The organism is Bradyrhizobium sp. UFLA05-153, assembly GCF_054185185.1.
Genome location: NZ_JBBIAM010000087.1, coordinates 1 through 41086, shown reverse-complemented (window position 1 = coordinate 41086; position 41086 = coordinate 1). Strand labels below are relative to the sequence as shown.

The following is a 41086-nucleotide window of genomic DNA, read 5'->3' as shown; positions in this document are numbered from 1 at the left end:
ATTCCAGACTCGCGCCATTTCATCCTCCGACCAGACAAGGCTCCCCGAAGCCAAGACGTTCCGCGATGCCCTCACGGATCTTAGGTCAGGGCCGGATCTCTGAATTTCGGCTGCTTTTCCTTGTGATTGGGCCGGTGCTCGCTTCTTGTCTGGCCAGTGATGGCCGGCGGTGGAACTCGCGGGCGCGCCGGTCGTTGCTTGGCCGCGGTAGCAGTAGCGAGTAGGAGGACCAGTGAACCGACGCCAGCTTGTTCGAGGGTCGGCGGTGCTGCCGGCGTTGCTGCTCGCCTCGCGGAGCGGATTCGCCGCCATTGGTCCGTCGGAGGGCACATTCGGGCCATCCAACGTGAGGGACCTCGCCCGCATGCTGGCGAGCAAATCGTACGAGGCGCCCGACGAGAAGCTGCCGAGCGGCTTGCGGGACCTCGATTACGATCAGTACCGCTCGATCCGCTTCCTGTCCGAGCGCGCGCTCTGGCGCGGCAAGAATCTCCCGTTCGAAGCGCAGTTCTTCCATCGCGGCTTCTTCTATAAGACCCGGGTGAACATCTTCGAGGTCGCGGACGGAAAGGCCACCGAGATCAAGTATTGCAAGGCGGACTTCTCCTTCGGCGACAAAGTTCCAGGGTTCGAGGACGCCGATCTGGGGTTCGCCGGTTTCCGAATCCACGCGCCGATGAACCGGGCCGATTACTACGACGAGGTCTGCGTCTTTCTGGGCGCGAGTTACTTCCGTGCCGTCGCCAAGGGACAGACGTATGGGCTTTCCGCTCGGGGGCTTTCGATCGATACGGGCGAAGCCAAGGGCGAGGAATTTCCGCTCTTCAAGGCCTTCTGGCTGGAGCGGCCTGCGCCTGGTGCGACTGCGCTGGTTATCCACGCTTTGCTCGACAGCAAAAGCTGTGCGGCGAGCTACCGATTCACCGTTCGGCCCGGGGACACGACGGTCTTCGACGTCGAGATGTCGGTCTATCCGCGTGTCGAAGTGCAGCGGGCCGGGCTCGCGCCGATGACCAGCATGTTCTTCTACGGTCCGAACGACCGCAACGACATCGACGATTTCCGCCCTTCCGTTCACGATTCCGACGGCCTTGCGATCTTCAACGGGAAGGGCGAAAGCCTCTGGCGTCCGCTCAGCAATCCCCGAGACCTCCAGATCAGCACCTTTCAGGATATCAATCCCCGCGGGTTTGGGTTGATGCAGCGGGAGAGAAACTTCTTTGCTTATCAGGACATCGAATCCAGCTTCGAAAAACGTCCCAGTCTCTGGATGGAGCCGATCGGGGACTGGGGCGAGGGCGGGGTCATGCTGTTCGAGATCCCGACCAAGGAGGAGGTTCACGACAACATTGCCGCATTCTGGCGGCCTAAGAACCCGCTGCAAGCCAAGGGTGAACACAACTACACCTATCGGCTGCATTGGGGACCGGACAATCCCAGACCGCATTCGCTCAACCGCTTCACGCGCACCGGCATTGGAGCGAGGGGCGAAGACGCCCGCCTCTTCGTTCTCGATCTGGTCGGCGACAACTTGAAAGGCATCGACCCTGCGGGCGTAAAAGGTGTGGTGACGGCTGACAAGTCGGAAGTGAAGAACATCGTCACGCAGCCCAACCCCCACACCGGCGGCTGGCGGCTGAGCTTCCAGTGTCAGGTCAAGGGCGAGCCGATCGAGCTACGCGCGTTTCTGACCGAAGGCGACAAGCCCTTGTCGGAAGTCTGGGTCTACCGATGGGCACCCTGAGCACGGCCCCGCGGCCGGTTGCCGGCGCTATCGCGACCCAACGCCTGTTGCCGCGCGAGTCTCCCCTTCCCATGGCGCCTGGCGATCTCGGAAAAGACCGGGTGCCGGACCGCGTCCCTGCGCCGGTCGCCACCGCGATGGCTTGGCGACGCGGTCTCATCCTCTTTTGCACGGCGGCGCTCACGGGGGCGGGAGGATATGAGATGTATCGCGTGCTGGAGGTCGGCGGCGTCACCGTCCTCGAAGCCATGGTGCTGGCGCTCTTCATTGTCCTGCTCGCTTGGGTCGCCTTTTCGTTCGCGTCCGCCGTCGCGGGATTCTTCGTGCTGCTGGCCCAACGTTCGGACGGGGACGCCTTCGCGCCTGGTGCGGAATTACCTGTCATCGCAAGCCGCACAGCCATGCTGCTTCCCACCTACAACGAGGACCCGCACCGATTGACGGCCCGGCTGCGTGCGATCATCGAGTCCTTGGAGGCGACCTCGCGAGGAAATCTGTTCGACTGGTTCGTTCTGAGCGACAGCACTGATCCCGACATCTGGATCGCCGAGGAGAAGGCGTTGCTTGCATTGCGACAGGCCGTCGGAATGCCGCGGCTGTACTATCGTCACCGCGCCGACAACACAGCGCGCAAGGCCGGCAATATCTCCGAGTGGATCAACCGTTTCGGCGCGGGCTACGACTTCATAATCGTGCTCGACGCCGACAGTCTCATGAGCGGGCAGACCGTCGTCCGATTGGTCCATGCCATCGAGACCAATCCGACCGCCGGGCTGGTCCAGACGCTTCCCACGATCGTCAACGCGCGAAGTCTGTTCAGCCGTGTCCAGCAATTCGCGGGCCGCCTTTACGGTCCGCTGATCGCCGCCGGGGTCGCCTGGTGGCACGGCTCGGAAGGCAACTACTGGGGACACAACGCGATCATCAGAGTGAAGGCGTTCGCAGAAGCGGCCGCGCTGCCGCAGCTCCGAGGACGGAAGCCGTTCGGCGGGCACATCCTCAGCCACGATTTCGTCGAGGCCGCGCTAATGCGGCGGGCCGGGTGGGGCATCTACATGCTGCCGATGCTCGGCGGAAGCTACGAAGAGGTGCCGCCTTCGCTGCTCGATTTCGCCGCGCGCGACCGGCGTTGGTGTCAGGGCAATCTTCAGCATCTGGCCGTGGTCCCAGCGCGAGGTCTCCATTGGGTGTCGCGCCTGCATTTCATGGTAGGCATCGGGACCTATCTGACGGCGCCGCTGTGGCTGCTATTCCTGCTGCTGGGAATGTTGATCTCTCTGCAGGCCCGGTTCGTACGGCCGGAATATTTCCCGAAGGGCTTCTCATTGTTTCCGACCTGGCCGGCCCAGGATCCCGTGCTCGCCATCTGGGTGTTCGTCGCCACCATGGGTCTGTTGCTGTTGCCAAAGCTGCTCAGCCTTGTCCTCGTGTGGACGCGGCGATCGGCGCGTGGGCAATTCGGCGGCGCGTTGCGTGCCTCGGCCGGGGTTTTCGCGGAGATCGTCGTATCCGCGTTGATGGCGCCCGTGATGATGATCTTTCAGTCGATCGCCGTCGTCGAGATTCTGGCTGGCCGCGATGCGGGCTGGCAGACGCAGAGGCGCGACGACGGCACGGTGGAGCGCCGCGAGCTCTATCGGAAATACGGCGTTCCGACCGCGTGCGGCGTCGTGATGGCTGCAAGCGCCTACGCCGTTTCGCTACCCCTTCTGCTCTGGATGTCGCCGGTCATCGTGGGGCTCCTGTTCGCCGTTCCCATAGGGGCGCTGACTGCCGCCCCCGCCTCCGGCAAATTGTTTGCCACGCCGGAGGAAAGAGAACCGACTCTCGTCTTGCGTCGAGCGAACGAATTGAGCGGGTCGATCGATGTAGGCATAAGACCGGCCTTGGTGGAGCTGCGCGAAGACGCCGCGCTCCTGGCCTTCCACCTCGCGCAGCAGTCACCTCCTCGCGCCGCCCGGCCCGACACGATCGACGCCAACCTGGTGGTTGGCCGCGCCAAGGTCGATGCGAGCGATAGCTTCGAGCAGGCGGCTGCCCATCTGTCGTCGCGGGAGGTCTTTTCGATCCTGAATGATGGTCCAATGTTATCCGCGGTGCTGCAGAAGGGATGAACACGCCCCAAGCGCTCGGAGACCCGGCCTGGGCTCGAACCAGGATAGAAAGTATTCCCTTACTTTTGCGTGGAATTCCCGCTTCCGCCACCGGGTCGGTCGAACCGTCGGCCGACATCGAAGGAACAGCAATACCCCTTTCGTGGTGCCAACTTGGAGAACTTCCCGACCGGCCACTCGAGGCGCCGCTAAGGATTCATCTAAGGGGGCTCGCTACCGTCGAGAGGCGAGGGTGGGCCCTTGTGTCCGCGCTTGATCGGGAAGACCGCTCTGCAGCGCCGCTCGCCTTTGGGCGACGGCGTGATCGAACAGTTCGAGGGCGAGAGCGAACGCGGCCATGTCCTCCTGTTCGATGGCTCCATCGTCGTAGCACTTGAGGGCTTCGCCGATGATCGCGTCGACTTCGCGTTGCGATGTCAGCAAGTCCTCTTCGGACGGGGCACCCCGGACGTCCGAGACCAGCGCGAGAATGCGGTTGCGATGGCTGGTGTTGTCGTCCCGCTCGTCCCGGTTCAGGTAGCGACGCAGCCAGGCGGCGGCCGAACCGATGCCGGAAAGAAGAAGCAGAGCGAACCAGAAGTAGTCGCTGTACTTGTCCAGAAACGTCCGCTCGGTCCCGTTGATGACCGCAGCTGCGCCACGGTGCACGGAGGGCTCCGCCTCCTTCTCGGTTTCTGGTTTTGTGATGTGCGCGGCGCCGGCGACACGTTGGCTTATGGTGTCGCGTACCGCGAAAAGCTGCCGGTAGAAGGCCGCAGCTTTGGCTTCGGACAATTCTTTTCTGGCAAGGATGAGATGGTTGACGCTGATGGTGTCGACCTTGTCCTCAGGCCAGGCCGGGTCCGCGTTGAAGACGCTGCCGGGGATCTCTTCGGCTTCGTAGCGGGGGTGCCTCAGGGCGATGGCCTCGGACGCTTCGACCGGAAGAAACTTCGGCGCTCCGCGCGATCGGGAAGTCGCGGCAATGGCCGCCGCCGTGATCTTGCTGTCGAGCGGACCGACGGCTAGATACGCGTCGAGAGTGGTGTCTTGGGCAAGCTTTTCGATCTCTTCGGTCCCGAATTGAGCCGTGGCAACCTTGTCGGGCTGCACGCCTGAGCCCTCTAGAATTGTCCTCAGGAGTGCGACGTTGGCGCCGGTCCTTCCGATGATGCCGACCTTGTGCCCCGCCAGATCGGCGATCTCTGCGATCTTGGCCCCTGCCTTTTTCTTGGAGTCCTTGCCGGGTCGCCCGGAGGGCGACCACAGGACAACGTAATTCTTACGCAGGACGGCGAGCGTCTGCGCGTCGGCCGGCATGGCAAGATCGCCCCGGCCGACCGCCAAGTCGGTTTTGCCGGCGCCCATGAGGGCGAGAGATTCGGCCGCTCCTTCGGTCGTGATCGGCGAGATCCTGACTGTCCTGCTTTCCTCCTCGAATGCCTCGGCCATCGCCTGGACCACCTGATGGTCTTCGCTACCTGTGGGGCCGACGGCGATCCGTAGGGTCTCGGGCTGCAGGACGTAGAAGAGGGCCGCCGCCGCAGCGCCGAAGATGACGAAGCCTAGAGCCAGTACGATCAGCAGCCTCCGTTGGCGTCGATCGGGAGCACTCCTGACTGCATCGAGCGGTGGCATCAGCGGTCTCTTCGTGAACAAGCGTCTCCTTGGGAGCTCAAGTGCGCCGCCGGAAGCTTGGCGAACCGGCGCAAGGCCGGAATGTTCCGTCGCATGCGGTAACGTCGTGGACGGGCGGAACCTTGGCATCATTCGAGGGTTCTCGACCCGGCCGCATATGGCGGCGAGGAGAGAAAGATGAACAAGCTTCTACTGACTACCGTGATGGCGGCGATGATCTCCACTGGCGCGATGGCGCAGTCCACGGTCGTCACCACCACCGGCACCGGCCATGCCGCCGCCGTGCAGATCGAGCCGGAATATCGCACGAAGATCCGCACCTACGTCACCGAGCACAAGGTGCGCCCCGTGCAGACCCGCGAGAAGATCGTCGTCGGCCAGCCCGTCCCGCGCGAAGTCGAACTCGAGGCGGTGCCTGCCGACTGGGGTCCCTCGCTCACCAAGTACCGCTATGTCTACTCGGGCGAGCGCGTGATGCTGGTCGATCCGTCGACCCGCACGGTCGTCCAGGAGATCGACTAAGCCCTCCGGGCGGGTCGCTGAAAGCAGCGGCCCGCCCCTCCAATCCGGCCACCGCCGATAGCTGATTTCTCATTTGCGAGCGGCCGTCCATGCCGATCATTCGTTATTTCGTCTTCGTCGGCGGCCTGCTGCTGGCGCTGCTCTTCGCTGCGGATCGCTACCTGCCGGCTCCGGTCGAAACTGCCGCCGTGGCGGATCCTGACAGGACCATCATCCGGATTAGCTCGGCGCGAAGCCTTCCGGAGAAGATCGTATTCGACACGCGTCCACGCGCCGACGTGCCAAACGTCGTGCAGGCGAATGCTATCCCCGAAGACCCGCGGGAGCAGATGCGCCAAGCCATGACCGCTATGCCCGCAGCACCGTCCGCAGAGGTCAAGAAAGAACCGCCCGCCCGCTTCGCCCAGGCACGTCCGCATCCCAAGCGCTCGGCGAAGCCGTCGACGAGAGTGCCCGAACGACGGCTTGCCTTCGATCGGCACGACCCATTTGCCGGCGGATGGTGGTGAGCGGAAAGTTCTCGATTGGCTTCAACGCAAAAGGCCGCGCCTTCTGGAGCGCGGCCTCGATCGTGCAGTTGGACCGGCCTCACCAGTGATGATGACGATGCCAGCGATGCCGAACGACCGGATAGGATCCGCCGTAATAGGCGTAGGCAGGGCGCACGACACGGCGGTAGCGATAGCCGTAAGACACGGGCGCCGTATAGTAGGTCGTAGTGTGGCCGCCGCCCCAGCGATATGGTTCGTCGTACCCGTAGTCGTAGGCGTAGGGCCCACCGTAATAGCCGGCTCGATAGTAGCCAGGCCCGCCGTAGTAGCCATAGCCCGGGCCCCAGGCGTAGGCCGAAGAAGCGAGGCCGCCGATAACCGCGCCCGCGACCAGGCCGCCTGCGATGCCTGGTCCCCAGCCGCCCCAGCCTCCTCGCCAATGGGCTTCGGCCGGAGACGTCGTGGCCACCGAGGCCAGACCAAGAGCGCCGACCATCAGCGCCGACATTGCAATCTTCTTCATCGAAAAACCTTTCACTTGCTGCGCCCCGGCGACAACGGGAAGAAGCGGCAAATGTTTCGCTGTCCCGGGCGGCGAGCGGGCAATGGATGCTCGGCGGCGGGGCAGCGTCTCTCGAACTCTGCGAGCTTGAAACGAAGCACCGGCGCACGGCGGGTTCGGGATCGATGCTGGGGCGCGAAAGCCCGCCAGACCGCCCGCAGCTCTCCTCCGTTGGAGCGCCCGTAGCAATGTTGAATCGCCGCAGCGCGTGTTTGCGGTAGGCTATCTCTCTTTGCTTGGGGGCTTCCCATGTTCGATGCTGCCACGACGACGCTGTTGCGCGCCGTGTTCGACGAGGTCTGCGAGGACGTTCCGCGTCTTCAAACCGGAGCTCGCACGCACGTCGCTTCGAAAATACTGGAGGCCGCCGCCAAGGGTGAGACCGCGCTCCGTCTGATTGACGCGCAGGCGTTCAGAGCTGAACCTCAAGCTCTGGACTCTGCGCTCGACTGATCACGCTTCGAACGCCTGGCGCGGACAAGGCTGCCGGACAGGATTCAACTGATCGGCGAGGTGAGCGGGCAGGACGGGCGATAATTGATCGCCGCCCGTTATCCCGCCATGAGCGTCCGTACCTGGTGGGCGCGCGCGACCTGCACCTGTTGGTGGCGGCACGCAGGGTACGCGTGTCAATCCGAGCGTTCGGCCTTTGAATTGCGTGTGGGTTGGCGCGGTCTATACAGCCGAAACGCTACAGCGCGATTGTCAGGCCTGCGACCAATGTCTCAAATTCGACGCGCACACCCAATACGAGGCGCTGGAGAACCTGAAAGCTTCAAGCGGCACGCTGCTTGCTTCGCTCCTACCGCCCTCACCGACGCCAGTTTCAGGGCGCTCGGCTGAAGAGCGGGAGAGCGCAGCGGAGTATTTGATGCGATCTGGAGTTCGTTCCTGCGGAGCCACAACAATTGTGCCCCTCGCAAGCTGCGCAGCCAATTTGGCGGGCTTTCCGCCAGCAGTGAAGCCGCCCCCTACTGTTTGGAGCGGATCAGAAGATCTATTCGCGCGCAATTCGGCGATGGTTGCCGCTGGAGATGATTCAGCTATCCATGCTTGTCGATATGGCGGCGTCGTCGACAGCCCCGTTTTCCCAAGAGGAAGCTTTGCTCGAAAAGATCATGGTCAGTCGCAGTGTGCATCCTTTGCGCACAACCTGATCGGAGGTAGGAACGACCATCCATACTTCACCCCGATCGAGCGCGACGGAGCCCGCGACGAACAACGATCTTGTGGCCAATTGTGGTCTGCACGGATGTTCGTTCGGTGATCGCAATCCTTAACGCGAGGTCCTGAACGCAGCTGAGGCGACAGCGTTTGCCTGCGCCTCATTCGGATTGCGCAATATTGAAATCGCAGGGGCCACTCGGGACCAGGCGGGATTGCTTTAGGCAATAAGGCACATCGGCGGGCAAGTGGAAGACGTTGCAAGTTGGCCAACGAGTGATCGAAACGGACGAGCTGTCTCCGGCCTCGCCGCTTTCTCGAGATCTCGAAAGCATATCCCGCTTTCAGGCGCGGCTACGCTGTTCCGCTGTCTATTCAAACCACGATTTGAGCGCACATGCGCAATCGCTCTTTCGGAGGAAGAGGTTGATGGAAAGTCGCTTCATGCCACACATCGGAATGGTTGCGTTGGCCAGTCAGCAGTATCTGGCGATCGCGTTCATCTATTCGGCCATTCCGGTGATCCTCCGTGGCAACGGCGCCAGCCTGGAACTCGTCGGCTTGTATGGCACGGCATTCGTTGCCTTCGCCGTTAACTTCCTTTGGGCTCCGGTCGTGGATCGATGGAGCCTCAATCGTCTCGGGCTGAGACGTTCATGGATCCTGGTGACTCAAGTCGCCAGTACCACTGTGCTGGCAACGATGGCATTTCTGAACCCGAAGACCGACTTCGTGCCAGTTTTTCTTGTCTCTCTCGCGCTTGCGACTATTGCCGCCACGCAGCGGATCGCAACGTTGGGGTACATAGCGGACACGCTCGATTCCGGCGAGCGACCGCTCGGGGCCGCGCTGCTGGGGTGGGGCCGGGCCATCGGCCACGTAATCGGTGGCGCGGTCTGCCTGCAATTGATCGAGATTTTCGGCTGGCGCCCGGCTTTGCTCGGTTTGACGCTACTGGTAGCCGTCTTCGCTGGATGGGTGTTTGCGATTCCTGAACCGCTTCTTTGCAAGGGCCGGTCACGCTCGCCACAGCACCTGTCCATCTTTGCGATGCTACGCAACAACGACCTGTGGACGACGGCTGCCTTTATCGCGCCCGGCGTTATCGGAATCGCTGTGGCGTTCGCAACGGTGCAGTTACGGCTCGTTGATATCGGCTTTGCCGCGGCAGATATCGGCTGGATCGGAGCGCTCTCGAACGTAGTGACGTATACTATCATTGCGCCGCTGACGAGCGCGATCCTGACGCGAATGGCGCCGCACCGGGGCCTGATATGGGGCTGCGCCGTCCTGGCCATCGGTTTTGGAGGGCTTTCGGTGATCGATCACTATTTGGACGTAAGCGTGAGCGCCGTCGCGAGCGTTGGGATGGTGTTCGCCGCGCTCGCAGTCCAGCATGTTACGTTCACGAGCTGGTTTCTCGGGCTTGCCAGGCCGGGCAAGACGGGAACAGACGTCACGTTCCTGACTTCGGTGATGTCGGCATTCGCACTGGTGGGCTTCGCGGCGAGCGGGTTTCTCGCGGCAAGATTAGGCTACGGGGTTACGCTGATATTGCCGGGCTTCGGCTATGCTCTATCAGCCTTGCTTGCTGCGGCATTGCTCCGCCAATCTGACATCGCAGCACCTGGCGAGGACTGACAAGCGTGCGCATATACGGGGCCGTGGGGGCGCTTGGGGCTCCGCCTTAGCGCGGCCTACGCCGCGCTCTTGAAGGTTTTGGCTCCTCCACTTCGCCGCGCACGCAGTCTCCCAAAAGAAGTTGCTGCCCATCTTCCTTCGACCTGGCTCTTTGCGCAGCCGGCACTCGCCGGAGGCATGTGACCAGACGGCAAGTGTTATCCGCTCGCTGTCGAGGCTTCGCAGTCTATTCGATCAGATCGCCGGGCTTGGCGATCTCTCATCGTTGCCGTTTAGCTTGCAAGGCGGCGCTCGCCGTCAACACCGAACGGTCCCCGCCTACGGCCTGCCTCCCATTACGGTCTTGACTGCTTCGCTCATTCCCGCCTTGCGCGTCCGAACGGCAACGAGATCGCCAATCCCGGCGTCTCCGTTGCCGAAAGGACTCGCCATGAAACTGCTCACTGAATCCCAGCGCCAGAAACTGCTCGACAATGGCCGGCGACAAGCCGCCGTCAGGGGAACGCCTGACGAGATTGATTTCGCACCCGTCGTCAAGCTGTTCAATCCTTCCGGGGCCGCGACTTGGCTGCTCACCGAAATTGATCCCTCGGATGAGACTGTTGCCTGGGGGCTTTGCGATCTTGGCATGGGCTTCCCTGAATTCGGAACCGTAAGCCTGACCGAGCTCGCTGCTTACAGCGGCCGCTTTGGCCTCGGCATCGAGCGCGACCTGCACTTCAAGGCGGGCGGGCCGATTTCGCGGTACATCGAGGCCGCCGTTAAAGCGGACCGCATTGTCGAGGACATCTAAGCTAACGTGGGAGGCGCCGGTCCGGCGCCTTCCTTTCTTACCAAGTGGGTGCTGTTCGCGTTTGCCGTAAACAAGAGAAAGATTTCGCGTATGGCGATGATGCTCGTTCAAATGCGCGGGCTCTGTGCAATAGATAGTCCGCCCGCTTGATCAGGGTCATCAATCGTTCGAATGTGCTCAGAAACTGCCTTTGCTGCTTGCTGGACCATCGCGGCTCCCTTCACGACAGACGAGCCCGCATCAGTCCTGTCAGACAATGCCTGATACCGACACCGACGTAGCCAATCGTTGGATCACGCAGCAAAGTGCCCATCGAACGAAACATCAAAGCATGTCGCTTCCTCAAGTGCGGCAGGATTGATCCAATGTCGCTCAGGACGCGGTCCATTGCCTCGCGGTCACCCCGGCGAAGGGCCGTTACGTATTCACCGTGCAGGTTTGCGTAGAACCGCGGCGCGATCAGGTCACGCACGAAATATCGATTCTGGCGAGGATTGTCGGGGAAGGTCGTCGCAAGCTTGGATGCGTAGATCATACGGGACCTCGCCATGCGCGGGCTATACGATGTCGAGCCTGGATAAATGCGCCATTTCGAAAGAGGTTCGTCAAGATAGACGTGATCGTATCCAGCGCGAAATAGCCGCAGAAATAGGTCATCGTCCTCATAACCGGATAGCCTTTCATCGAATCCACCGACGGCCTCGAATGCTCGGCGCGAGATGAGTGAGGCTGATGGCAGGATGAACATGTCCTTGGCCAGACACTCGATAATGCTTAGTTTCGGATGTTGGGCGGGCACCTTATCCAAATAGCGCTTTGTGACCATCCCGCCGCTTTCATCGATTTCATCAAGATTGCTGTAGACCCAGCCAAGCGGAATTCCGCGTTTCTTTTGGAATGGTTTGGACAGCATCTCGAGATGATGAGGATGCCAGACATCGTCCTGATCAAGCAGGGCAATCAGACGGCTTTTGGACTGGGAGACGCCATAATTTCGAGCAGACGATTGGCCGCCGTTCGCCTTGCGAAGCAGCCTGATCCTCGGATGTACCATCGCCAGGCTCGCGACGATGGCCACTCCATCATCGGTTGAGCCGTCGTCCACAACCAGAACTTCGCTCGGGGGAAGGGTCTGAGCCAGCACGCTCGCGACCGATTCTTTGATGAACGTGGCGCCGTTGTACATGGGAATAATAGCCACGATCGAGAGATCATCAGACGCGCCCATGGGAACTCCTAGTTGTAAACCTGCAGTGAAGGGGGATCTAATCTAAAGTTGAGTCTGTCGCAATCCGGCAAGAAGTTGGCGACAGCGCTGTGCGGAAGTAACTCGTCGATACCAACCAGCGCTCCTCGACCGATGTAGACGCGTAGCAGTCCTATAGAAGCAAGCAGGGGACCCCGACTGTGCCACTTGGGTGCCGGCACATGCCGTGCCGCGCGTTACCCATCTCTTTTACGGCGATGTGCTTATCGCTGACGTGCATCAAGTCAATCCGGCATCGGATGTCGTCGCACGCGCTTAACACTGGACCTGATCCACAACGTATCTGCGTCGATGATCCGGCCTACGCGCGGCGAGTGAAGAACGCGCGCCTTCCGGGCTCTCTAATGCCGCCACGCGCGTTACTGTCAGCGTCATTCTTGCGCACACCTTCTCGTGAATCGAGGATGGACGAGGTTCATAATCCCCTTGAAGGGATCGGCTTGGTTCTATCGCGGCATCGGCGCGGCTCTCAATGAGAGTCATCCCGACGCGAGGCGTCTGTCCTCGGAGTCGCATCTCCTTGAGACTGCGCCGCCTTGCATGCTTGTCATTCGGCACGGCCCCAAGCTCAGTCCCGAACAGATGCTAGCAAGTATCACGGACCGCCAGCACAGATCTCAGAGTAGGCTTGTAGGACAGCTTCAATTTCACCAAACATCTGGATTTCACCGCGCTCCATCCAGATGGCTTTCGTGCACCACTGCCGACAAATTTCGGAGCTATGAGAAGCTAGTACCAGGATGCTGGCTCGCTCGACGAAGGAAGCTACACGACGCTGCGCTTTGGCAAGAAAAGCTGCATCACCAGCCATGATCCATTCATCCATCAATAGGATTTCTGGCGAGAAACAGGTTGCCACGGCGAACGTCAATCGCGTCATCATACCCGACGAATAGGTGCGTACCGGGATGCTCAGATAGTCACCGAGGCCGGTAAAATCGCCGATGTCCGCCATGTGCGATTCTATCTCGCTTGAGCTTAGCCCAAGCAGCATGCCGCGCAGCCGGATATTGTCATATCCGCTCAAGTCAGCATCGATTCCCAGGGCGATATCAAACAGAGGTGAAATTCGGCCACAGGACGTTACGTTCCCGATTGTCGGTTGGTAGACTCCGGCCATGACGCGAAGCAAGGTCGTCTTGCCGGCCCCATTACTGCCGATGAGGGCTATGCGATCACCGGCAGTCAACTGGAAAGAGACGTTTCTGAGCGCCTCAACGACGATCCGATGACTGGCATCGGTTGCAAGCTGACCGCCAGTGCCACGAAACAGCAGATGTTTTTTGAGAGAGCGCGAACCTGTTTGGTAGATAGGAAAGGAAACGCTTACATCCTCAAGCGCGAGCAGAGGCGTCTGGTCAAGGGCTGATGTAACCATCCTTAGATCCAATACGCGATTCGGCCGCGGAAGCGCGAAAGCAAATAGACTGAGATGCTGATGTTGAGAGCTGTGATCAATCCTACTGCGCAGTAGTTCTCTGTTGATGGCAGCTCTCCCAGGAGCGGCGCGCGCGCCACTTGCAGCAGATGAAAAAAAGGATTGTACCGGGTGATGAAGGAGTGCCCCTTCAGTGACTCTGGCCGCCAAAAGATCGGTGTAAGAAAGAACAGAATCTGGACGGCCGAATTGATGACTTGCGGAATGTCGCGAAATCTCGCGGAGGCCATTCCAATTGTCAGGCTTGCAAAGATCCCATTCACAACGATGGCCAAGAGGCCAACGATGGCTAAAAGGCCAACCGACCCGGGCCAAATTCTGAAATAGATGATGACGCCGAAATAAACGATGAAGTTGTGTGCAAAAATGATCAACTTGGTCCAGTTGAAACGAAAAACATAGACCGAGAAAGGCAGGCTAATCTGCTTAATGTAGCACTCAGAGCCGGTGAACAGCGTCCCACTCTCCGTCAAATAGCTCGACAGCAACGTCCAGACCAACATGCCGGAACAGAAAAACGGAATAAATCGGTCGACTTCCTGCTGAAAGAGCTCCGCATATACCACGCCCATAGCGATGACCATGACCCCCATACTGGCGGTCAACCAAAACGGGCCTAGCACGGAGCGCCGATACCGCTGGACGATCTCGTTCCAACCTAAAGACCCCCAAAGCCTCCAATGAGTTAGGCCATCCCAAAGGTCCAAGCGGGCGCTCTTGAAGCCTCGCGCGGTCGTCGACGCCGGGAGGCGGACGTCGAACTGACTTCGATCAACAGACAATGGGTGCATCGGCTTGCTCGGTTACTTTGCGGCGTACTGAGGTCGTCTCAAGATTGCAAGACTTTAGGTCTGACGTTGGTCGCATCAATCATGCAGTCGGCTGGCAGCGGATCTGGATGTTGTGGCGCTTGAACTGGTGACCTCTTCGCTAAAGGGTCGCCCCTCAATCACCGAACAATCAACTCGTGCCGCATATTGTTCTGTCCATGGCTTCCGACGTCGCGGAGGAAACGCGAGCTCAAAGGAGGTTGTCGCGTCATTGGCGAGATTGTCGTTGTGGAAGGGATCACGCGACAGCTCCTGGCTCCATGTTTTGAGCATGTAGGCAGTCTCGCTTCGTAAATCTTTCGAATGGTCTTCTGGCGCGTCGGAGTTGTCGCGCCTGAATTGATGATGATAGAGCTCCGCATGCGGGGTCCAGATGTTCCGGTACCCGCAGCGTCTGAGTTTCAGACAAAGGTCAACATCATTAAAGGCAGTGGGCAGATTGATTTCATTCAGTCCGCCAACCTGTTCGTACACCGATCTTCGTAGAAGAAGACAGGCTCCATCTACGGCGGAGACTTCGGACACAAGCGCGTTCCGACCGAAATACCCGGCCGCGTCTCGGCGCAATCGATAATTGAACGGACTGGCAATACCAGGCAAGCCAAGTGCCAATCCGCCATGTCGAACTCGACCATCCGAATAGATGAGCTTGGCTCCAACCGCACCAACGTCGTCTCGAACGGCCCATGAGACCATTTCGGAAAGCCAGCCCGGATTGATAACCTCAATATCATCACTCAACAAACCGAGTATTGCTCCGTTTGCCTGATGGGCCGCCATATTGATCATTGCAGAATAATTGAACGGCCCGCTGTACGTGAGGATACGAACGCGGCGATCTTCACTGAGCCTTTGAAGCAGCGATGGGGGTTCCGTAGACCGGCTTTCGTGATCGACCACAAGAACCTCGAGTTTCGGATAGTCGGTTTGCTCAAGAAGGCTTCTTGCGTGAGCGACACGCAAGCTTGTTCTACTGAGCGTCGGCGCAATGAGTGTGACAGTCGGCGCCTGTGTTGGAGGCTGTCGGCGAACCCGCACCCAATCCGGCAAAACGGGATGTGATTCCGCGACGGCGTTCTCATGACCTCTCTGCAGGTGCTCGTCGATGGCCCGTCGAGCGGCTTGAGCACACCGCGCAGGTATTGCTTCGGAGAACGAGCGCGCTCCAAAATTGCGACGCCAGTGATAAAGGACAGTTGGAATGTGATGAATGCGATCGGGTGAGCTCGATTCAATGCAGCGCAGCGCGAGATCGTAGTCTTGACTACCCTCAAAACCCAATCGAAATCCGCCGACGCTCTCCAGGAGAGAGCGCCGATAGACTCCCAAATGACTAATGAGGTTATGGCCCAGGAACAGTTCTTTGTTCCAGTCCGTCTTGAAATATGGAGTCTGACGGCGGCCCCGCCGATCGATCTGATCTTCATCGCTGTAGATGATATCGAGATCGGAGCGGTCATTGAGCGCCACGACCACCTCATAGAGGGCGTGCGAAGCCAGTACGTCGTCGTGATCCATCAAGGCGACGAACTCGCCTTGAACGAGCGATAACGCAGAATTGGAGGCAGCCGAAATGTTGCCGTTAACGGCTCGCCGGACCAGTTTGATTCGGGGGTCTCGCGTCGACGCTTCCAGCAAGGCGTGTACCTGCCGATCCGGCGATGCATCATCGGCAATGCACAGCTCCCAATTGGGGTACAATTGCTCGCGAACGCTTTCAATTGCTGCAGTGAGAGCCCAGGTCGGCGGGTTATAAACCGGCATAACGACGGACAAGAGGGGCTTGTATCGCAACAAGTCTAGGTGACGACGGATTGCGTGAATATCTGACGGCGTCAGCGTGTCGTATTGTTGCACCCAGCTCTGGTATCGCCGATTTTGCAGTTGGTTCGTAGCCTTGAATAGACGTTTGAGCGGCGAGCGCATCCAGTTCGGTAAGCGACGCGCGCGCGACCTCAAATAGTCGAGGTATTCATCTGAAGCGAGTTTGTGGAACACTTTCTTGCAGGCTCTCTATGCTGACGCACTGTTCCAATGTCAGCTGTGGCCATCGGCGACGCCGACGATGTATCGCGCGTAGTCACCTTTTCCCAACGTTCCGGCGAGCCGCATCAGCTGGTCGCGATCAATGAACCCCTGTCCGAAGGCAATCTCCTCCGGACACGCAATTCTGAATCCCTGACGTCGCTCAAGCACGGAAACAAATTCTGCAGCCGTGAGCAGGCTGTCGGGCGTTCCGGCGTCAAGCCACGTGAAGCCGCGACTCATGCGCTCGACAGCAAGTTGTTCCCGATCGAGGTATGCCCTGTTCAGATCGGTGATCTCTAGCTCGCCCCTAGCCGAAGGCCGTATATCTGCTGCCAGATGGACAACCTGCGGGTCATAGAAATAAAGCCCCGTCACGGCAAAGTTGGACTTTGGTTGTCTTGGCTTCTCCTCAAGGGAATTGGCCTTACCGCTCTCATTAAAAGTGACAACACCGTAACGCTCAGGATCTGAGACCTGATAGGCGAACACGGTGGCGCCGTTTGTGCGAGCACTTGCGTTCGCAAGCAGCGCAGGAAGGCCGTGTCCAAAGAAGATGTTATCGCCCAGGATAAGCGCTGAATTGTGCCCTTCCACAAACGTCGCACCAATAATAAAGGCTTGCGCCAGCCCTTCAGGTTTTGGCTGCGCCATATACGACAATGACAGCCCCCATTGATTTCCATCTCCAAGAAGGGACTGAAACAACGGAAGGTCGTGGGGTGTTGCTATAATCAAAATGTCTCGAATACCTGCGAGCATCAGGGTTGTAAGGGGGTAGTAGATCATCGGCTTGTCGTAGACCGGCAGAAGCTGCTTGGATGTCACGGCCGTCATTGGATAAAGGCGCGTACCGTTGCCCCCGGCAAGGATGATTCCCTTCATAGTCCTTTCCCCTCATGCGAAATGCGGTCCAAGCAGGCCGAGATGGATGATGGTGTCGGTGGCAAGCTGATCTCGAAAAGTGAGCGCAATCTTTCAGTCGACAGCTGTGAATTGGCAGGCCGTACGGCTGCAGTCGGATATTCAGCGGACGAAATGGTTTCGACTGCGGCCGAGGGACCCGCTCGTTTCGCGCTTTCGCTAAAGATCAGACCGGCAAATTCATGCCACGTCATAGCGTCTAACCCGGCGAGGTGGGTAATCCCGCTGTATTGCTGCTGCCATTGTCTCAACCTTCTGGCCATTGAGACGATCGAAGCGGCGATGTCGGGTGCATAGGTCGGGCAGCCCCGTTGATCGCCAACCACGCGAACGCACTCTCGTTCCGCGCCGACCTTCAGCATAGTGCGAACGAAATTGTGCCCAAACGGCGCATAAACCCAAGACGTCCTCAAGATCACGTGGCGGGGATTGGCCGCGGCAACAGCAAGTTCGCCCTCCAGTTTGGAGCGTCCATAAACGCCTTGCGGATTAGGCTCGTCCGTCTCTAGGTAACGACCCTGCTTTGCGCCGTCGAAAACGTAATCAGTGGAGAGATGAATGATGGTCGCACCAATCGCGTTTGCCGCTTTCGCGACTTCGCCGGCCGCGTCGCGGTTTATGGCATAGGCTAGATCGGATTCCGTTTCCGCCCGATCAACAGCTGTGTAGGCAGCTGGATTGATCACGATATCCGGCCTGAACGACATAATTGCACTGGCCACGGATTTTGGCCGCGTGAGATCGAGCTCGGGCCGGGCCGCAAAACCAATGACCGCGTCACTCACGAGCGCAGCCAACTCTCTGAGGGACCTTGATACTTGTCCCTTCGTCCCGATCACGTAGAGGCGCACGATATCCTCATTCCCTTACGAGACCGAGGCGTTCGCCGGCATATATCTTCTCTCTTAAGGGCTGCCACCAATGTTGGTTTAGCAGGTACCAACGGACCGTCTTCGCAAGTCCAGTTTCAAATGTCTCTTGCGCCTGCCAACCCAGCTCATTTTCGAGCTTTGAGGCGTCGATAGCATAGCGGCGGTCATGACCCGGCCGGTCCGACACAAATTGGATGAGTTCGTGATGCGACTGATCAGTTGGCCGCAGTATGTCCATCCACGAGCAAACCTGGCGCACCACATCGATGTTCTGGCGTTCATTTCTCCCGCCGATATTGTAGGTCTCGCCTGGTCGTCCGCCCTTCAAAATGAGGCCCAGCGCGCGCGCATGGTCTTCAACATGGAGCCAATCGCGAACATTCGAGCCGGTCCCGTATACGGGAAGCGGCTGGCGATTCAGGGCATTGAGGATCATCAACGGGATGAGCTTTTCCGGGAAGTGATAGGGGCCGTAATTGTTCGAGCAATTGGAAACGATCACCGGCAAGCCATACGTCCGATGCCAGGCCTTCGCGAGATGATCTGATGCGGCCTTGGTTGCGGAGTAAGGAGAGCTTGGATCGTACGGCGTAGCTTCCGTGAATAGTCCGCGCTCTCCGAGCGAGCCATAGACTTCATCAGTCGATACATGGACGAAGCGAAAGTCTGGCACCTTTTGAGATGAGAAGTACCGCCGGGCAGCTTCGAGCAAGTTGAAGGTCCCGACCACATTGGTTTGCACGAAGACATCAGATCCTGAAATCGATCGATCAACGTGGCTCTCGGCGGCCAAGTGAATCACGCCATCGGGGCGATATGTCGCGAACAGGGTGTCGACGGCCTCCTCATCGCAGATGTCCCGCTGCTCAAAATGAAAGAGCGGATTGTTGGCAATGGGTGTCAACGACGCCAAGTTCCCCGCATAGGTTAGCTTGTCCGCCACGATCACTTCGTAGCCGAGCTCTAAAACGAAATGACGGCAAACCGCCGACCCGATAAAGCCGGCGCCGCCCGATACGAGAATGCGCATTCAATTGCTCAAGCTTCGGTAGCTGATAGGCGGGGTTGGCCCAGCGCGTCTTGGCTGCCTTTGTCCTTTGACAAAGGAGATCGCTCCGCAGAATCCTGCAATCAACCTCGAATGCGGGATCTCGAGCGATGGCGCGATCGCACCAAAGTGAATAGTTCGTCGGTTACCTTGCATATCCCGGCCGTAGGTGTCGATTTCTGTACCCATGCGGCAAGCTTTGAGGGAACGCCAGTCCCATTTGAGATAGGCGAGTCCGTCATTTATCGCGCGCAACGTTCACCGAGGGCCGGCTGCTCGACCTATCGGAAAAGTTCTCCAGCCGATGTGAAGTGTGCGAGTTGGCGTCGTCTAAGTACGCTCTGCAGGTGCGGCTCAAACGCGCCAGGATGTTGAACGGCGTCATGTTTGCCGAGTAGGCGCCTGCTCATTGAAGGGCCCGATTGTTGCGCGAGTGGCGCCGAATATCGGCTTTATGGCAGCCCATTCAAAATCGGCAAGTTCATAGCGCACGATTCGAGCGCCCAGTTTGGTGGGTGAATCACCAGCGCGCGGCCAAAAAGCAACACTCTGGCCCGGCCCGGTGCTGCTTGCGGGCGCGCGCACCGACGTGATCTCCGTTGGGCCATCGATCTAGTTAAACTGCGCGGCCTAGAAGCATGATCCGGACCCGAAGGGCCGCGTTAGCGCAAAATGTGAAGCGGTTTTCCCTCGCGACATCAGCGGAACGCGTTTGCGCGGAGATCATGCTCAAACAACAACCTAAAGCGTGATGACGATTCTTTCTAATCTCATCGCGCTTTAAGGACGCCGAAGCCAGCTCAAACCCGCTGCAACTCGCTAATCCGAAGTGCGCTTTCGATGGCGTGTATTTCGGCGCTCATCACGTTCGAGCCTGAACGACTAGAAAGCGATTTCCGTCCGGATCGTGCAAATAGAATTGCGGTGGCACGGGATTTCTGACGATCACGTTGTCCGCAAACAGTCCCGTGCGCTCGGAGCCCGTGCGGGCTATTTCAGAGACCTTCACGCCCCGTGACTTGAGTTCCTGGTGAATGTCTTCGGCATTGTCCGCCTCAAGGGCGCAATAGGTATGGGGTCCAGCGCGCACCGAGCCTTCGGTTCTTGGAACCAATGCGATCCTGTGTGCGCTGCCCGGAGGAGCTATCTCAATCCAGCGCAGCCCGTTGTCATACTCGAGGTCAAATCGCGTCTCGAAGCCCAATGTATCATTATAGAAGGAAAGCGCGCGGTCCTGGTCCGCAACCGGCACAAACACGGTTCCGACGTTGCGGAGGCGATGGGATGGGCGATCGGCCATGTCGCAATCTCCGATCTCGTTATAGAATGATCGTTATATATATCGATGATTGCGGGAGAGAGTCAAGAAGACTAATATTATGATCGTTCTAGAATTCAGGAACTGAGTTGTGCGGTTAGGTAGACCCCGAACGTTCGACGTAAATGCAGCGCTGGACGCGGCAGTCGAAGTCTTTTGGCGACACGGATACGAGGGCACATCCATCGGCATGCTGATCGAAGCGATGGCAATCGGCGTTCCGAGCCTATATGCGGCGTTCGGCAACAAGGACGAGCTCTTTCGTAAGGCCGTCCAGCGCTACGATGAGAAGTATGGTGAGCTGTTCCGGGCGGCTCTGGAAGAACCGACCGCGCGGCGCGTTTTTGCGTCCCTCATCCGAGCCGCGATCGTCCAAGCCACGCGCCCAAGGCGGCCCGACGGCTGCCTGCTCGTCCAGGGTGCGCTCGCGTCTGGGCCGGACGCGGATTCGGCGCGAACGGTTCTGATGCAGTACCGGCACGGCGCGGAGACCGCAATTCGCGAGCGTTTTGAACGCGCCGCGCGTGAAGGTGATCTGCCGCCGGCCTTTGATCCGAAGCAACTCGCCCGCTTTGTCTGGACCGTCAATCAGGGAGTGGCGGTGCAAGCGGCCGGGGGAGCAACACGCTCCGAGCTAGAAGGCGTGTGGGAAATGGCAATGCGCTGCTGGCCTAGCGAAGGATCTTCCTGACGCATCCCAAATGGGACGCGCGGGGAGTTTATTCCACTGCTATGTGCCTCGCCGGGATTCCTAATCTAGCGTGTGGCCTCGCTGCGCCGATCGAGGGCGCTGAGCGATCGGCAGGAGCGGGCAGCTGGATGCATCGATGTCCATGACCCGAGAATGACACCACCTGTTCGCTCTTAAAAGAGGGCTTCATCGTTTGACTGACATCGCGCTTGGGCTCGACAACAGCGCTGGCAAGAACAAGTCCATCAGCTCGTCGTGGATTGCCATCACGAAACCACGCTGGATCATCATCCGACGCCTCGTCGATCCAGAAAGAGTTAGTTGCCCAGGTTGGGCGATTGTAGAGCGGTTAGCTGGAATTTGGCGGTGATGGAAATTGTAACCGCCTCTTTCGCGCTTCCTTCCAAAGACACACAGTCGGCCCGATCACGACATGGCGATCGATCCGCTTCATAAGCCCTCAGCGCGAGCGCAGCCGCCCGCTTGGGATACGGTACTCAATATGCAGATAATGTCAGCTGTTCTACTTCATTCTCGGCGATTTGTGACGGAAGCCTCGCTCGCCTGCACAATTTGGAGCGGCCCAGAGGTAGGCCGCGCAGACAGTCTGAGGCTCCGGAATGTTGACATCGTCGTGCTTGCGCTTGTCGCCGGACTACCTTGGTCGACCAGCCTAACCAGTATACTTGGGATCGTCCTCTTCTTTGGCATTTTGACAACGATCCGTACCGAGCGGATGCTCGCTACTATCAGTCATCCCGCCGGCGCTCTGCCGCTGGCGCTCGTATTGCTAGCGGCGATAGGGGTCATCTGGGCGAGCGAAGTACCTTGGCCTGAGCGGCTCAGTGCTTTGGGGAAAATGACCAAGCTACTGCTGCTCCCGCTCCTGTTGTTCCACTTCCAATCCAGTCCGCGCGCTAAATGGGTGTTCGCTACCTTCGTAGTCTCGAACATGATTCTGCTGATCTACTCGTTCGTTGCATCGGCAATGCCGGAACTGGCGATTGTTCAAAGAACCGGTGGCTTCGGCGTTCCCGTGAGAAATTACATTGACCAAAGCCAGGGCTTTTCGTTTGTTGCGGTGGCTTTGGCAGGCCTTGCATTTGAGGCTGCGTCTCGGCAGATGCATTATTGGGCTGCGGCCTTGGGAGCGGTCAGCTTTCTGTTCTTTGCCAACCTGGCCTTTATCAACGTCGCCCGGACGGCGTTCGTCTATTTGCCGATAATGCTGGTCCTCCTGACAATACGTTACTTGAGCCAAAGAGCTGCGTTGGTGGGGTTCATCGGAGTCTGCATCTTATGTGGGGCCTTATGGCAGACATCTCCCAATCTCCAACGAAAAGTCTCTGCGATTTTTACAGAATTGGCTGCGTTCCAGCCAGATGCCCAGATTGGAGAGAAAGAGCCTTCGGCAGCCGAGAGGCTTGAATTTTGGCGCAAGTCATTTCAGTTCATTGAAAGAGCTCCGGTCCTCGGTCATGGGACCGGTTCGATCCGACGTCTTTTCGAGCAAGAATCGATTGGGCGAACTGGAATCTCGGCCCTCATTGTAAGCAATCCTCACAATCAAACGCTTGCCGCGGCGGTCCAATGGGGCGGCGTCGGAATCCTCGTTCTCTGGGCAATGTGGATGGCGCAGGTACGGCTGTTCTGCACCAGGGCCCTGGTTGCCTGGATCGGGTTGCTTGCGACAGTGCAGAATATTGCAAGCTCAGTTTTCAATTCGCACCTGATGGACGCGTATGAAGGCTGGCTTTACGTATTGGTGGTTGGGATCGCAGGCGGAGGACTGTTGCGGATTGGTGGTCGTAAGCCGGCCCCCTTAGGCAAAACGTTACCCGCAGCCGCACCACGCCCAGCGATTGCCTGATCGCCTCGGCTTTTCAAACGTCAAGGAGGACCTGCGAACGTTCGGCCTCGATCAATTACGCTCTGCCTTACACCTCCAGTTTACTCCGCAGGACGTCGCGCGCTTCATAGGCCTCGTTGCAATCAAGGTCCGCTCAGCACGATCCCATAAAGCGGTCATGCTGACCCTGTCGGCCTCTCAAAGGCTGATCGGCGCCGCGTTGAAGGTCAATAGGATTGGAGTCGCTAAAAGATCGCAAGCTGAGCTGCAACATCGACCTAGCCGTCGCTCTTGAAAGGACCTGCTGCCCTTCATGCGACGGGGCGTATCCGTCCGGCGTAGTCCGGCGTAGGCCGCAGGCTGATTGGGATTATTCGGCGGTCGGCGCTTGAGCCAAGTCGGAATTTTATGTGTGCATCCGGACGAGCTCGATCAGGTTTTCGATGCCGAAGTCGGTGAACGCCTGGACGCTATCGTCTCCGAGGCCATAGGCACAGATGACGCCGTCCTCGATCTCCATTTCGTTGGCGACGGCCCGCAGCCAATCCTCAACTTCGACGAGCTCCTCGGCGACACGGGCGACGGGAGCCTCTCTCGGATCTTAGCTGCTCGCCCTAGTGGCGATCACAGTCCAGGACAAAGGCTTGAGTCCTACCTTGACACGCTCACCCTCGACCGAGATCTCCGTGATGGCCTTAGGCACGACGGTGTCGGGCGCCTCCTTGGTGTTGGTGGCTTTGAGGTTGGGATGGTGTAGGTCGAATGCCTCGACCAGCCAGCGCTCCTTGCCGAGGCCGCGGAGCTCAATGTCCAGATCGATCGGCTCGCACGGGCTACGGTTCAGCGCGAAGACGGCGCTTGCGCCGGTCCGAGGATCGTTGGTGATGGTGGCCAGCAGAGAACTCGTCTCGACACCGTCCCGTCCGGGCAGCGCGGGGGCATCGATTTTGGCCTGCATAACCCGGCCATACGCATAACGGGCCGAAAGCGCGAAGGGATAGAAAATGGTCTGCCGCCAGGCCGGGCCGCCCGTCTCGGTCATTATAGCGCCGATCACATTCACGAGTTGCGCCAAGCAGGCGCATTTCACCCGGTCGGCATTGTTCATGAGCGCGATGAGAGCGCCTCCGACTATGAGCGCGTCATCGACATTATAGACCTCCTCGAGCAGCGGCGGGGCAGCCGGCCAGCCCGGCTTGCGGTGGTCCTCGATGCTGCGGGCGCGATACCAGACGTTCCACTCGTCGAAGCTCAGCATGATGCGCTTGGAGGAGCGTCGTTTGGCTGCAACCGCGTCGCAGATCGCCACGACCTCCTTGATGAAGGCATCCATGTCGTCGATAACGCGGAAGTAGTCCTCAATCTCGTTGCTATTGTTGGCAAAATAGGTGTGCAGCGAGATGAAATCCGCCTCAGCGAAGCATTGGTCGAGAACCTCGTATTCCCAGGCCCCGTAGGTCGGCATTTGCCGGTGCGAGGAGCCGCAGGCCGACAAAACCAGGTTCGGGTCGAGCCATCGCATGACCTTGGCGGCCTCCTGCGCGATCCAGCCATAATCCCTGGCGGTCTTGGCGCCTATCTGCCATGGCCCATCCATCTCGTTGCCGAGGCACCAGAATTTCACGTGATGAGGTTGCTCGAAGCCGTGCGCCTTGCGCAGGTCGGCGAAGTGGCTGCCGGTGGGCAGGTTGCAGTATTCGAGATAATTACGCGCCTCGTCCGGCCCGCGCGTACCGAGGTTGACGCCAAGCATGGGCTCGATGCCCGTCTTGCGGCACCACTGGATGAATTCATTGGTGCCGAACGTGTTTGGCTCGGTCGAGAACCACGCGAGGTCGCGCTTTTTTTGGGCGCGCTTCGACCGGGCCCACCCCGTCCTCCCAATTATAACCCGACAAGAAGTTTCCGCCCGGGTAGCGAATGATGGTGGCGCCGAGCTCTTTCGTGAGGTCCATCACATCGCCCCGAAAACCATTGGCATCGGCGGTCGGATGACCCGGCTCGAAGATGCCACCATAGACGCCGCGCCCGAGGTGCTCCACGAAAGTGCCGAATACCCGCCGGTCGAGGTCGGAAAGCACGAAATCGCGGTCGACGGTGATCTTTGCCGGCAGCACGTTGATCTGCTCCTTCCCTTTGAACTCGGCCAGGTCGCATCGCGGCCTTCGCTGTCAGTCGACGTTGGCCGACTTGGCGTCTCGCGTGAAGCCATCCACGGGTCGGTCCGCGTAGGTGCCACCCGCCGAAGCGTAGTCCTTACCTGTGCATCTGATTAGCTCAGCTCGGGCATCGAGGCCGGCCAGTTGGGCGATACATCCCGAAAGTCCGCGCCTGTCATCCGCATCCCAGTCCACGTTACGTGTCATGACCCAAGGCAGGAGCCGTATGCGGTAGCTCCGCACGCACGGATCTGGGCGGGTTGCGCCTTGTAAGCGCGTTGAAGTCTGCCGTCTGCGATGACGGCCGCGGCAAAGCCTAGCGAGCAGCCGCGAACCGAGTCTTGCGTGGTGACCGGTAACGGCCGCTGCGAAGCGTAGACAGGGAGGTTGTAGGCCGGAATGAAGTGAACGGGAAAATAGCCCCGAAATCGATCGTGATCGGAGTAGCCGACCCTGTCCCGCAAAAGGGGAAGGCAGAACCAAAGGCCGCGTCAACGCGAGTGGTCTGAGGTGCTCCCGGGGTTCGTACCGCCAGCATGCAACCAAAGGAAGCAACGCGAACAAGGGAGATCCATCCGGTTCAAGCGCACGCTTGTAGGACCTGCCAAGCCGAAGAGGTGAGAAGGGTCTGATGATCGGGTGGAAGTCATACTGACTGGTAGTACTCCGAGGACGGGAGAGCCGGCCACATGGGGAAGCGGTCAGCGGTAGTTGAATTGTTCTTGGGCGACATGGGCTCCATTCAACGGGAGTTACGGCCTTCTATGCAAAGAGAAGATCAGCTGACCATGGAAACGAAACTTGAACAGATAGCAGTGAAAGCTCGAAGGGAGCCAAATCTCCGCTTCACCTCGCTGGCCCATCACATCACGCGCGACCGGGTGCTGGAGAATCTATCAAAGATTCCGAAGCGATCCGCCGCCGGGGTGGATGGTCAGACGGTGGAGGCGGCGAAGGAGAGCTTCGAGGGCTGGATAGAGCCGGTGCTCCAATCCATCCACCGTCAAGGATATCGCGCGCCTAACATTCGGCGGGTCTATATCCCCAAGCCCGGCAAGACAGAGAAGCGCCCCCTTGGGGTGCCAACTGTCGCCGACCGGGCGCTCCAACGCACCACGGCTGAGGTGCTGTCCGCTATTTACGAGCAGGACTTCTTGCCCTGCTCGTTCGGCGGCAGGCCGGAGCTCAGCGCCCATCACGCCCTGGCGACCCTCAATGAGGTCATCAGCGGCGGCATGAGTGGCTGGGTGCTGGAGGCGGACTTGAAGAACTTCTTCGGGAGTCTCAATCATGATTGGGTCCTCCGGTTTGTCGAACATCGAGTCGGCGATCCGCGCCTGATCAGCTTGATCCGGCGTTGGTTGAAAGCGGGCGTCTTGGAAGATGGAGCGGTTCATCCGAGCGAGCAGGGAACCCCGCAAGGTGGATCGATTAGCGTGCTGTTGAGCAACGTGTACCTTCATTACGTTCTCGACCTCTGGTTCGAACGCGTGGTGAAGGGCCGGTTGCGGGGCGAAGCCCGACTGGTGCGCTACATCGATGACTTTGTGATCTGTTTCCAATATCGATCGGACGCCCTCCGCGTACAGGATGCCTTGCGCCTACGGTTGGGGAAGTTCGGCCTCACTCTGGAGCCGACCAAGACCAAATTGGTCGAGTTTGGTCGGTTCGCGCAAAGACACGCTGGCAAACGCGGCAGGAATCGCCCGGAAACTATCTACTTTCTGGGTCTGACGCTCTATTGCACGCGAAACCGAAAAGGCAACTTCAAGGTTGGGATGCGCACCGAGAAATCTCGGCTACGGCGCAGCCTTACGTCTCTGCAAGAGCTCATGCAGCAAATACGACATCAAACGATCAGTGAACAGGTTGGCGAAATCAACGCCGTCCTTCGCGGCCACTATGCTTACTACGGCGTCGCCGGAAATCTCCGGAGCCTCGTACAAGTCTATCGGGTCGTCGAGCGTTACTGGCGCAAGATGTTGTGCAGTCGCAGCTGGGCAGGCCATCGCCTCACTTGGGACGCCTTCCACCAAATCAAAGAGCGGACACCGTTGCTGAAACCAAAACTGCGCCTCCCATACGGGAAGCTGCAGGCGCTAGCAGTGCTGTGAACCAACTTCCGAAGAGCGTAGTGCGGTAAATCCGCACGCTACGTTCTGTGGGAGCGGGAGGCGGGTGACCGCCTCCCGCGACCCGGTGCGCTGGGAAGCCAGCGTCCCTACTGCGACCGACGGGCCAACCCATGCCGGCGCTCAACCAATGCTCTCCTGCCCGGCCAAGTTGCTTCAAATAGATGCCGCTCATCGCCTCAGTCACCACTCATTAATCCAGATCCGCATTTCGCCTTCGCCACGGTTGGCCCAGCTGAACCACGGAATGAATGTCAACCGCTGCGGTTGCCGCTTTCCAGGCACCTCGTCGTAGTGATAAAGCGGTGCTTCCTCAGAGAGCGTGTGCTGCAAACGAAAGCCCTCAGCCTGCAGCAAAGTCTTGCCGGCAAAAAGACCTCTGCCTTCAACAAGCGAAAATCGGCTGTCGGCATCAAGCCAAACATTATGAAGCTCCGGCCCGTTGTCGGCTTCTTCCAGGCAATAAACCAGAGGACCCCGCTGAATAGCTACTTTGCCGGCCAAGTGGCGAAGTTGCGGATGACCGTACACGCGGCGTACTGGCATCGGCAGCAGCAATTTGAGGCGATCGCCCGGTTGCCACGTGCGGTGAATGTGCAAATAGCCTTTGCGCGACTCGCAATTGACGACCTCGCCGTTCAGCCTGGCCTCTGGCGCGGTGCACCATTCCGGCAGGCGCAGGGCGAGCGTGTGGGTGATGGGCTGGTCCGATTCTACGACGATCTCTACACGGTCCTCCCAGGGATAGTTGCCGGTCATGCGCAGGCGCAGCGTATGCCCGCCGACCGGTACTGCCACGCTGTTGCCAATGTAGAGATTGACAAACAGCGCGTCTGAACGTGGCGTATAGATGTAGTGACCAATCGATGTGAAAAGGCGCGCGATGTTCGGCGGACAGCAGGCGCAGCCGAACCAGGGTTGTCGCACCGGTGTGACATGACTGTAGATCCGATTGGACCGCAGGGTTTTGGGATGAACTTCGAGTGGATTGACATAGAAAAAGTGCCGTCCATCGAAGTCGAGACTGCCAAGAACTGTGTTATAGAGCGCACGCTCCATCACGTCGGCATAGCGACTATCCGCCTCCATCTCGAGCATCCGGCGGGCGAACATCATCAGGCCAATCGACGCGCAGCTTTCCGCGTATACAGTATCATTCGGCAGATCGTAGTCGCTGCTGAACGCTTCGCCGGCGCTCTGCGAACCAATACCGCCGGTAATATAGATCTGCCGCTGCACCATGTTTTGCCATAGCCGCAGGCAAGCTTGGCGTTGCTGTCCGTTCTGAAGTAAACGCGCCAGATGGGCAACCCCAGTCATGAGGTATACAAACCGAACCGCGTGACCTGTTGCAGTCTGCTGTTCCGAGACCGGCAGGTGCGCCTGGCTATAGGCTTTATCTTTGGCTACCCACGGGGTGGCGTGTGATTTGCGGTTACGGGATCGCTTGTCATACTCTATGTCATAGAAGTGCGGTTCAGTGCCGCGTTGCTCCACGAAATAATTCGCTAATGTGAGATATCGGCGCTCCTGCGTCACCTCATAGAGGCGCGTCAATGCAAGTTCGATTTCCGGATGGGCATCATAGCCGTGTGACTGATAGGGCTCTGGGCCAAAATCCGCGGCGATGCGATCAGCTAGCCTGCAGACGACCTCCAGCAGGCGCCGTTTGCCGGTAGCCTGAAAGAAAGCGACGCCCGCTTCAATCAAGTGGCCGGCGCAGTAAAGCTCATGGCATTCGCTTAGGTTGGTCCAGCGCTCTCCAGGCGCCTTTACCGTGAAATAAGTGTTCAGATAGCCGTCGCCGCACTGGGCTGCCGCAATCAGTTCAATCAGGTCATCGGCGGTTTTCTCCAGTTCTGGATTGGAGTCTTGGCACAGCGACCAGGCGACCGCCTCCAGCCATTTCGCGACATCACTGTCCTGAAAAGGGGGGCCGTAGAACTCGCCCTTGGCTCGGTTCGCGGCGATCCGGAAGTTTTCTATCGCATGGCTTGGTGCGCCTTCGGGAATACGATCGTTCAATGCATCCCACTGATGAGGAATAGTCACCTCCCTCACCAATTGCTGGCATTTTCCAATAAGCGGATCCGTGATCTGTAAGTCATGGAGATTGACTTCCGTAACCGTCGGCCGATTCATCTGCCTCTCTTTCGTGTTGGATGCACAGGCTCATAGTCCACGAAAGCCTGCGCGATATCATTGTTGAGATTGCGGGGGCGCGAATTGGTAGCCCAGCAGGTCCTGCCTGCTCTGGTCAGTTCATGCGTCTTTCGCGTTCGTCGAAACCGCGGCGTGACGAGCGATCGAAGCATCCCTTTGGTCATGCAATCTGAACCAGCGGCGGAGAGTGAACTCACCTTCGTTGAACAGAATGGGACGTTCTATGAGGTTCGACGCGAACATCATTGTCGATCTCCGTACATCGTGCTGACAAGCACGCTCAAACGGTCAAGACAGCAATTTCCGTGCCGGGAACGAGCGCAGAGCGTTTGTCCGCAACAATCACGTCGTCGGTGTCCACCATCCATAGCGGGTTCAACGTGGATTCTGTGCGCCGCCTTTGGCGCGGATGGATTTTCGCTCCTTGTTGCTGATGCTCCAGTTCCGGCGGGGCATCCCGCGCTTCGTGGTTCTGGCCGCCGCCAGAGAGCCTACGATCGCGTGGCTGCCTACATCATGACCTTCGAATGCAAGCCGGGCACGCCGTGAACCGCTACACCGCCTTCATGAAGGCGCTTGAGCAGCTTCGCGTCCATCGCCCATCAGACCATGGAGCGCTGGCGTTGCAGACCAGGACATCGCCGCTGCGAAACCCCAAATGGTCTTCGGTGACGTAGGCGATCGCTCGATGGCGCACAGCCGCGCTCTGCGCGAGCTTCTCGGCTACCGGCGAGCTTCTCGGCTACGGGCCAGATGTCCTTTGTGAGTACGCGGGTTCACTGCATCCTCGCGGGTGACCGTCGTGCAAGCCGAGCCGTTTCGGGGTGAGCATATGCATGCGGCTGCGCGCTCGTTTTCTGCAGCTTTCGGCTCAAGACACAATTGGGGACCTCGAAGCCATTGGCGAGCGGTCGATAGAGTTCGTTTGCTTAGTACCGGCCGATCGATTGGAGCGCCGAAGGTCCATCCGCAGTATATGACCCCGGTGACCTGGCTCGACGTGAGAGGCGAGCGAGATGTCCGTCGTCTCGGAAGGCCGTAGGCAATCCGGGCGGGGGGCACGGGTCAGGGAAACCAGAGCTGAGCCCCTGACCTGAACGTCCCTCGACGGCGCCGGGAGGCGGGCGCTCCCGCGTTGCACCCTGCAGCACACCGCACCCTCTCGACGGATGGACAACTGTAGCTTGTCCAATTATCATGAACGGACAGGGAACGATATCGGGGCGTCCTGCCGGTTAGGGACGACTACCGGCGGGGAAATATTTTGCTGTTCAGATACTTAAATGACGATGCATTTCTGGCGTTTTCGCGAGAGCACAAGCATCTTTACTCCCTCATTTTGTTGGACTTGTACGACCGTTTCTTCACTGGCGCTCCAGCCTTCCCGACCCCGCAGGAGGTGACACACGCAATCTACGACGTGATGCGGACCAACCCGTCGCTTTGGAATGAGGGCGACGACTTCGGCGAGCCACTGCCCGAGGTTGTGTCCGCGGGGCGCAGACGGATTAAGCGCGCTGCGGCGACCAAGACTGACACGGCGGACCGAGCGCTTCTCATTGCGCGTCAACTCTACCAACGCCTGATCGCGTGGGGCTGGCTTGAGGAAGAGGAATACGGACTACGCGTGACCGTCGATATGTCGATGGGGCCGCTTCTCGTGATCCAGCGCCTGGCCAGCCTGAACAAGGATGTCTCCCAACGGTTCGGTGGTCTTATTGTTACCGTCCGCATAAACCTCGAGGCCGTGGAGAAACTCAACCCGGCGGTCGTTGATAGGAAGCAGCGGGATGTCGCGTTAGCACTGCGGGAGGCGCGTAACCAGGTAGATCAGTTCACGAAGAGCCTGCGGGCCATCCTATCGGACCTGAAACGGATCCGTCGTACGGTTATGGAATCCAAGACGATCGGCGATCGGCTCGAGGCGTTCTTCGAGGAATTCGTAGAGCAACTCCTGCTACGTGATTTCGAGTCGATCCTGACGTTCAATCACCCCTACCGCTTCAGGGACACCATCGTCGATCTAGCGAGACGAATCGCCCATACGCCTGCAACCATGCAGGTGCTTTCGGAGGAGTACGTGAATGCGAGCATTTCGCCATTCATGTCGGAGGCGATCCTCGACGTCGAAGGTGATCTTCTCGCGATCGAAAGCACGTTCGGTCAAATCGGCGAAATGTTCGAACGAATTGAGGCCTTTCGCCGTCAACTCGAGGCCCGCGTCCGGAACACCATCAAATACGCTGAGCGCGGGACCCACGGGTTGGTGGGACGGGCAGGGGATCTGGTGCGCCGCCTCGACGCGCTCATCGCGCGTGGGCGCCATGCGAACGCCACCGTCGAATGGAGCCTCGAGCCGCTTAGGTCGCCTTGGTCGGAATTCCATCATGCGCCGAGCCGCGAGCCGCGCAGACCTATTGAACTCAAGCCCTTGGGCGATTGGCCTGACGATCCCCTCTACGAGCTCCGTAAGCAACTGCGTCGGCGATACATCGAGAGAATTGCGCCCGGTCCCGAGGAGGTTCAGCGTTTTCTCGAAAGTCAGGTGCCGGTCGCGGGGACAAGAGAAGCACGATTTATGGCGCTCAAGACGGTTGACGATTTCCTGGCCTTTGACGCCGCACGCAGGTTCGCGCTGACGAACGAAATTCCCCCAGAGGTTGGTCTTCACTTCGAGCTCGAGTTTGCTCCGGATTCTCCGCCACATGATAGCGAGTGGTTGCGGTGTTCCAATTTCATAGTCAGGCGCCATGCAGCTGCGAGGCGCCGCCATGCTCAGTGAGTTCGAAGCGATCGAGCGCAGCTTGGGCGCCGAAAAGGCCGCTGACGTCAGGAAGGCGGTGCATTTCCTATTGAGGCGGCAATTCATTTTCGCTGGCGATCCGCGAACGGGTACGGTCTACAATGTGATCATGGACGGCCGCTTTCGGTCGGTGATCGACGAGTTCTTCGACAGTTGCGGGTATCGCGTGCACCGGGACACTGAAGCCCAGTGGGCCGGCATCACCGCTATGGGCGAAGACGTGCCGTTGCCCCGAATGAAGCTCGACGAGACCATTGTTATCCTCGTGTTGGCCGCCCACTGGCAAGACGAGGTCAATGTCGGCGCGGTCGAGGACCGCGCCATAGTCGTCGCCACGGTGAACAATCTGTTCGACCGCTACAAGGACATGGTTCAGCCGAACGGTTCAAGCGCGATCTCCCTGGGGCGCTTCCGGGAGATCTTGAAGGAGGCATCTCAAAGGAGTCTCGTCGACATCGGCGACTTCGACAGCGAGGCTCAGGACTTCGAGGTAGCGATACGTCCGATGATAAAGCTAATCAGCGGCTCGGACGCCCTGCAACGGATCGAACGTTACGTCCGATCTCAGGAAGTGAGCGCACCCCAGACGAGCGATGGAGACGATTCGTGATGGAGTTGCGTCATGCGTCCATGGTCAACTGGCATCTCTTCGACGTCGAGGATTTCGATCTGACGGGACATGCCGGCGTGTTCGGCGAGAACCGGTCCGGCAAGTCGACCATTCTCGACATGGCTCAAGTGGTGTTGACCGGCGGGAACAAGAACGTTCAGCGCCTCAACGCGGTCGCTGGCGACAAAGGGAAAAGTCGTAGCGCTTCCAAACGAACTATCGTGGACTATTGCCTTGGCGCTTTGGGTGAGGACGAACGTAAGCGAGAGCAGGCGCGCACTTACATTTGTCTCGGATTCGTCGACACCGAAGGCAAGCGCCCTCCGGTGTCGATCGGGATGGCGATTGAGGCTAGGCGGTCGGAGACCAACGAAACCGTGCTCGGCCGCTTCGTTGTTACCGGCAAGATATTGAAGGCCGCGGACTTCATCGAGATGCGGGACGGCAAGCGATTTGCGGCAGAATGGGACGATGTTCGCAATCGGGTCGTCTCGGCGGTCGGGCAAGAGAACTTCGTCAACCACCGTGACAAGGCGATTGACTACGTTCGCGAGTATATGCGCAAGCTGGTCCCGCATGCGTCGATTGTGGGAGAGCAGAACGCGAACTCGCTCCAAAAGGCCATCGTGAATGCGATGACCTTGGATCACGATCAGACCGCCACCGAGTTTGTGAGAAACTACATTCTCGAAAAGAACAACATGAAGGTGGGAGAACTTCGGGAGTCGATCCGTACCTACCGTAACATCAACGATACGATCCGCACGATGCGCGAAAAGCTTGAGGCGCTCGTCGCGCTGAAAGCCATTCTTGTCGAACTTGCCGAGTCCCATGAACGCAAGGCCCGGGAACAATGGATATCGAAAAGAGCCTATTGGTATGCGGCACGTACGGCCTACCTAGCCGAAGTCGCGAAGTTCACGGAGGAGGCGGCGAAGCGCGACGCGGCCAAGGCTGAGATGGATTTCATCGATAGCGACTTGAGGGCAATTGAGACTGAAATCAGAAGGCTGGATATCGCAATCTCCGAGCATGATGCAAAGAGCGGACGCAGCACGCTCGCGCAATCGCTGACCTCCGCCTTGCAGGCAGGGCAGCGTGCAATCATTGAATTCGAGCGAAGGTTGGAGTCTGTCCGTTCTCTGCAGGCGCTGATTGCGATGAGGGATTTTGGCTTCGACGAGTTCATCCCATTGATTTCCGGGCTGACGCGGGCCGCGACCGACGCGTCCATTGAGCGGCCGACCGGCAGCTTGCTGGATGCGGAAACGCGACTGCTTGCCTCCGATGGGACGCTGGTGCTGAAGGTGGATCAGGCGCGCCGTGACCTCATTCGAAAGGCCGAGGACGAAAGGGGGCGAGCGCGGTTGCTTGAAGATCGGCTTCGTCAGCATGCGAGCGGTGGAAGCTCGATCTATTTGCATGAAGACACAGAGCGTTTGTGCCTCAAGTTGCGGCAGGCCGGGATGTCGCCCCGCGTGTTGTGCAACCTCATTGAACTATCGGATGTCTCCTGGACGGCAGCGGCGGAGGGCCTCTTAGGCCGAGACCGGGAGGCGGTCTTTGTCGATCGGCCCGATATCGCGCGCGCCACGGCTCTCTTCAAAGAAGGACGTCGAGAGTTCCGGCGTGCTTCGTTAGTGAGCCTGAATAAGCTCGATCCGAGCGGTCCCGGACCGCGCACTGGAATGTTTCCTGCGCTTTTCAAGTCCGACGACCGGGATGCCATCGCATTCATCGTCCGGAGACATGGGACGGTGCGATTGGCGGATACGCTCGCTCAGTTCAACGAGCCGGGTCGGGCGATCATGAAGGATGGTCTCTACGATGATGGCTTGGTGCGGACGCATCGCGCGGCCGAGCCCTCGGACTTCAAAATCGGCAAGGCGGCGCAGGCGCAGGCTTTTCGCGATCTGAAAGACCAGGCCGAACAGCTTTCCGATGCGCACGTAAGGTCGGACGGAGCCGCCAAGCTCGCTGATGCGGCGTACGTACAGCTCGGAAGAATCTTTGACGACAAGTTGCCGTCCTTCAAGACTATCGGTGGAGACTACGAAAAGTCGGCTCTGGAGCGGAAAGAACTCGAGCAACGTATCGCAGCGCTGGACGGTGCCGGGGACGGCGGCTTGACGCAAAAGCGACACGCCCAGTTAGAACTGAAGCGCCATCGCGCTGCGCAGAGGACCCCGCAAGAAGAGGCTCACCGCAGGCATACAAGAGCTGCCGACATTGCGATGCACACCATCGAATCCGGAGAGGGTACTTCGGGCTCGCGGCTCGGTGTAAAGGTAGCTTGGGCTTCGTACGGGCAATACCGAAAGCTCTACGATCGAATCTCCGGGCGAGCGACCTATCGGTCTCGGTTTGATGATCTATCCCCGAAGGCAATCCTGGATCGGCACAGGATGATCGCTTCCGAAGCATGGAAAGCGGCCGGTGGCGCGGATAATGACCGGATTAGGATCGAGCGTCTCGTTCGGGAGGCGCTTGGAGCCTACTTCGATAAATTCGGTGTCGTTTCGCATGTTGGCACCGAGAGCGAGCCTCTGCAGGAAGTAAGGCCCTGGATGGAGACGTTGATCCAGGAAATGGAAGAAAACGAGCTGCGGCGGTACGAGCGACAGGCAAGGGACGCGGCCGATAAGGCGAAGACCCTGTTGCGAGGCGAATTCATCAACGCCTTGACGTCTCGCATCAGCAAAATGGAGCGGGAGCTCTCGGCAATGAATCTTGGCTTGGCCGATCACCCTTTCCACAATGAACGATATTCATTCCACCACGCGCGCCTGGTCGAATTTCAACCGATTTTGAAGATCGTCGAGATAAGCAAGACCTCGCCAGAGGCGCTCGACATGTTGTTCAAGGGGGACGAGGTCCCAGAGGACTTTCCTCATCGGGACACCTTACGGGAGATCGAGGCGCTGCTTGAGGATCCCGACAAGGATTTCAGTCTTTTCGAGGACTATCGCAACTTCTTCACCTTTGAGATCCACATGCAGGACATCGTCACAAGCCGGACGACGAGGTGGGAGACGCGACGCGGCACGGGGTCCGGTGCCGAGCAACAGGTTCCGATCTATGTCGCGATCGGAGCCTCGCTCGCCGCTGTCTACGGCAGCGGCAAGTCCGGAACGGGTCGTCCTTCAGGCATGTCGGTAGCGATCTTCGATGAAGCGTTCTCCAAAATGGACGGAAAAAATCAACGACAGATGATGAGCTTCTATAAGAAGCTCGGGCTCCAGATCATCATTGCGGCGCCCAATGAGAAGAGGATCGCCGTTCTCGAGCATATCGACACCGTAGTCGAAGTGGATCGAATTGGTGAAAGCGCTCGGGTCACGGTGGCCGAACTCAAGGAGCGCGCTCGCAGAGAACTTCAAGCGATGGATCCCGACCGCATGTCGGATGATGAGCTCAAGAAGATGGCCGCGGAATAGGATGCCAAGGGGATGCCAAGGCAGTTCACCGACGCACGCTTGCTGATGTCGGATCTTCTGGACCGTTATGAAGGCGGGGCCGAAAGCCCGATCGCCTATCCGGACTACGACGGGTTTATTGATATCGCTCAAATGGACAGGTTTGTTAGGGAGCTTCGCGACGCGGAGGGACGTGGAGGTATCCGCCTAACCAGAGGGCGGGGGCTTAAAAGCGAGCAGATCAAGCACGCCAGGCTAGAGAACGCCACATTGGTGTACGAACTGCTCGGACGAAGACCGGTCGGAGAGCTCATGGAGGCGGCGACGGGCCGTCTGCTGGAGGGACTGCAACTGCCGGTCCAATTCGAAGCTTCGTTGGAGGCGCTTCGGTCGGCCTGGTCCCGCCGCCGGGAGTGGCAGGGTTTCTCGCTCGACGACGCCGATCGCCTCAAGCCGGCCTTCGTCATGGCGAAGGCAATCTTTGAGCATCGGCACGTCGGTCTGGACTACCGGACCTTTTCGCGACGCTTTGCCGGTGACAGCAAAGCCCTTGAACGGCTCGAAGGACCGGTTGTTCGCATCTTAAGTGGGCTGGTTGAGGTTCCGCCGGCCGCCCGTCCGCGGGATGCGCTCCGGACGTTGGGACTGGAGAAGTTCGCGCCTCCGATGTTGCTGTCCGGGCGGTTAGATTTTGACGTCGCCCAGTTGTCAGCCGCGGCGCCGATGTATTTCGGCATACCGCCCGGCGAGGCTGAGCGACTGAGGTTTCCAGAGCAGCCGCAATACGTGCTTACTGTCGAGAATTTCGCGAGTTTTAGTCGCCACATTATGGAGGCAGACCCGCAGCGCACCGGCATTACCATTTACGTAGGTGGGTATCCGTCGCTTGCGACCCAGGATGCTTTGAAATCGATCGCGACAGCGCTGCCTGCTGACGTTCCATTCTTCCATTGGTCGGACATCGATCCGGATGGGACCTGGATCTTCCGCACCATAGAGAGCTCGTTAGCGAGGGAATTGAAGCCTCACCTTATGTCGGCAGATTTGGCCGACAGGCTGGGCAAGCTGCCGGCCGATCGTACCAGGCTGCCGACCGGCGCCGTCCCGTCTGCCATCTCCGACCTCGTAGCCTATCTTAGGGGTGATGACGCAAAGTGGCTGGAACAGGAGGAGCTTGATCCTGAGCTGCCGTCATCTGCGAATGCCGTGGCCGCTCAAGACCCCCGAAAGGTCCCTGACAGACTACCACAATAAAGACGCTCGGTTTCAACCGGAACGCCACGCCGAGCTAGTCAACCGGCTTGCACCGCTCTGGCAGACCGCCGTCGCTCGATCAGATTCAGCGGTCGCAATTGCTCTCGCGTCGTTGTTGTCTGAGTCGCCTGCAATCAGTGTGATTCCAACCGCCATTGTGCCGACGACATCTCTGGCCGGGACCCGCGGCATCGGGCCGATGCTGGTAAAGGACATCCACGTATTCACGGCGCATCGGCGCAGCGAGCCTTCCTCCGCCAGTCGGATAGATTGGTCGGCTGTCCAGCCCTACGATCTTGCCGTCGTGAAAGCGATGACCGACCTTCGTCGCAGTCTCGACGCGCATCAGATTGGAGCCGAGCGCTTCAGCCTGTAGCTCTCCATTCAAATACGGCCCGTAGAGCTCCGCTGTGTCGAATTTGGAGGACGCGATTTACCCCTCGCGCCACCCGCTACTTCGCAGGTTCGGGTCGGCGCCGCGACAAGTCCGTGATCAGGCCGGTCTCGGAATCGATGATCCCGACGACCTTGATGCGGGTGAATTCGAGCACGGCGCGCCCGTCGTTGAGGACGCTGGGCTTGCGTCCTTCGACGATGCGCAGGGTGGGGCGTGGGCGGTGATCGGCCATTGGGCAACCATAGAACATAACAGGAACAAAAGCAAGTGGGGCGGATCCGATATCGCCCCGCTCGCCGAGTTGCTTCGACCGCACCGATCCTTCCCGGCTCTGCGTTCATGCCCTTGCGAAGCCGCTCATGAACTGCGCGGAGATTCTGCTCAAGAATCTGATCGACCGGCGTTCTGTTCTTTGCCTTCAACGAGAAACGCGTTCCGCGTTTGCCGCGAGGGAAAACCACTCCACACTTTGCGCTAACGCGGCCCTTCAGGTCCGGATCATGCTTAGAGAACGGCCAATTTGATCCCGGCTCTGCTGCCGCGTGGCGAGTGCTCGCAGATAGATGCGCCGAACGGACGCTGACTTTTCGACTTCGAAGAGCGCTATGACACTGATCGCTCGGGCTATCTCGGTTCGCTACATCTATGTTTCGGGAGCGGCGACCTACGGATCTTTTAATCGGTACGAAGTGCCAATCCACGCAACGGCATGTTCGCGGGAAGCGTTATGCGGGCCAGGTTTGTGCCTTCTTCGGGGCGCGTCCGCAGATGGCGGACCGGGCTTTACTCGCTGCGCTCACCGAGCCTTGGGTCTCGGCCCCATCGGGTGACAATCCCTCGCGTAAGACACACTGAGCTCCTCGCCGGGGGCACTCGGGAAAGGGTCCCGCCGCCATGAAGTATGCCGGCGTCGCTATCACTGCCCCTGTCCCGGGTGCCCTTTTAACCGGTCTCGTCGCTGCACTCGGTCCCGCGTGCCGCCTTCGGCGTCGCTATGCTCACGCTCCTGCGGGTGCCATTTTCAATGAGGCGATGCGCCCCTGGCGCACGCCTGATCCCACGCGACAAGTCTCATCATTGATCACGTATGACACATCGCGCCGTTGTGACCCCATTGCTCGCGCTCGTAACCTCTCCGATTTTCGTAGCGGAAGTCAGCGGAATTGCTCGCATCCTCGATGGCGATGCGATCGAGATCGATCAAGCAAGCATTCACCTTTCAGGCATCAATGCGCCTGAAGCAGATCAATGCCAGAGGTCAGAGACGGGCTTGTGTTTTGGCGGCAAGGAAAAAGCTGATCAAGCATTCAAGCGTGCGGCTTTGGGGGCGTGTAACCCGCCGGGGACGATCAACATGCAGGGTCGCTTGCGTAGCTTCTTCATTGAGGGCGAGGACGCAAGCCCGTGGATGGTGTGATCACGTAGGGCGCTCTCCTTTGTCCGATACTTCCATGCAACTAGAAAAGCCCGTGCGGGTCGTTGGTCAGGAACATGCATCCGCGCAGTGGGATTGGCGGCACCGGAACAAGACGACGCTCGTTCTTGGCGCGATCTTAGCCGATCAAGGCTCAAAGCCTCCTTCCCGGCGAAGTCGCGCTTCCGGCTGTGTCATCGCCGCAATGCGTGATCAAGGGGAGCGTGAAAGAAGGGGCGAGCGCATCTATCATGAGTCCGGTCAACTCGCTCAGATCAGCCTGTCGAATGGCCGTGGCGAGCGCTGGTTCTGTACTGAGGCGGAAGCCGGCCGGATGGCGTAGAGCAACACGCTGGTAGTAGACTCTAACATTTGTCTCCCATGTTCGACGCATCGTAGTCTATAGGCCTCGACGAGAACATGCACGCTTTGGCCTCGATGATTGCATCTGGCTTGCAGCTCATACCGTGCAATACGTCGCGCGACTCATGCGTCCGATCGCGTTTCGAGGTCCGTTCAAGCAAATGGCTCGCAATGCTCGTCATGATCGTTCCTTGTGAAGTTGCCCGCCGTCAGAGCCGCCCCCTTGCCTTCTAGAGGGCGATCGGACGGCAAGCGGTACGGCCCGGCAATGGCAGAAGTCACGGCTATTTTCCGCCGGCGCGTTCCGCGCCTTTGCATCGCCAAACAAAATAGCCGTGCCTCTACCATCCTTCGCTCTGCTTCGGCCCTCCGCTTCGCTGCGGGTTCTGGTCCGTTCCGCCCGCCGTCAGGTGATCGCCACGAAGGCCGCGATGGGCGCGGCCGAATCGGCAAAGGACCTCACCCATGACGACCGACCACGACGACCCTCATTTCGAGATACCCCATGCTTCGTCCCCGACCGATCACGTTCTCGCTGAACTTCAGCTCTTCGGTTTCCGTCCCTTGCAGGATGAGCCCGATCCACGGCCGCTTCCCGAAAGCAAGGCCATCACCGGCGCCATCGCCGACATCTTCGATGCGCTCGTCTCGACCCTGAATGACACGCGCCTCGAACCGGACCTTGATGACTTGCTCTGGTCGACCGTCAATCTCTTTCATCGCGCAGCGGACCGCATTGAACGCGAGCTCGATGCCAACGAGCAAGCGCAGCAGAAGAACCAGCGCGAGCAGAACGGCTCGGAAGTGCGATCCGTCGAGCTCGAACGGCTCACTGCCCAGGGCATCACGCTCATCGAACGCCGCAACACCATGGAGCTCCTCCGCGATCAGGCTGCTGAATGTTTCGAAGTCCACACCGGCTCGCCTTGGCGGCCGCGCTCCGGCTCAGTCGTCAGCCATCGTACCCTTACGGCCGCGATGATCGACAGTCGCGATTTCCTTGCCGCCAGGCGTCGGGCCGAAACCGAGGTGATGCTTCCACCAGGACCAAAGATCGCGCTCACCGGTGGGCTTGATTTCAATGACGTCTCGCTCGTCTGGGATCGGCTCGATAAGGTCCGCGCGAAGCATCCCGATATGGTTCTGCTCCACGGCGGCTCGCCGAAAGGCGCCGAATTGATCGCTGCAAAATGGGCCAGCAATCGGAAAGTGCCGCAGATCGCCTTCAAGCCGGACTGGACGAAGCATGCGAAGGCCGCGCCATTCAAGCGCAATGATGTGATGCTGGAGGTCATGCCGATCGGAGTCATGCATTTCCCCGGCACAGGCATTCAGGACAACCTCGCCGACAAGGCGAAGAAGCTTGGCATTCCGGTCTGGAAGTTTGGCAGGGGCGGCGCGTGAGCGCCGTCTTAGTGGACAATGAAAGCGACGGCGCAGCAAGTTGAAGGGACCGATGTGGCGG

Annotated in this window: 31 protein-coding genes; 17 read left to right on the top strand and 14 right to left on the bottom strand. The window is 59.2% G+C overall.

The genetic code is table 11. The features are described from left to right. The first annotated feature begins 232 nt into the window (after nucleotides 1-232). Complete coding sequence (locus Q2941_RS36080) at nucleotides 233-1744, top strand: glucan biosynthesis protein G (protein ID WP_458195461.1); 1512 nt, start codon at nucleotides 233-235, stop codon at nucleotides 1742-1744. Then, on the top strand, nucleotides 1732-3858 hold the full coding sequence (gene mdoH, locus Q2941_RS36075) for a glucans biosynthesis glucosyltransferase MdoH (RefSeq protein ID WP_458195460.1): 2127 nt from the start codon (nucleotides 1732-1734) through the stop codon (nucleotides 3856-3858). The genes Q2941_RS36080 and mdoH overlap by 13 nt, the downstream gene beginning before the upstream one ends. Nucleotides 3859-4071: 213 nt before the next feature. Here mdoH and Q2941_RS36070 read toward each other — a convergent pair whose 3' ends face one another. Continuing rightward, nucleotides 4072-5475, bottom strand: a complete 1404-nt coding sequence (locus Q2941_RS36070) for a TAXI family TRAP transporter solute-binding subunit (protein ID WP_458195459.1) — start codon at nucleotides 5473-5475, stop codon at nucleotides 4072-4074. Between the two features lie 177 nt (nucleotides 5476-5652). Between Q2941_RS36070 and Q2941_RS36065 the strand changes: the two genes are divergently transcribed. Then, nucleotides 5653-5997 (top strand): DUF1236 domain-containing protein, encoded by a 345-nt coding sequence (locus Q2941_RS36065; protein WP_458195458.1) that lies wholly within the window; start codon nucleotides 5653-5655, stop codon nucleotides 5995-5997. Between the two features lie 89 nt (nucleotides 5998-6086). Then, complete coding sequence (locus Q2941_RS36060) at nucleotides 6087-6506, top strand: hypothetical protein (protein WP_458195457.1); 420 nt, start codon at nucleotides 6087-6089, stop codon at nucleotides 6504-6506. A gap of 79 nt (nucleotides 6507-6585) precedes the next feature. Here the strand turns inward: Q2941_RS36060 and Q2941_RS36055 are convergent, their stop codons facing one another. Then, entirely contained in the window at nucleotides 6586-7011 is a 426-nt protein-coding gene (locus Q2941_RS36055) for a hypothetical protein (RefSeq protein ID WP_458195456.1), read from the bottom strand. Nucleotides 7012-7299: 288 nt separating this feature from the next. On the opposite strand from Q2941_RS36055, the gene Q2941_RS36050 reads away from it, so the two are divergent. From Q2941_RS36050 to Q2941_RS36040, 3 genes are all read left to right on the top strand, one after another. Continuing rightward, the gene (locus Q2941_RS36050; protein ID WP_458195455.1) at nucleotides 7300-7503 is read left to right on the top strand and encodes a hypothetical protein; all 204 of its coding nucleotides are present in this window, start codon (nucleotides 7300-7302) and stop codon (nucleotides 7501-7503) included. 1140 nt (nucleotides 7504-8643) lie between these two features. Further along, the gene (locus tag Q2941_RS36045) at nucleotides 8644-9855 is read left to right on the top strand and encodes an MFS transporter (RefSeq protein ID WP_458195454.1); all 1212 of its coding nucleotides are present in this window, start codon (nucleotides 8644-8646) and stop codon (nucleotides 9853-9855) included. 430 nt (nucleotides 9856-10285) lie between these two features. Beyond that, complete coding sequence (locus tag Q2941_RS36040; protein ID WP_458195453.1) at nucleotides 10286-10648, top strand: DUF2958 domain-containing protein; 363 nt, start codon at nucleotides 10286-10288, stop codon at nucleotides 10646-10648. Nucleotides 10649-10868: 220 nt separating this feature from the next. Here the strand turns inward: Q2941_RS36040 and Q2941_RS36035 are convergent, their stop codons facing one another. The 8 genes from Q2941_RS36035 to Q2941_RS36000 all read right to left on the bottom strand — a co-directional run bounded on the left by Q2941_RS36035 (nucleotide 10869) and on the right by Q2941_RS36000 (nucleotide 20352). Further along, nucleotides 10869-11876, bottom strand: coding sequence for a glycosyltransferase family 2 protein (locus Q2941_RS36035; RefSeq protein WP_458195452.1), 1008 nt, complete (start codon nucleotides 11874-11876; stop codon nucleotides 10869-10871). A 634-nt stretch (nucleotides 11877-12510) separates the two neighbouring features. Further along, the gene (locus tag Q2941_RS36030; RefSeq protein WP_458195451.1) at nucleotides 12511-13293 is read right to left on the bottom strand and encodes an ABC transporter ATP-binding protein; all 783 of its coding nucleotides are present in this window, start codon (nucleotides 13291-13293) and stop codon (nucleotides 12511-12513) included. A 2-nt stretch (nucleotides 13294-13295) separates the two neighbouring features. Next, nucleotides 13296-14060, bottom strand: a complete 765-nt coding sequence (locus tag Q2941_RS36025; protein WP_458195450.1) for an ABC transporter permease — start codon at nucleotides 14058-14060, stop codon at nucleotides 13296-13298. 159 nt (nucleotides 14061-14219) lie between these two features. Beyond that, nucleotides 14220-16181 (bottom strand): glycosyltransferase family 2 protein, encoded by a 1962-nt coding sequence (locus Q2941_RS36020; protein ID WP_458195449.1) that lies wholly within the window; start codon nucleotides 16179-16181, stop codon nucleotides 14220-14222. A gap of 39 nt (nucleotides 16182-16220) precedes the next feature. Then, nucleotides 16221-17093: a glucose-1-phosphate thymidylyltransferase RfbA gene (rfbA, locus tag Q2941_RS36015; RefSeq protein ID WP_458195448.1), complete on the bottom strand. Its 873-nt coding sequence runs from the start codon at nucleotides 17091-17093 to the stop codon at nucleotides 16221-16223. Next, the gene (rfbD, locus tag Q2941_RS36010) at nucleotides 17090-17971 is read right to left on the bottom strand and encodes a dTDP-4-dehydrorhamnose reductase (protein WP_458195463.1); all 882 of its coding nucleotides are present in this window, start codon (nucleotides 17969-17971) and stop codon (nucleotides 17090-17092) included. Before rfbD ends, rfbA begins: the two co-directional genes overlap by 4 nt. Nucleotides 17972-17990: 19 nt before the next feature. Next, complete coding sequence (gene rfbB / locus Q2941_RS36005) at nucleotides 17991-19034, bottom strand: dTDP-glucose 4,6-dehydratase (RefSeq protein WP_458195447.1); 1044 nt, start codon at nucleotides 19032-19034, stop codon at nucleotides 17991-17993. Between the two features lie 880 nt (nucleotides 19035-19914). Continuing rightward, on the bottom strand, nucleotides 19915-20352 hold the full coding sequence (locus Q2941_RS36000) for a VOC family protein (protein ID WP_458195446.1): 438 nt from the start codon (nucleotides 20350-20352) through the stop codon (nucleotides 19915-19917). Nucleotides 20353-20461: 109 nt separating this feature from the next. Here Q2941_RS36000 and Q2941_RS35995 point away from each other — a divergent pair, with 109 nt between their 5' ends. Both Q2941_RS35995 and Q2941_RS35990 read left to right on the top strand, forming a co-directional pair. After that, a complete protein-coding gene (locus tag Q2941_RS35995) occupies nucleotides 20462-21061 on the top strand; it encodes a TetR/AcrR family transcriptional regulator (RefSeq protein ID WP_458195445.1) in 600 nt (199 codons plus the stop codon). 634 nt (nucleotides 21062-21695) lie between these two features. Then, the gene (locus tag Q2941_RS35990) at nucleotides 21696-22931 is read left to right on the top strand and encodes an O-antigen ligase family protein (protein WP_458195444.1); all 1236 of its coding nucleotides are present in this window, start codon (nucleotides 21696-21698) and stop codon (nucleotides 22929-22931) included. Between the two features lie 580 nt (nucleotides 22932-23511). Here Q2941_RS35990 and Q2941_RS35985 read toward each other — a convergent pair. Further along, on the bottom strand, nucleotides 23512-24795 hold the full coding sequence (locus Q2941_RS35985) for an alpha-N-arabinofuranosidase (RefSeq protein ID WP_479684041.1): 1284 nt from the start codon (nucleotides 24793-24795) through the stop codon (nucleotides 23512-23514). After that, nucleotides 24701-25027, bottom strand: a complete 327-nt coding sequence (locus tag Q2941_RS35980; RefSeq protein WP_458195442.1) for a hypothetical protein — start codon at nucleotides 25025-25027, stop codon at nucleotides 24701-24703. The genes Q2941_RS35985 and Q2941_RS35980 overlap by 95 nt, the downstream gene beginning before the upstream one ends. 806 nt (nucleotides 25028-25833) lie before the next feature. Here Q2941_RS35980 and ltrA point away from each other — a divergent pair. Beyond that, the gene (gene ltrA, locus Q2941_RS35975; protein WP_458195441.1) at nucleotides 25834-27183 is read left to right on the top strand and encodes a group II intron reverse transcriptase/maturase; all 1350 of its coding nucleotides are present in this window, start codon (nucleotides 25834-25836) and stop codon (nucleotides 27181-27183) included. A gap of 201 nt (nucleotides 27184-27384) precedes the next feature. On the opposite strand, the gene Q2941_RS35970 is transcribed toward ltrA, so the two are convergent. Then, nucleotides 27385-29343, bottom strand: coding sequence for a glycoside hydrolase family 127 protein (locus Q2941_RS35970; protein ID WP_458195440.1), 1959 nt, complete (start codon nucleotides 29341-29343; stop codon nucleotides 27385-27387). A gap of 1285 nt (nucleotides 29344-30628) precedes the next feature. Here Q2941_RS35970 and Q2941_RS35965 point away from each other — a divergent pair. The 4 genes from Q2941_RS35965 to Q2941_RS35950 are packed head-to-tail and all read left to right on the top strand — an operon-like array spanning nucleotide 30629 to nucleotide 37447. Continuing rightward, nucleotides 30629-32146, top strand: a complete 1518-nt coding sequence (locus Q2941_RS35965; RefSeq protein WP_458195439.1) for a Wadjet anti-phage system protein JetA family protein — start codon at nucleotides 30629-30631, stop codon at nucleotides 32144-32146. After that, nucleotides 32115-32777 carry a DUF4194 domain-containing protein gene (locus Q2941_RS35960; RefSeq protein WP_458195438.1) on the top strand — a complete coding sequence of 221 codons (663 nt, stop codon included), beginning with the start codon at nucleotides 32115-32117 and terminating at the stop codon, nucleotides 32775-32777. Before Q2941_RS35965 ends, Q2941_RS35960 begins: the two co-directional genes overlap by 32 nt. Further along, entirely contained in the window at nucleotides 32777-36214 is a 3438-nt protein-coding gene (locus Q2941_RS35955) for an SbcC/MukB-like Walker B domain-containing protein (RefSeq protein ID WP_458195462.1), read from the top strand. Before Q2941_RS35960 ends, Q2941_RS35955 begins: the two co-directional genes overlap by 1 nt. Nucleotides 36215-36226: 12 nt before the next feature. Then, nucleotides 36227-37447: a Wadjet anti-phage system protein JetD domain-containing protein gene (locus tag Q2941_RS35950; protein WP_458195437.1), complete on the top strand. Its 1221-nt coding sequence runs from the start codon at nucleotides 36227-36229 to the stop codon at nucleotides 37445-37447. A 452-nt stretch (nucleotides 37448-37899) separates the two neighbouring features. Here Q2941_RS35950 and Q2941_RS35945 read toward each other — a convergent pair whose 3' ends face one another. Next, nucleotides 37900-38076 carry a hypothetical protein gene (locus Q2941_RS35945; protein ID WP_458195436.1) on the bottom strand — a complete coding sequence of 59 codons (177 nt, stop codon included), beginning with the start codon at nucleotides 38074-38076 and terminating at the stop codon, nucleotides 37900-37902. 855 nt (nucleotides 38077-38931) lie between these two features. On the opposite strand from Q2941_RS35945, the gene Q2941_RS35940 reads away from it, so the two are divergent. The 3 genes from Q2941_RS35940 to Q2941_RS35930 all read left to right on the top strand — a co-directional run bounded on the left by Q2941_RS35940 (nucleotide 38932) and on the right by Q2941_RS35930 (nucleotide 41025). Next, nucleotides 38932-39261 (top strand): hypothetical protein, encoded by a 330-nt coding sequence (locus Q2941_RS35940; protein ID WP_458195435.1) that lies wholly within the window; start codon nucleotides 38932-38934, stop codon nucleotides 39259-39261. Nucleotides 39262-39295: 34 nt separating this feature from the next. Then, the gene (locus Q2941_RS35935; protein WP_458195434.1) at nucleotides 39296-39601 is read left to right on the top strand and encodes a hypothetical protein; all 306 of its coding nucleotides are present in this window, start codon (nucleotides 39296-39298) and stop codon (nucleotides 39599-39601) included. A gap of 485 nt (nucleotides 39602-40086) precedes the next feature. Continuing rightward, complete coding sequence (locus Q2941_RS35930; RefSeq protein WP_458195433.1) at nucleotides 40087-41025, top strand: DUF2493 domain-containing protein; 939 nt, start codon at nucleotides 40087-40089, stop codon at nucleotides 41023-41025. Nucleotides 41026-41086 lie beyond the last annotated feature (61 nt).

Excerpts from the sequence above, each read along its gene's own strand:
- Q2941_RS35940 (WP_458195435.1), top strand. The coding sequence starts at position 38,932 with ATGACACATCGCGCCGTTGTGACCCCATTGCTCGCGCTCGTAACCTCT.
- Q2941_RS36070 (WP_458195459.1), bottom strand. The coding sequence starts at position 5,475 with ATGCCACCGCTCGATGCAGTCAGGAGTGCTCCCGATCGACGCCAACGG.
- Q2941_RS35950 (WP_458195437.1), top strand. The coding sequence starts at position 36,227 with ATGCCAAGGCAGTTCACCGACGCACGCTTGCTGATGTCGGATCTTCTG.
- Q2941_RS35930 (WP_458195433.1), top strand. The coding sequence starts at position 40,087 with ATGACGACCGACCACGACGACCCTCATTTCGAGATACCCCATGCTTCG.
- Q2941_RS36065 (WP_458195458.1), top strand. The coding sequence starts at position 5,653 with ATGAACAAGCTTCTACTGACTACCGTGATGGCGGCGATGATCTCCACT.
- Q2941_RS36045 (WP_458195454.1), top strand. The coding sequence starts at position 8,644 with ATGGAAAGTCGCTTCATGCCACACATCGGAATGGTTGCGTTGGCCAGT.
- Q2941_RS36035 (WP_458195452.1), bottom strand. The coding sequence starts at position 11,876 with ATGGGCGCGTCTGATGATCTCTCGATCGTGGCTATTATTCCCATGTAC.
- Q2941_RS36060 (WP_458195457.1), top strand. The coding sequence starts at position 6,087 with ATGCCGATCATTCGTTATTTCGTCTTCGTCGGCGGCCTGCTGCTGGCG.
- Q2941_RS35935 (WP_458195434.1), top strand. The coding sequence starts at position 39,296 with ATGCAACTAGAAAAGCCCGTGCGGGTCGTTGGTCAGGAACATGCATCC.
- Q2941_RS36055 (WP_458195456.1), bottom strand. The coding sequence starts at position 7,011 with ATGAAGAAGATTGCAATGTCGGCGCTGATGGTCGGCGCTCTTGGTCTG.
- Q2941_RS36030 (WP_458195451.1), bottom strand. The coding sequence starts at position 13,293 with ATGGTTACATCAGCCCTTGACCAGACGCCTCTGCTCGCGCTTGAGGAT.
- Q2941_RS36040 (WP_458195453.1), top strand. The coding sequence starts at position 10,286 with ATGAAACTGCTCACTGAATCCCAGCGCCAGAAACTGCTCGACAATGGC.
- Q2941_RS35970 (WP_458195440.1), bottom strand. The coding sequence starts at position 29,343 with ATGAATCGGCCGACGGTTACGGAAGTCAATCTCCATGACTTACAGATC.
- Q2941_RS35960 (WP_458195438.1), top strand. The coding sequence starts at position 32,115 with ATGCAGCTGCGAGGCGCCGCCATGCTCAGTGAGTTCGAAGCGATCGAG.
- ltrA (WP_458195441.1), top strand. The coding sequence starts at position 25,834 with ATGCAAAGAGAAGATCAGCTGACCATGGAAACGAAACTTGAACAGATA.
- Q2941_RS36050 (WP_458195455.1), top strand. The coding sequence starts at position 7,300 with ATGTTCGATGCTGCCACGACGACGCTGTTGCGCGCCGTGTTCGACGAG.
- Q2941_RS35945 (WP_458195436.1), bottom strand. The coding sequence starts at position 38,076 with ATGGCCGATCACCGCCCACGCCCCACCCTGCGCATCGTCGAAGGACGC.
- rfbB (WP_458195447.1), bottom strand. The coding sequence starts at position 19,034 with ATGCGCATTCTCGTATCGGGCGGCGCCGGCTTTATCGGGTCGGCGGTT.
- mdoH (WP_458195460.1), top strand. The coding sequence starts at position 1,732 with ATGGGCACCCTGAGCACGGCCCCGCGGCCGGTTGCCGGCGCTATCGCG.
- rfbA (WP_458195448.1), bottom strand. The coding sequence starts at position 17,093 with ATGAAGGGAATCATCCTTGCCGGGGGCAACGGTACGCGCCTTTATCCA.
- Q2941_RS36000 (WP_458195446.1), bottom strand. The coding sequence starts at position 20,352 with ATGGCCGATCGCCCATCCCATCGCCTCCGCAACGTCGGAACCGTGTTT.
- Q2941_RS35955 (WP_458195462.1), top strand. The coding sequence starts at position 32,777 with ATGGAGTTGCGTCATGCGTCCATGGTCAACTGGCATCTCTTCGACGTC.